The organism is Nonomuraea insulae (genome assembly GCF_042656245.1).
The window spans coordinates 1-56,469 of sequence record NZ_JBHSPA010000118.1; the positions used below are offsets into that span (position 1 = coordinate 1).

The 56,469-nt window shown below is 71.2% G+C and carries 52 protein-coding genes and 1 tRNA gene (1 of these 53 only partly in view); 28 read left to right on the forward strand and 25 right to left on the reverse strand.

All coding sequences use genetic code 11. From position 1 onward, the window contains the following. Nucleotides 1-387 precede the first annotated feature (387 nt). Entirely contained in the window at nt 388-591 is a 204-nt protein-coding gene (locus ACFPZ3_RS65780; RefSeq protein WP_379524532.1) for a TM2 domain-containing protein, read from the forward strand. A 62-nt stretch (nt 592-653) separates the two neighbouring features. Here ACFPZ3_RS65780 and thrS read toward each other — a convergent pair whose 3' ends face one another. The 3 genes from thrS to ACFPZ3_RS65795 form a co-directional block, all read right to left on the reverse strand. Continuing rightward, the gene (gene thrS, locus ACFPZ3_RS65785) at nt 654-2,618 is read right to left on the reverse strand and encodes a threonine--tRNA ligase (protein WP_379524533.1); all 1,965 of its coding nucleotides are present in this window, start codon (nt 2,616-2,618) and stop codon (nt 654-656) included. Nucleotides 2,619-2,684: 66 nt separating this feature from the next. Beyond that, nucleotides 2,685-3,281: a glycoside hydrolase family 25 protein gene (locus ACFPZ3_RS65790; RefSeq protein ID WP_379524534.1), complete on the reverse strand. Its 597-nt coding sequence runs from the start codon at nt 3,279-3,281 to the stop codon at nt 2,685-2,687. A gap of 39 nt (nt 3,282-3,320) precedes the next feature. Next, entirely contained in the window at nt 3,321-4,220 is a 900-nt protein-coding gene (locus tag ACFPZ3_RS65795; RefSeq protein ID WP_379524535.1) for a TIGR03564 family F420-dependent LLM class oxidoreductase, read from the reverse strand. A gap of 98 nt (nt 4,221-4,318) precedes the next feature. Between ACFPZ3_RS65795 and pgm the strand changes: the two genes are divergently transcribed. Further along, a complete protein-coding gene (pgm, locus tag ACFPZ3_RS65800; RefSeq protein WP_379524536.1) occupies nt 4,319-5,953 on the forward strand; it encodes a phosphoglucomutase (alpha-D-glucose-1,6-bisphosphate-dependent) in 1,635 nt (544 codons plus the stop codon). Between the two features lie 55 nt (nt 5,954-6,008). Here pgm and ACFPZ3_RS65805 read toward each other — a convergent pair whose 3' ends face one another. From ACFPZ3_RS65805 to ACFPZ3_RS65815, 3 genes are all read right to left on the reverse strand, one after another. Continuing rightward, nucleotides 6,009-6,611, reverse strand: a complete 603-nt coding sequence (locus ACFPZ3_RS65805; protein ID WP_379524537.1) for an SDR family NAD(P)-dependent oxidoreductase — start codon at nt 6,609-6,611, stop codon at nt 6,009-6,011. 77 nt (nt 6,612-6,688) lie between these two features. Then, the gene (locus tag ACFPZ3_RS65810; RefSeq protein ID WP_379524538.1) at nt 6,689-7,378 is read right to left on the reverse strand and encodes a DUF2786 domain-containing protein; all 690 of its coding nucleotides are present in this window, start codon (nt 7,376-7,378) and stop codon (nt 6,689-6,691) included. 10 nt (nt 7,379-7,388) lie between these two features. Next, nucleotides 7,389-8,630, reverse strand: a complete 1,242-nt coding sequence (locus ACFPZ3_RS65815) for a hypothetical protein (RefSeq protein ID WP_379524539.1) — start codon at nt 8,628-8,630, stop codon at nt 7,389-7,391. A 326-nt stretch (nt 8,631-8,956) separates the two neighbouring features. On the opposite strand from ACFPZ3_RS65815, the gene ACFPZ3_RS65820 reads away from it, so the two are divergent. The 4 genes from ACFPZ3_RS65820 to ACFPZ3_RS65835 all read left to right on the forward strand — a co-directional run bounded on the left by ACFPZ3_RS65820 (nt 8,957) and on the right by ACFPZ3_RS65835 (nt 11,436). Next, complete coding sequence (locus ACFPZ3_RS65820; RefSeq protein ID WP_379524540.1) at nt 8,957-9,079, forward strand: hypothetical protein; 123 nt, start codon at nt 8,957-8,959, stop codon at nt 9,077-9,079. Between the two features lie 150 nt (nt 9,080-9,229). Then, complete coding sequence (locus tag ACFPZ3_RS65825; RefSeq protein ID WP_379524541.1) at nt 9,230-10,414, forward strand: cytochrome P450; 1,185 nt, start codon at nt 9,230-9,232, stop codon at nt 10,412-10,414. A gap of 18 nt (nt 10,415-10,432) precedes the next feature. Continuing rightward, nucleotides 10,433-11,164 (forward strand): HAD family hydrolase, encoded by a 732-nt coding sequence (locus ACFPZ3_RS65830; RefSeq protein WP_379524542.1) that lies wholly within the window; start codon nt 10,433-10,435, stop codon nt 11,162-11,164. Continuing rightward, on the forward strand, nt 11,161-11,436 hold the full coding sequence (locus ACFPZ3_RS65835; RefSeq protein ID WP_379524543.1) for a DUF4031 domain-containing protein: 276 nt from the start codon (nt 11,161-11,163) through the stop codon (nt 11,434-11,436). The genes ACFPZ3_RS65830 and ACFPZ3_RS65835 overlap by 4 nt, the downstream gene beginning before the upstream one ends. On the opposite strand, the gene ACFPZ3_RS65840 is transcribed toward ACFPZ3_RS65835, so the two are convergent. Beyond that, a complete protein-coding gene (locus tag ACFPZ3_RS65840; RefSeq protein WP_379524544.1) occupies nt 11,433-12,107 on the reverse strand; it encodes an HD domain-containing protein in 675 nt (224 codons plus the stop codon). The genes ACFPZ3_RS65835 and ACFPZ3_RS65840 overlap by 4 nt on opposite strands. A gap of 89 nt (nt 12,108-12,196) precedes the next feature. Here ACFPZ3_RS65840 and ACFPZ3_RS65845 point away from each other — a divergent pair, with 89 nt between their 5' ends. Further along, entirely contained in the window at nt 12,197-13,363 is a 1,167-nt protein-coding gene (locus ACFPZ3_RS65845; RefSeq protein ID WP_379524545.1) for an alpha-hydroxy acid oxidase, read from the forward strand. On the opposite strand, the gene ACFPZ3_RS65850 is transcribed toward ACFPZ3_RS65845, so the two are convergent. Beyond that, entirely contained in the window at nt 13,350-15,464 is a 2,115-nt protein-coding gene (locus ACFPZ3_RS65850) for a discoidin domain-containing protein (RefSeq protein ID WP_379524546.1), read from the reverse strand. The two genes, ACFPZ3_RS65845 and ACFPZ3_RS65850, sit on opposite strands and share 14 nt — an antisense overlap. Nucleotides 15,465-15,598: 134 nt before the next feature. Beyond that, nucleotides 15,599-16,789, reverse strand: coding sequence for an ROK family protein (locus ACFPZ3_RS65855; protein WP_379524547.1), 1,191 nt, complete (start codon nt 16,787-16,789; stop codon nt 15,599-15,601). 409 nt (nt 16,790-17,198) lie between these two features. Between ACFPZ3_RS65855 and ACFPZ3_RS65860 the strand changes: the two genes are divergently transcribed. The 6 genes from ACFPZ3_RS65860 to ACFPZ3_RS65885 all read left to right on the forward strand — a co-directional run bounded on the left by ACFPZ3_RS65860 (nt 17,199) and on the right by ACFPZ3_RS65885 (nt 24,131). Then, on the forward strand, nt 17,199-18,413 hold the full coding sequence (locus tag ACFPZ3_RS65860; protein WP_379524548.1) for an ABC transporter substrate-binding protein: 1,215 nt from the start codon (nt 17,199-17,201) through the stop codon (nt 18,411-18,413). Between the two features lie 2 nt (nt 18,414-18,415). Continuing rightward, nucleotides 18,416-19,378, forward strand: coding sequence for a carbohydrate ABC transporter permease (locus ACFPZ3_RS65865; RefSeq protein WP_379524549.1), 963 nt, complete (start codon nt 18,416-18,418; stop codon nt 19,376-19,378). Beyond that, on the forward strand, nt 19,375-20,208 hold the full coding sequence (locus tag ACFPZ3_RS65870) for a carbohydrate ABC transporter permease (RefSeq protein WP_379524550.1): 834 nt from the start codon (nt 19,375-19,377) through the stop codon (nt 20,206-20,208). The genes ACFPZ3_RS65865 and ACFPZ3_RS65870 overlap by 4 nt, the downstream gene beginning before the upstream one ends. A 14-nt stretch (nt 20,209-20,222) precedes the next feature. Then, complete coding sequence (locus tag ACFPZ3_RS65875) at nt 20,223-22,169, forward strand: beta-galactosidase (RefSeq protein ID WP_379524551.1); 1,947 nt, start codon at nt 20,223-20,225, stop codon at nt 22,167-22,169. 111 nt (nt 22,170-22,280) lie between these two features. Then, a complete protein-coding gene (locus ACFPZ3_RS65880; protein WP_379524552.1) occupies nt 22,281-22,700 on the forward strand; it encodes a hypothetical protein in 420 nt (139 codons plus the stop codon). 186 nt (nt 22,701-22,886) lie between these two features. Then, nucleotides 22,887-24,131, forward strand: a complete 1,245-nt coding sequence (locus tag ACFPZ3_RS65885; protein WP_379524553.1) for a hypothetical protein — start codon at nt 22,887-22,889, stop codon at nt 24,129-24,131. Between the two features lies 1 nt (nt 24,132). Here the strand turns inward: ACFPZ3_RS65885 and ACFPZ3_RS65890 are convergent, their stop codons facing one another. Next, the gene (locus tag ACFPZ3_RS65890) at nt 24,133-24,705 is read right to left on the reverse strand and encodes an RNA polymerase sigma factor (protein ID WP_379524554.1); all 573 of its coding nucleotides are present in this window, start codon (nt 24,703-24,705) and stop codon (nt 24,133-24,135) included. A 179-nt stretch (nt 24,706-24,884) separates the two neighbouring features. Here ACFPZ3_RS65890 and ACFPZ3_RS65895 point away from each other — a divergent pair, with 179 nt between their 5' ends. From ACFPZ3_RS65895 to ACFPZ3_RS65905, 3 genes are read left to right on the forward strand one after another with little or no spacing between them, the layout of a single operon-like run. Beyond that, nucleotides 24,885-25,595 (forward strand): Crp/Fnr family transcriptional regulator, encoded by a 711-nt coding sequence (locus ACFPZ3_RS65895; RefSeq protein WP_379524555.1) that lies wholly within the window; start codon nt 24,885-24,887, stop codon nt 25,593-25,595. A 22-nt stretch (nt 25,596-25,617) separates the two neighbouring features. After that, complete coding sequence (locus ACFPZ3_RS65900; RefSeq protein WP_379524556.1) at nt 25,618-26,916, forward strand: oxygenase MpaB family protein; 1,299 nt, start codon at nt 25,618-25,620, stop codon at nt 26,914-26,916. Beyond that, nucleotides 26,900-30,136, forward strand: a complete 3,237-nt coding sequence (locus ACFPZ3_RS65905) for an ATP-binding protein (RefSeq protein WP_379524557.1) — start codon at nt 26,900-26,902, stop codon at nt 30,134-30,136. Before ACFPZ3_RS65900 ends, ACFPZ3_RS65905 begins: the two co-directional genes overlap by 17 nt. A gap of 4 nt (nt 30,137-30,140) precedes the next feature. Here the strand turns inward: ACFPZ3_RS65905 and ACFPZ3_RS65910 are convergent, their stop codons facing one another. From ACFPZ3_RS65910 to ACFPZ3_RS65920, 3 genes are all read right to left on the reverse strand, one after another. Continuing rightward, complete coding sequence (locus ACFPZ3_RS65910) at nt 30,141-30,989, reverse strand: hypothetical protein (protein WP_379524558.1); 849 nt, start codon at nt 30,987-30,989, stop codon at nt 30,141-30,143. Between the two features lie 75 nt (nt 30,990-31,064). Next, nucleotides 31,065-31,811, reverse strand: a complete 747-nt coding sequence (locus ACFPZ3_RS65915; protein WP_379524559.1) for an SDR family NAD(P)-dependent oxidoreductase — start codon at nt 31,809-31,811, stop codon at nt 31,065-31,067. Between the two features lie 10 nt (nt 31,812-31,821). Next, on the reverse strand, nt 31,822-33,102 hold the full coding sequence (locus ACFPZ3_RS65920; RefSeq protein ID WP_379524560.1) for an amidase: 1,281 nt from the start codon (nt 33,100-33,102) through the stop codon (nt 31,822-31,824). Nucleotides 33,103-33,165: 63 nt separating this feature from the next. Here ACFPZ3_RS65920 and ACFPZ3_RS65925 point away from each other — a divergent pair, with 63 nt between their 5' ends. Continuing rightward, entirely contained in the window at nt 33,166-34,083 is a 918-nt protein-coding gene (locus ACFPZ3_RS65925) for a phosphotransferase (protein WP_379524561.1), read from the forward strand. A 53-nt stretch (nt 34,084-34,136) separates the two neighbouring features. Here the strand turns inward: ACFPZ3_RS65925 and ACFPZ3_RS65930 are convergent, their stop codons facing one another. After that, on the reverse strand, nt 34,137-34,859 hold the full coding sequence (locus tag ACFPZ3_RS65930) for a dienelactone hydrolase family protein (protein WP_379524562.1): 723 nt from the start codon (nt 34,857-34,859) through the stop codon (nt 34,137-34,139). 57 nt (nt 34,860-34,916) lie between these two features. Continuing rightward, nucleotides 34,917-35,606, reverse strand: coding sequence for a sulfotransferase family protein (locus ACFPZ3_RS65935; protein WP_379524563.1), 690 nt, complete (start codon nt 35,604-35,606; stop codon nt 34,917-34,919). An 84-nt stretch (nt 35,607-35,690) separates the two neighbouring features. Here ACFPZ3_RS65935 and ACFPZ3_RS65940 point away from each other — a divergent pair, with 84 nt between their 5' ends. The 7 genes from ACFPZ3_RS65940 to ACFPZ3_RS65970 all read left to right on the forward strand — a co-directional run bounded on the left by ACFPZ3_RS65940 (nt 35,691) and on the right by ACFPZ3_RS65970 (nt 44,511). Further along, nucleotides 35,691-37,175 (forward strand): class I adenylate-forming enzyme family protein, encoded by a 1,485-nt coding sequence (locus tag ACFPZ3_RS65940; RefSeq protein WP_379524564.1) that lies wholly within the window; start codon nt 35,691-35,693, stop codon nt 37,173-37,175. Nucleotides 37,176-37,230: 55 nt separating this feature from the next. Further along, nucleotides 37,231-38,799: an NAD(P)-binding domain-containing protein gene (locus ACFPZ3_RS65945; protein ID WP_379524565.1), complete on the forward strand. Its 1,569-nt coding sequence runs from the start codon at nt 37,231-37,233 to the stop codon at nt 38,797-38,799. After that, a complete protein-coding gene (locus ACFPZ3_RS65950; RefSeq protein ID WP_379524628.1) occupies nt 38,799-39,863 on the forward strand; it encodes an alpha-hydroxy acid oxidase in 1,065 nt (354 codons plus the stop codon). The genes ACFPZ3_RS65945 and ACFPZ3_RS65950 overlap by 1 nt, the downstream gene beginning before the upstream one ends. Beyond that, the gene (locus ACFPZ3_RS65955) at nt 39,857-41,170 is read left to right on the forward strand and encodes a cytochrome P450 (RefSeq protein ID WP_379524566.1); all 1,314 of its coding nucleotides are present in this window, start codon (nt 39,857-39,859) and stop codon (nt 41,168-41,170) included. The genes ACFPZ3_RS65950 and ACFPZ3_RS65955 overlap by 7 nt, the downstream gene beginning before the upstream one ends. Nucleotides 41,171-41,184: 14 nt before the next feature. Next, the gene (locus ACFPZ3_RS65960) at nt 41,185-42,507 is read left to right on the forward strand and encodes a cation:proton antiporter (protein WP_379524567.1); all 1,323 of its coding nucleotides are present in this window, start codon (nt 41,185-41,187) and stop codon (nt 42,505-42,507) included. A gap of 82 nt (nt 42,508-42,589) precedes the next feature. After that, nucleotides 42,590-43,279: a response regulator transcription factor gene (locus tag ACFPZ3_RS65965; RefSeq protein ID WP_379524568.1), complete on the forward strand. Its 690-nt coding sequence runs from the start codon at nt 42,590-42,592 to the stop codon at nt 43,277-43,279. After that, a complete protein-coding gene (locus tag ACFPZ3_RS65970) occupies nt 43,276-44,511 on the forward strand; it encodes a sensor histidine kinase (RefSeq protein ID WP_379524569.1) in 1,236 nt (411 codons plus the stop codon). Before ACFPZ3_RS65965 ends, ACFPZ3_RS65970 begins: the two co-directional genes overlap by 4 nt. Here ACFPZ3_RS65970 and aceE read toward each other — a convergent pair. After that, nucleotides 44,483-46,939, reverse strand: a complete 2,457-nt coding sequence (aceE, locus tag ACFPZ3_RS65975) for a pyruvate dehydrogenase (acetyl-transferring), homodimeric type (protein ID WP_379524570.1) — start codon at nt 46,937-46,939, stop codon at nt 44,483-44,485. The two genes, ACFPZ3_RS65970 and aceE, sit on opposite strands and share 29 nt — an antisense overlap. Before the next feature lie 70 nt (nt 46,940-47,009). On the opposite strand from aceE, the gene ACFPZ3_RS65980 reads away from it, so the two are divergent. Next, nucleotides 47,010-47,594, forward strand: coding sequence for a GntR family transcriptional regulator (locus ACFPZ3_RS65980; RefSeq protein ID WP_379524629.1), 585 nt, complete (start codon nt 47,010-47,012; stop codon nt 47,592-47,594). Here the strand turns inward: ACFPZ3_RS65980 and ACFPZ3_RS65985 are convergent. Beyond that, the gene (locus ACFPZ3_RS65985; protein ID WP_379524571.1) at nt 47,582-47,974 is read right to left on the reverse strand and encodes a hypothetical protein; all 393 of its coding nucleotides are present in this window, start codon (nt 47,972-47,974) and stop codon (nt 47,582-47,584) included. The genes ACFPZ3_RS65980 and ACFPZ3_RS65985 overlap by 13 nt on opposite strands. 407 nt (nt 47,975-48,381) lie before the next feature. Continuing rightward, nucleotides 48,382-48,456, reverse strand: a tRNA-Val gene (locus ACFPZ3_RS65990). 435 nt (nt 48,457-48,891) lie between these two features. On the opposite strand from ACFPZ3_RS65990, the gene ACFPZ3_RS65995 reads away from it, so the two are divergent. Beyond that, complete coding sequence (locus ACFPZ3_RS65995; protein WP_020547189.1) at nt 48,892-49,308, forward strand: SsgA family sporulation/cell division regulator; 417 nt, start codon at nt 48,892-48,894, stop codon at nt 49,306-49,308. Nucleotides 49,309-49,325: 17 nt separating this feature from the next. Here ACFPZ3_RS65995 and ACFPZ3_RS66000 read toward each other — a convergent pair whose 3' ends face one another. After that, the gene (locus tag ACFPZ3_RS66000) at nt 49,326-49,883 is read right to left on the reverse strand and encodes a DUF305 domain-containing protein (protein ID WP_379524572.1); all 558 of its coding nucleotides are present in this window, start codon (nt 49,881-49,883) and stop codon (nt 49,326-49,328) included. Between the two features lie 134 nt (nt 49,884-50,017). Between ACFPZ3_RS66000 and ACFPZ3_RS66005 the strand changes: the two genes are divergently transcribed. Beyond that, nucleotides 50,018-51,400, forward strand: a complete 1,383-nt coding sequence (locus ACFPZ3_RS66005) for an LVIVD repeat-containing protein (protein ID WP_379524573.1) — start codon at nt 50,018-50,020, stop codon at nt 51,398-51,400. Between the two features lie 57 nt (nt 51,401-51,457). On the opposite strand, the gene ACFPZ3_RS66010 is transcribed toward ACFPZ3_RS66005, so the two are convergent. Genes ACFPZ3_RS66010 through ACFPZ3_RS66020 form a run of 3 tightly spaced genes read right to left on the reverse strand, consistent with a single transcriptional unit; the run spans nt 51,458 to nt 53,601 of the window. Beyond that, on the reverse strand, nt 51,458-52,288 hold the full coding sequence (locus ACFPZ3_RS66010) for an aminotransferase class IV (protein ID WP_379524574.1): 831 nt from the start codon (nt 52,286-52,288) through the stop codon (nt 51,458-51,460). After that, nucleotides 52,289-53,299: a chorismate-binding protein gene (locus tag ACFPZ3_RS66015; protein WP_379524575.1), complete on the reverse strand. Its 1,011-nt coding sequence runs from the start codon at nt 53,297-53,299 to the stop codon at nt 52,289-52,291. It abuts the gene before it with no gap. Further along, nucleotides 53,266-53,601, reverse strand: a complete 336-nt coding sequence (locus ACFPZ3_RS66020) for a LysR substrate-binding domain-containing protein (RefSeq protein WP_379524630.1) — start codon at nt 53,599-53,601, stop codon at nt 53,266-53,268. Before ACFPZ3_RS66020 ends, ACFPZ3_RS66015 begins: the two co-directional genes overlap by 34 nt. A gap of 23 nt (nt 53,602-53,624) precedes the next feature. Between ACFPZ3_RS66020 and ACFPZ3_RS66025 the strand changes: the two genes are divergently transcribed. Then, nucleotides 53,625-53,801, forward strand: coding sequence for a RidA family protein (locus ACFPZ3_RS66025; protein WP_379524576.1), 177 nt, complete (start codon nt 53,625-53,627; stop codon nt 53,799-53,801). Here the strand turns inward: ACFPZ3_RS66025 and hutH are convergent. The 3 genes in view from hutH to ACFPZ3_RS66040 are tightly spaced (at most 44 nt apart) and all read right to left on the reverse strand, a layout consistent with a single transcriptional unit that may run on beyond the window. Then, nucleotides 53,798-55,348 (reverse strand): histidine ammonia-lyase, encoded by a 1,551-nt coding sequence (hutH, locus tag ACFPZ3_RS66030; protein ID WP_379524577.1) that lies wholly within the window; start codon nt 55,346-55,348, stop codon nt 53,798-53,800. The two genes, ACFPZ3_RS66025 and hutH, sit on opposite strands and share 4 nt — an antisense overlap. Before the next feature lie 14 nt (nt 55,349-55,362). Further along, on the reverse strand, nt 55,363-56,070 hold the full coding sequence (locus ACFPZ3_RS66035) for an ArsR/SmtB family transcription factor (RefSeq protein ID WP_379524578.1): 708 nt from the start codon (nt 56,068-56,070) through the stop codon (nt 55,363-55,365). Nucleotides 56,071-56,114: 44 nt separating this feature from the next. Beyond that, nucleotides 56,115-56,469: the 3' portion of a hemerythrin domain-containing protein gene (locus tag ACFPZ3_RS66040; RefSeq protein WP_379524579.1), read on the reverse strand. The gene runs 197 nt beyond the window's last position; 355 of the gene's 552 nt are visible here — the last part of the coding sequence; the start codon falls outside the window, past its right edge; it ends in the stop codon at nt 56,115-56,117.

Below are 56,469 nucleotides of genomic sequence, written 5' to 3' on the forward strand. Positions count from 1 at the left end.
CGCGGGGCGGGGCAGCGCAGCGCGGGGCGGGGCAGCGCAGCGCGGGGCAGCGCAGCGCGGGGCGGGGCAGCGCGGGGCGGAGGGTCGCAAGCGGCGCGAGGGTCGCGGGGTGCTATCGGACGTGAGGGGAGGCCACGGACGGCAGGGGCGTCGCTGGACGTCGACGGACCTCGTGGGATGACGTGGGAGGCAGGGGACAGCAGGGGAAATGGGGGACGTTGGGGATATAGCGGGACCTTGGCTGCATCGTCCTTGAAACGTCTGCGACGGCCCTCGCGAGCTTGCTAGGGTTCGGTGCCCTGCGGTTGATCCTTCCCGCAGAACCGCCGGTCGGGCGTGCCATGCCCGGCGCCCGGCCGATCCCCCAACACCGAAAGGCCTATCTTCATGACCAAGTCATGGCTCGCGACCGTCCTACTCTGCTTCTTCCTGGGAGTGCTGGGCGTGCACCGCTTCTACGTCGGGAAGATCGGGACCGGCATCCTCATGATCATCACCCTGGGCGGATTCGGCGTATGGGTGCTGATCGACTTCATCATGATCCTCATCGGTAAGTTCACCGACAAGCAGGGTCAGCCGCTCGCCAAGTAGGGGGCGGCGGAGGAACGGCGGAGCAGCCCGCACGGGCGCTCCGCCGTACTCGCGGAACGACGTCAGACCTGGACGCGGCCTTCCACGGCGCTGACGATCTCGGCGATCGCGTCCTCGACCGGGACCCCGTTCTTCTGCTCCCCGCTGCGATACCGGAACGACACAGCCCCGTTGGCGATGTCGTCGTCACCGGCGAGCAGCATGAAGGGCACCTTGGCCTTCTGCGCGTTGCGGATCTTCTTCTGCATGCGGTCGTCGGCCGCGTCGACCTCGACCCGGATCCCGCTGGCCCGCAGCCTCTTGGCGACGTCCTGCAGGTAGGGCGCGTGCGCCTCGGCGATCGGGATGCCCACCGCCTGGACCGGCGCCAGCCAGGGCGGGAAGGCGCCGGCGTAGTGCTCGGTGAGGACGCCGAGGAAGCGCTCGACGGAGCCGAACAGCGCCCGGTGGATCATGACGGGAGTCTGCCGGGAGCCGTCGGCGGCCTGGTATTCGAGGCCGAAGCGCCTGGGCTGGTTGAGGTCGAGCTGGATGGTGGACAGCTGCCAGGTGCGGCCGATGGCGTCCTTGGCCTGCACCGAGATCTTCGGCCCGTAGAAGGCCGCGCCGCCCGGGTCGTCGACCAGCTCAAGGCCCGACTCGGTGGCCACCTGGCGCAGCGCCTCGGTGGCCTCCACCCACTCGGCGGGGTCGCCGATGAACTTCTCGGACTCGTCGCGGGTGGACAGCTCCAGGTAGAAGTCCTCCAGGCCGAAGTCGCGCAGCACGCTGAGCACGAACCTCAGCAGCGACTTGATCTCATCGGCCATCTGCTCGCGGGTGGTGTAGATGTGCGCGTCGTCCTGCGTCATGCCGCGCACCCGGGTCAGCCCGTGGACCACGCCGGACTTCTCGTAGCGGTAGACCGAGCCGAACTCGCACAGCCGCAGCGGCAGCTCGCGGTAGGAGCGCCCGCGCGCCCGGAAGATCAGGTTGTGCATCGGGCAGTTCATCGGCTTGACGCGGTATTCGATGCCCTCCAGCTCAAAGGCCGGGAACATGTCGTCGGCGTACCACGGAAGGTGGCCGGAGGTCTCGAACAGCGAGGACTTGGTGATGTGCGGGGTGTTGACGAACTCGTAGCCCGCCTCGGCCTGCCGGCGGCGCATGTAGTCTTCCATCTCCTTGCGGATGATCCCGCCCTTGGGATGGAAGATCGGAAGGCCGCTGCCCAGCTCGGGTGGGAAGCTGAACAGGTCGAGCTCCGCGCCGAGCTTGCGGTGGTCGCGCTTCTCGGCCTCCTCCAGCAGCTTGAGGTATTCCTCCTGCTTGTCGCGGGACTCCCATGCGGTGCCGTAGATGCGCTGGAGCTGCGGGTTCTTCTCGCTGCCCCGCCAGTAGGCGCCGCCGGAGCGCATGAGCTTGAACGCCGGGATGGACCGGGTGGAGGGCACGTGCGGCCCCCTGCACAGGTCCTTCCACCGCAGGTCGCCGCTCTTGGGGTCGAGGTTGTCGTAGATGGTGAGCTGCCCGGCCCCCACCTCGACCGACTCCTCCTCGTCGGCGCCGCCCTTGAGCCCGATCAGCTCCAGCTTGTACGGCTCCGCCGCCAGCTCGGCACGCGCCTCCTCATCGGAGACCGGCCGGCGGGAGAAGAGCTGCCCCTGCTTGACGATCTCCCGCATGCGCTTCTCGATGCGCTTGAGGTCATCGGGGTGAAAGGCCTGCTCGACGTCGAAGTCGTAGTAGAACCCGTTGTCCACGGGCGGCCCGATGCCCAGCTTGGCCTCGGGGAACATCTCCTGCACCGCCTGCGCCATGACGTGGGCGGTGGAGTGGCGCACGATGGCCCGGCCTTCGTCGCTGGAGACCTCGATCGGCTCGACGACGTCGTCCTGCTCCACCTGATGTGCCAGGTCGCGCGGCTGGCCGTTGACCCTGGCGGCGATGACGGTGCGGCCGTCGGCTTCGAGCGCCTCCCCGGCCGTCGTGCCGGCCGCGACCACACGCTCGGCTCCGGCGAGGGTGATGCGTAGCTCGGCTGACACGGTGACTCCCTGTGGATCGCGCTCGATGCCCGGCACCGAGGCAAGGTTCGATGGTGAACACCGATGCTATCGCGGGTCAAACCCCAGCCTTGTCAGCTCATGCCGGGATCCGTGGAAGACGTTGCGGTCGAGAGGGCTGTGGGCGTACTGGTGGATGGTCCAGTCGCGCCAGGGTCCCGGCACGGCCGGGCGGCCCCGGGGGCTTTCCGGGCTGGCGATCCACAAGGGGTATTCGGCCAGGCCGGCGCAGTTTCCGCCGTTCGCGAACGAGTGGAAGGTGTAGATGAAGGGCCGGACGCCGCCGTGCCGCTCGACGTGGTGGCACCAGCGGCGCGCGTGACGGGCGACCTGCTCGGGGCGCAGGCCGTCGTTGGTCTCCATGTCGAGCGCGACCAGGTCGCCACGGCGCAGCCCGCCGGCCGACCTGATCACGTCCAGGAAGTGACGCGCCTGCTCGATGGGGTCGCCCTTGGGGCGGGCGAAGTGGTATGCGCCGCAGACCAGCCAGCTTTCGCGCATGCCGTTCCAGTTACGCGCGAACCACTTGTCGGTGTAGTCGCCGCCCTCGGTCGCCTTGGCGAACCCGAAGGCCACTCCGGCCTCCGCGTGGTCGCTCCAGTCGACGGTGCCCTGCCAGTTCGACACATCGATGCCTTGTAGCACGCCCTTCACCTTGTCGGAGTTTATTGAGATGTCTCCGGTTCAGCCCTTCGCCGCGCCGATCAGCAGGTTCCGGGTGCGTTCCCGGTTGGCGAACGGCGCGCCCACGAAGTCGGTCACCCCTGCCTGCTTCAGCTCCTCGAGCTTGGCCAGCACCGTGTCCTCGTCGCCGACGATCGCCACGTTCCCCGGTTCGGCCGCGCCCTCCCTGTCGAGCATCGCACGATAGGAGGGCAGTTGCCCGTACACCGAGTAGATCTCGTTGGCGCGCGTGATCGCGCTGCCGACGTCGTCGGTGACCGCGATGGGCAGCGCGCAGACGATCCTGGGCGGCTCGCGGCCCGCCTCGGCGGCGGCGGCCTTGATGGTGGGGACGACGTGCGCGGCCACCGTCTTCGGGCCGGTCATCCAGAGCACGGTGCCGTCGGCCACGGTGCCGGCCAGTTTGAGCATGCGCGGGCCGAGCGCGGCCACCAGCACGGGCAGGCCCGCGCCCGGCGTGGTGAGCCGCACGTTGGCCTTGAGCGTCTCGCCCTCGTACTCGACCTGCTCCCCCCGTGAGGCCGGGAGGAGGATGTCCAGATACTCCTTCATGTGCCGGCCGGGGCGCTCGAAGTCGTAGCCGTACATGTTCTCGATGACGATCTGGTGCGACAGGCCGATGCCCAGCACGAACCTGCCGCCGAGCGCGGCGTTGGCGGTCATGGCCTGCTGGGCGAGCACGGCGGGGTGGCGCGGGTAGGTCGGCACGACGGAGGTGCCGAGCTCGATGGGCGGCGCCTGCGCCCCGGCCACGGCCAGGGCGGTGATGGCGTCGACGCCGAAGAGCTGGGAGTGCCAGGCGGAGGCGAAGCCGTCGTCGGCCGCCCGGGCGATCTGGTCGCGCAGGTCGCCGATGGGGTCGGGCCCTTGGGTTTCGGCCAGGAAATATCCGTAACGCATAAGAACAGAACTCCGTTCTGGTGACTGACGCGAATGTATCTCCTCGCGCCGCCACACGGTCACCCGCCTGGCCGCGGGTGATTTGTAAAGTGGCCTACATGACGCACGAACGCGCGGGACAGCCCGCCCGGCCCTCCGATCTGGTCGACGTCGCCAGGCTGGTGACGTCCTACTACGCCCTGCATCCTGATGTGGACGAGGTGGGGCAGCGGGTGGCGTTCGGCACGTCGGGGCATCGGGGGTCGTCGCTGAAGACGGCGTTCAACGAGGACCACATCCTGGCCACGAGCCAGGCCATCTGCGAATACCGGCAGTCGCAGGGCACGGACGGGCCGCTGTTCCTGGGCATCGACACGCACGCGCTGTCGGAGCCCGCGCGGGTGTCGGCCCTGGAGGTGCTCGCCGCCAACGGGGTCGAGGTGCTCATCGACACGCGCGACGGCTACACGCCGACGCCGTCGGTCTCGCACGCCATCCTGCGGCACAACCGCGACCGCACGACGGGCCTGGCCGACGGGGTCGTGGTCACGCCGTCGCACAATCCGCCGGGCGACGGCGGGTTCAAGTACAACCCGCCGCACGGCGGTCCCGCCGGCACCGACGCCACGACGTGGATCCAGGACCGCGCCAACCTGCTGCTCCAGGAGGGGCTGAAGGGCGTGCGACGGGTGCCGTACGCGACGGCGCTGGACCGGGTGGGGCGTTACGACTTCCTGGGGACGTACGCGGACGACCTGCCGTCCGTGGTGGACCTCGACGCGATCCGGTCGGCAGGCGTACGGATCGGGGCCGACCCCCTGGGCGGGGCGAGCGTGGCCTACTGGGGGGAGATCGCCGAGCGGCACCGGCTGCCGTTGACCGTGGTCAATCCCCTCGTGGATCCGACGTGGCGGTTCATGACGCTCGACTGGGACGGCAAGATCCGGATGGACTGCTCGTCCCCGTACGCGATGGCCTCGCTCATCGCGAACCGGGACGCGTACGACATCTCCACCGGAAATGACGCCGACGCGGACCGGCACGGCGTCGTCACGCCCGACGGCGGGCTGATGAACCCCAACCACTACCTCGCCGTCGCCATCGACTACCTCTACAGCAATCGCGACGGCTGGCCGTCCGGCGCCGGGGTGGGCAAGACCATGGTCAGCAGCGGGATCATCGACCGCGTGGCGGAGTCCCTGGGGCGGCCGCTGTATGAGGTGCCGGTGGGTTTCAAGTGGTTCGTGCCGGGGCTGCTGGACGGGTCGCTGGGGTTCGGGGGCGAGGAGAGCGCGGGCGCGTCGTTCCTGCGGCGCGACGGCTCGGTGTGGTCCACCGACAAGGATGGGCTCATCCTGGCCCTGCTGGCCTCGGAGATCCTGGCCGTCACCGGCGAGTCGCCGAGCGCCCGCTACCGCAGGCTGGTGGAGCGGTTCGGCGAGCCCGCCTACGCGCGGGTGGACGCGCCCGCCACGCGCGAGGAGAAGGCCGTGCTCGGGAAGTTGTCGGCCGAGCAGGTGACGGCGTCCTCGCTGGCGGGCGAGCCGATCACGTCGGTGCAGACGTCGGCGCCCGGCAACGGGGCCGCGCTGGGCGGGGTGAAGGTCTCGACGCGGAGCGCCTGGTTCGCGGCCCGGCCGTCGGGGACCGAGGACGTCTACAAGATCTACGCCGAGTCCTTCAAGGGGCCCGACCACCTGGCCAAGGTGCAGGAGGAGGCCCGCTCGCTGGTGTCGGACGCCCTGGGCGGCTGACAGCCGAGGTGACGGCCCTGGGCGGCTGACCAGCCGAGACGGCGGCCATGGGCGGCTAGTAGCCGAGGTGGCGGCCGCCGTCGCCGACCAGGGTCTCGCCCGTTACCAGGTCCGATTCGAGAAGCGCGGTGACCATCTGGGCGATGTGCTCGGGTTGCGCCGTGCGGCGCAGCGGCGCCTTCATCTCCTCCTTCGCGGCCATGTCGGAGAACACCTGCTCCCCCACCCGGTCGATGTGCCAGCGGGTGGCGACGATGCCGGGCCGCCAGAGGTCGTCGGTGAGCCCGTCGAGGTCGGGGAAGGGCACCCACCCGGTCGTGCCCGCGTTGCACACCAGGATGTCCACCCGGCCGTGGTCGGCGCGTACGCGCTCGGCCAGCCTGCGTACGGCGGCGTCGTCCGACACGTCGGCGGCCACGGCCACGGCCTTGCAGCCCAGCTCCTCCAGCCGGGCGACCGTGGCCTGCGCCTCGGCGGCCGAGCGCGAGTAGTTGACGACCACCGTCGCCGCGCCCTTCCTGGCCAGGCTCTCCGCGACGGCGGCGCCGATGCCGGTGCCCCCGCCGGTGACCACGGCGACCGTGCCGTTGATGTCCATGCCCTGCTCCTTGACTGGATCGAAGGCCGCGATGCCGATGCCCGGGCTTGTGGCGGGCATCCCACCCTCCAGTGTCAGCCCATGGGAGGCAGGACACGGACGGAGCCGTTCACGAAACGGGCCACGCCAAGAGGTTTTCAGGTGAGCTCGTGACCGGCGGGGGCGGGCATCCCGGTGCGGCCGAGATCGGCCCTGCGGCCCGCCGCGACGCCGTCCCGGTAGCCCGTGCCGCTGGTCGTGGGCACGCTCCTGCGGATGTCCGGGTAGTGGGCGGCGACCGCCCGCTCGACCTCGGCCCTGCGGTCGGCAAGGACGAGGGCGGAGCCCGTGCCGGCCGACTCGGCCTCCGCGCGAGACTCCGACGCGCACAGCAGCCGGTACACCTCGTCCGTGAACCCCAGCAGCCACGACCTGCGGTACGCCCGCACGGCCGTGACCTCCCCCGGCAGCTCCACACTGGCCAGCCCGGAGGCCATCTGCAGCAGCAGCGAGGTGGCCAGCAGGTCGGCCCGCTCCAGATCGGCCGCGAACCCGAACACGTGCACCCGCTGCCCGCCGTCCCCGCGCCCGATCAGCAGCGGCCGGCAGCGCACGGCCTGCGCCACCAGGCTGACCAGGCGGGCCTTCTCCCTGGCCCAGGGGCCGGGCAGGGTGACGACGCGGTCGCCGGGGATCTGGCGGGTGCCCGCGGGAGGCAGCGAGTCGATGCCGTACTTGGCCATCAGCGCCGACGCGGCGGCCATGAACGTGGCCCGCTCGTGCTCGTTGTCGGTGCGCTCGGCCTTGGCCAGCAGTTTCCTGACGCGTTCGAGCGTGCGCTCCCGCAACCGCGCTCCCCTATGACTTGCTCGTCAGCACCCGCCCGTCGTCGGCGATGATCGGGAAGGCGCCGGTGTCCACGATGCCGTGCTGCTGGTACAGCGCCTCGATGAGGGCGTGTGCCTGCGGCTCCAGCTTCCACAGGGCACGATACTCGCGCGCCGCGGCCAGTGAGATGCCGATCTCCTGGGCGATGTCCACCGTACGCGGCACGATGCCCTTCTCGATCTGCCGGTCCCAGAACTCGCGGGCGGCGCGCATGCGCGCGGCGCGCTCGGCGGTGCTGATGACCTGCGGGGTGGTGTCGAGCACCTCGATGTCCTCGTCCTCGTCATCGACGAGTTCGGCCAGCGCGGGCGGCAGGGCGGGGCGGGCGGGCACCGGGTGGTGGTCGGCCTGGACCTCCCAGGGCACGCGGGGGTCGGCGTCGATGAGCGCGGAGGTGTTGTACAGGGCGGCGATCTGGGCCAGCAGCGCCTCCTGCCTGGAGGCGTCCACGGCCAGGCCGGTGTGCTCGACCGCCTGGTCCATGGCCTTGTCGAGCCTGCCGAGCGCGGCGCGCATCTTGCGCTCGGACGCGCCGCCCTCGCGCAGCGCCTTGGCCCGCTTGGCGGCCAGCGCGACCCTGGTCAGGCGGCGGTGGGCGTCGACGTCGCTGGCCGTACGGTCGCTGACCTCGGCCAGCCCCATCCTGACCATCAGCCGTTCGGGGGTGAGCCGCCAGTTGATGCGGCCGGTGCCGCGGATGCGGTGGCGCTCGATGGCCATTCCGCGCTCCCACAACCAGGCGGCCACCAGCGGGGCGGCCAGGCGGAACATCGCCTCGGGGAGGCTGCGCGCGTCCATGCTGGACAACACGGCGGTCAGGCAGGTCAGGGCCCACACGGCGATGCCGTCGATACCGGCGGAGAAGTTCTCACGCATGTTGCGGCGGGCGCGTACGGCGGAGGTGATGATCGCGACCTCGATGAACGCGAACAGCAGTAACCTCAGCGGCCCGTCGAGGCCCAGCACGTCTCCCGAGAAGCGCCACATGCCCTGCGCGGACACGCCCGTGGCGATGGAGGCGGCCACGACGGTCAGCACGTCCTCCACGGGACGCGGGGCGACGTACCTGGAGAACACCCAGGAGACGGCGCGCCAGGCGATCCTGAGCACCAGGAACGCCAGCACCAGCCCGGCCAGGCTCAGCAACGCGATGACAGCGGTGGCGAGCGGCTTCTCGGTAACGAAGGCTGCTATTTCCTCAAATGTCGGCATCAGTCACTATCCGTGATGGCTCAAACTCCGGCTCTATGCGACGAGATCATCGCAGAATGTCGCCATCTTGTACGCCAAACGGCGTCTGCTGTCACATTTTGCCCACCTTTCACCCCCGTTCAGGGCTCTTGCCCGTGGGTGCATCAGGGGCAGCGATGGGTGCTCCGCGGTGACAGGGGGTTCGGGCCGGCACGAGGGCGGCACGAGGGCGGCACGCGGGCGGCACGAGGGCGGGCGCTGATCCGGGGGTGCCGTGGTGGTTACAGGCGCGATTCGGGCTGGCCGGGGGGCGGGGGCGGGCGCACAATGAAACCCGAGGAGGGATTGTGAGCAAGCCCGCCCCGCCCGCGCTGTCGGCCGAGGCTCCCCTGCCCGAGCCGCCCCGCTACGCCCGCGACCGGAGCCAACCACCGCCTGGAGAGGTGACCAGAGCCTTGGCCGGGAGGTGAGGAACGGCCGTCGGACCCAGGGTGAAGGGTCGGCGAGGTCGAGATGTAAATTCGTCCTTTCGGAGGGCAACATCCGCTACTCCGAATGGGACCATCTATGCAGGGATTTATCCCAACATGGTGTGATGTATCCCAGCAGGACGGATATCGATGTCAGAGACAGAAGAGTTCCCGCTCGTCCAGTTCATGCGTGACGGGTTCGATCCCGTGGGCGAGCTTGGGCGCATCCGGGCCGAGCACGCGGTCTTCCCGATGGAGATCCCGGGCGGCCAGACCGTGTACCTCGTCACCCGCTGGGAAGACGTACGCGCGGTACTCAGCGACCACGAGCGCTTCAGCAACGACTTCGCGGGCGTGATCGGGCTCGGCTCCAACCAGGAGGACCCGGGCGGGCTGGGGTTCCGTGACCCGCCCGAGCACACGCGGCTGCGCAAGTACCTGACGCCGGAGTTCACCATGCGCCGCCTGCGCAGGCTGGAGCCGCGCATCGAGGCCCTGGTCGAGGAGCATTTGGACCGGATCGAGGCCAGGGGCGCCGACGGCGGGATGCCGGTCGATCTGGTGGAGGAGTTCGCGCTGCCGATCCCGGCGGCGGTCGTGTGCGAACTGCTCGGCGTCCCGTACGAGGAGCGCGCCGACTTCGTCAAGATCAGCAAGGACCGGTTCGACCTCACCGCCGGGCCCGAGGCCTCGCTGCAGGCCATCAACGACGCGATGACGTACCTGACGGACCTGGTCGCGAGGGAGCGGCTGAACCCGGGCGACGGCCTGCTCGGGCAGTTGCTGCGCGAGCACGGCGACGAGCTCGACGACCGCACGCTCGCCAGCATGGCCGACGGGCTGCTGACCGGCGGGCACGACACCAGCACCAGCATGCTCGCGCTGGGCACCCTGTGGCTGCTGCGCAACCCCGACGTGGCCGACAAGGTGCGCGAGGTGGACGGCTACGTCGTGGACGTGGTCGAGGAGCTGCTGCGGTACATGACGGTCGTGCAGGTCGCCTTCCCGCGCTTCGCCCGCGACGACCTGGAGCTGCACGGGGTGCCGATCAAGAAGGGCGAGATGGTGCTGTGCTCGCTCACCGCCGCCAACCGCGACCCCGGCCTCGGCGAGGACATGGACCACGTACGCCCTGGCAGGGAGACGGCCGGCTCGCACATGGCCTTCGGTCACGGCATCCACCGCTGCATCGGCGCGCCGCTGGCACAGATGGAGATGCGCATCGCCTTCCCGGCCCTGCTGCGCCGCTTCCCGGGCCTGCGCGTCGCGGGCGAGGTGCCGTTCAGGGAACTCGCCATTGTCTACGGCGTCAAAGAGCTACCCGTCGCCTGGTAGAGCGGTTACGTTCACCATGTGAACGAGCCTGTCATCGACCTGACCGCGATCAGCGCCGTCGTCTTCGACACCGACGGCGTGGTCACCGACACCGCTCAGGGGCACGCGGCCGCCTGGAAACATGTTTTCGACGCGTTCCTGCGCGGCCGCTCGGCGCCGTTCGACATCCGCGGCGACTATCTGCGCCACGTGGACGGGCGCCCGCGCCTGGACGGCATCCGCACCTTCCTGGCCTCACGGGGCATCGAGACGCCGGAAGGCTCCCCCGACGACGAACCCGGCGCGCCGACCGTGCACGGACTCGGCCTGGCCAAGGACCGCTCCTTCGTGGAGCAGGTGGACAAGTACGGGGTGGCCGCCTTCCCCTCCACGGTGGCGCTGCTGCACGAGCTGCGGCAGCGCGGCGCCCGTACGGCGGCCGTCTCCGCCAGCCTGCACGGCCGCAAGCTGGTCGGTTCCGCGGGCGTCATGCACCTGTTCGACCTGATGGTGGACGGCAACGACGCCGCGCTGATGAACCTGCCCGGCACGCCGGACCCCGCCCTCTTCCTGGAGGCCGCGCGCCGCCTCGACCTGCCCGCGGCCAAGGTGGCGGTGGTGGTCTCCGCGCTGCCCGGGATCGAGGCGGGCAGGAAGGGCGGGTTCGGGATGGTGGTCGTGGTCGGGGAGGCGGCCGAGGGGGCCCACGTCGAAGTGCCCGATCTGGGGGAACTGGGGGTGCGTGGCAGGGTTCTACCCTTGAGGTCGTGACCGTACTGATCGATCCGCCCAACTGGCCGGGGCCGCGCGGCCTGATGTGGTCGCATCTCGTCAGCGACAGCTCGCTGGAGGAGTTGCACGACTTCGCGGCACGGCTGGGGGTGCCGCGGCGGGCGTTCGACCGCGACCACTACGACGTGCCCGAGACCGTGCACGCCCGGGCGGTGGAGCTGGGGGCCGAGGCCGTCGGCTCCCAGGAGTTGCTGCGGCGGCTCATCACGGCCGGGCTGCGCCGCCGCAAGCGCCATCGCGTCGCCGGTTAGCCCCTGCCGGTCAGGGCGGCCAGTTCGGCGGTCATGTTGGCTCGGGCGCGCTCTTCCCACAGCTCGCGTGCCTGCCGCGTGCGGTAGAGGGACGGGGTGGCCAGCAGGCGGCGCAGCACCTGGGCGCGGCCGGTTCTGAACAGCTCGTCGGGTATGTGGGCGTACTCCTGGCGGATGGCCCGGGCGTAGGCCGGGTAGCCGGGGGCGCCGAGGATGGCGAGGTCGGCGTCGCACAGGACGGCTCCGTTGCGGTCGCCCGGCTGGAGGGTGTCGTGGGCGGCCGTGAGGCGTACGAGCCTGGCCACCTCGGCGACGCGGCCGGCGTGCACGCCGCAGCGGGGCAGCAGGGACTGGGCGAGCTGGGCGCTGCGTTCCTCGTCCCAGCCCGGCCTGCCGTCGTAGATCGCATCGTGGAACCAGGCCGCCAGGCGCACCGCCACCCCGTCGCATATCTCGTCTGCCGGCCCGTCGTCCTGGTTGTCGGTGAGCCGGTCGATGGCGGTCAGGACCGCGGCCAGGTGGGTGCGGTCGTGGTAGCGGCGGTGGGGCTCGGACCAGCGGGCGATCAGCTCGGCGCGAACGGCCTGGGAGGCGGGCGAGCCGCCCGCGAGCCCCGCCCAGCGGACGGGCGTGGTCGGGTCGGGCGGAGGGCCGGTACGGTCGTCGATCACCGTCTCACGCTAGTGGTAGCGTCCTGGGCATCGGTACGACACCCGGAGAGCCCCGGCGCCTGCCCCGCTGGCGGGAGCTGCGCACGGTTGTGCCCGCGTGGCCCCGGTGGTCCAGGGCGAGCAGGATCGCGGCGGCGGCCGACCTCGGGGACCTGCGGCGGCTGGCCAGGAAGCGGGCCCCGCGCATGGTGTTCGACTACGTGGACGGCGCGGCCGAGGATGAGCGGTCGATGGCCAGGGCGGTGGAGGCGTTCGAGCGGGTGGAGTTCGCCCCGCGCGTGTTGCGGAACGTCGCGCAGGCGCCCACGTCGGTCGAGATCCTGGGGCGAAGGATCTCCATGCCGGTCGTGCTGGGCCCCACCGGGTTCACGCGGATGATGCACCGCGAAGGCGAGCCGGCCGTGGCGCGGGCCGCCGAGAAGGCGGGGATCCCCTACACGTTGTCCACCATGGGGACCACGACGGCCGGTGCCGTGGCCGCGGCCGCGCCCGGCGGGTGGAACTGGTTCCAGCTGTACGTGGTGCGCGACCGCGCCCGCAATCTGGACACGTTGTCGCTGGCCTCGGAGGCCGGGATGGACGTGCTGGTGGTGACCGTGGACGTGCCGGTGGCGGGGGCGCGGCTGCGCGACGTGCGGCACGGGCTGACGATCCCGCCCTCCCTGCGCTGGCGCGGCGTGCTGGAGACCTCGCGGCATCCGGCGTGGTGGTTCGACTACCTGACCAGCGAGCCGCTCAGGTTCGCCACCGTGGAGGGCGCGCCCCCCGACCTGGCGGGGCTCACGAACATGTTGTTCGATCCGTCGGTGACGATCGAGGATCTGGAGTGGATCAGGTCGGCGTGGCGGGGCCGGCTGCTGGTCAAGGGGGTGCAGCGGGTGGATGACGCCAAGGAGCTGGCCGCCGTGGGGGTGGACGGGCTCGTGGTGTCCAACCACGGCGGGCGCCAGCTCGACCGCTCCCCCACGCCGCTGGAGCTGCTGCCCGAGGTGGTGGAGGCCGTGGGAGATCGGGCGGAGGTGTACCTGGACGGCGGTGTGCGCAGCGGGGCCGACGTCGCCGCCGCGGTCGCGCTGGGCGCCAGGGCGTGCTTCGTCGGCCGCGCCTACCTGTACGGGCTGATGGCCGGAGGTGAGCCCGGCGTGACGCGGGTGCTTGACCTGCTGCGCGCCGAGCTCGTACGGACCATGCAACTCCTGGGCGTGAACGGCGTCGAGGGCCTGACCCCCGACGCCGTACGACTCAGGGGAAGGTGACCACCTTGACGGGAATAGTGTCCGTGCCCTGAGCGGGTCCTCCGGTGTTGTTGATGACGTGGGCGATCGTGCCGTTGCCGCCCAGCGAGACGGTGAGCAGGTCGTGGAAGCGTACGTTCGCGTTGACCGGCGCCTCGAAGCCGCGCTCGGCCACCACGCTCGGATTGACGTTGAAGTAGCAGTACGCCCCCAGCCCCCACGCCTCGTGCGAGGTGACCGAGTCGGCGACCTTGTACGCGGCGTAGCCCCGGGTGGAGCCGTTCATCCAGGCGGCCTGGTTGGGCGGGTCGTACGGCATCTCGTTCTGGAAGAAGATCGTCCGTCCGCGCTGCCCGTTCCAGATGACCTGGTACTTCTGGTAGTGCTCGACGAACAGCCCGTAGGCGGTGACGTCGTCGCCGTTGACGATGAGCCCGGTGTCGGCGGTGTTGACGGTCCAGCCGATGCCGGTGCCGTGGTCGCCGCGCCAGGCCCAGATGTGGTCGATGATCGTGTGGTCGCTGTTGACGACGAGGCTGGTCGTGGCCTTGCCCGCGTGGGCGCCGCCGATGCGGAAGAACACGTCCTGGATCGAGATGGGGTTGGCGGCGTGCGCGGCGCCGGAGCCGGACGGGCCGACCTCCATCAGGATGGGCGAGTTGACCGATCCGGCGTCGAACAGCAGACCGGCCACCTTGACGCCGTCCACGTCCGCGACGCGCAGGGGCACCGCGCCGTTGTCGGGGATGATCGTGGCGTAGCCGAGGCCGAGCACGACCGTGTCGGGCCTGGTGACGTTGATGCTCTGGCCGACGTGGTAGATGCCGGGCGTGAAGAGCAGGTTCAGGCCCGAGGCGAGGGCGGCGTTGATGGTGGCGGCGGTGTCGGAGGGCTTGGCGACGTAGAAGCGGCTGAGCGGGATCGAGGTGCCGGTGCCGGGCCAGTTCGCGCCGCGCGAGTTCTGCCGCAGGGCGGGCACGAAGACCTGGTACGCGCCGGACGCGTCCACGTAGAGGAAGGGCTTCTCCCTGGTCACGGGGCTGTTGGCGATCGTCGTGTACGGCGGCTCCGGGAACCCCTGGGCCGGGGCGCCGGCGACGCCGGAGAAGACCATGTTCCACACGCCGTTGAGCCAGCCGCCGATGTTGCTGTCGCGGGTGAACCACTGCTGCTGCGAGTACGGCTGCACGGTCCCGTCGATCCGGCTGTCGGCGATGTAGCCGCCGCTGGCCCAGCCGTACCCGCTGGGCGCCAGGTTGAGGTTGCCCCTGACGTGCACCCGCCGGAACGGAGCCGCCTGCGAGACCGCCCACTGGTTCGTGCCGCCGGTCGGCGTGATCGACAGGTTCTCGGCCGAGCGCCAGAAGTTCTGCGTGGCGTTGCCGCCGAACCAGCCGGCGTCCACCCTGACCTGGCCGTTGATGGTGACGTCGTCGGGGTTGCGGCCCAGGCCCATGATCGAGGTGTAGAAGCCGATGTTGGCGTTGACGTTGTAGTTGCCGGGCTTGAACAGCAGGGCGTGGCGCTGCGTGCCGAACTGGTTGGACTCCATCTGCGTGAAGACCGAGTCCAGCGTGGACTGGATGCTCCCCGAGGACATCGACGGGTCGAAGACGTGCACGTTGGGCCCGAGGTCACCGCCGCCGCCCGGCGGGGTGGTCGAGGTGGTGCGCACGGTGAGCTCCCACAACGAGTAGCCGTAGCCCGTCGATCTGGCCGTGCCGTACACGCGGAGGTAGCGGCCGTTGCCGGAGACGGTCAGGGTCTGCGTGCCGCCCGTGCCGGTGGTGGTCGAGTAGATGTCGCTCCAGGTCGAAGCGTTGTCGGAGACCTGGACGCGGAAGGCGGTGCCGTACGCGGCCTCCCACTGGAGCACCACCTGGCAGATCTCCTGGGTCGTGCCCAGGTCCACCTGGAGCCATTGGGGGTCGCTGAACGCGCTGGACCAGCGGGTGCCGGCGTTGCCGTCCACGGCGGCCGAGGCGGGGGTGCCCGCGCCCTCGGCCGAGGAGGCGGTGGCGGGGCGGTTGAGCGCGGCATTGGCCGTGCCGCACGCGGCGGCGACCTGAGCTACCGCTTGGGCGGGGCCTGTGACCAGGAAGGACAGGATCAGGGCCGCCACTGAGGCGATGATGAGGACGGGACTTCGGCGGGGCTGCACTGCGGACTCCTCACGAACTGGGGGGTGGTGAGAGAGCGCTCTATCGAGCAGAGCGTGCCTGTGTCCCGCACTTATGTCAATGCTTTATTTAACACCTACGCAATAGTCGAGACGGTTTCCGGAAACGCGGCGTCGCCGAAGAACGGCTCGATCACCAGCGTCGCCGCGCCCAGCGCCACCGCGTCGGCCCCAAGGCGGCCGAGCACGACCATCTCCGGCTGGAACGGCTGCGCCTGCGTGTTCGCGGCGGTGGCCGCGCGGATGTCGTCCAGCAGCCGCCCGCCCAGCAGCAGGCCCGCCCATCCCCCGATCACGATGCGCTCGGGGTTGAACAGGTGCACCAGGCTCGACAGGCCCACGCCGAGCAGCTCGACGCTCTCGCCGATCACCGGGGAGCCCTCCTCCAGCAGCCTGGCCAGCGCGGACTCCTCATCGGCCGAGTCGGTCTCGATCCCCGCCCGGTCGAGGATGGCCTCGGCCCCCAGGTAGGCCTCCAGGCATCCGCGCGCCCCGCACCGGCACAACCGGCCCCCCGCGACGATCTTCAGGTGGCCGACCTCGCCCGCCGCCTTGCCCGCGCCCCGGTAGATCCTGCCGTCGCTCACCACCGTGCCGCCCACGCCCGACCCGACGAGCAGGATGATCGCGTCGCGGGTGCCCTTGCCGGATCCGAACCAGAGCTCGGCCTGGCCCATCGTCTTGGCGCCGTTGTCCACGAACAGCGGCAGCGACGTGCCCGCCCGCAGCAGCGCGCCCAGCGGCACCGCCTCCCAGCCGAACGTCTTGGCCCGCACCAGCGCGTCGGGGCCGGGCTCGACGATGCCCGGCACGCCGACGCCCACGCCCAGCACCTGGCCCGGCCGGACCTCGCCCTCGGCGATGACCGCGTCCACGCCGGCCAGGATGTGGCGGGCGACCAGCTCGGGGTCGTGCTTGGCCGAGCGGACGGCGTAGTGGGCTCCGGCGCGTACGTGCATCTCCAGGTCGAACAGCTCGACCTTGACCTGGGTCTCGCCCACGTCCACGCCCACCGCGTAGCCGTAGGCGGGGTTGACCTTGAGCAGCACGCGGGGGCGGCCGCCGTCGGAGTCGACGTGGCCCGCCTCGACGATGACGCCGGCGTCCAGCAGGTCGCCGGTCATGGTGCTGACCGTGGCGGCGCTCAGGCCGGTCTCGGCCGACAGCTCGTTGCGGCTGGCGGGGCCGCCGAAATAGAGGGCGCGCAGCAGCATCGCCCGGTTTCCCCGGCGAAGATCCCGTACGGTCCTGCGCCCTGACGTGCCCATCCTCGTCCCCGTCCTTTCCCTGAACCCGCCGCCATGTTAGTTCACGGCCCGAAAAACCCATCCGGCCGTCCCGTCTTACCCGCACTTTTCCGGCCACCGCACTTCGGCACAGGTCTTCGGAGAAGGCAGAGGAAGGCGGAGGTCCCGCCCAGGAAGCCCGGGGAAGGCGAAGGTCCCGCGCCTCCCTGAAGCCCCGTCTCCGCCGTCCCGACGTGCCCGCACGCCGCCGAACCAGCGCACTCCGGCGCAGGTTCTCCGGAGGAGGAGGGGAGGGGACGGAGGCCCCGCCCAGAAGCCCTCCGGGGGCGGCGCGGTGGTCGGTGGTGTTACCGAAGCGTTTCCGGGGGAATCCTGACTTTCTTCGAAGCTTAGATTATGGTCTGGCCATCCCCCCGATGAGGAGATGGCAATGAGCCGAGGACTTGTGCGAGGAGCCGTCGTGGCGGTGCTCGCGAGTGGACTGGCCGCATGCGGCGGCGGCGGTGGCGGCGGTCAGAGCGACTCCAAGGAACTGACGTTCTGGATGTACCAGGACCGCACCCCGCAGGCGGGTCAGGTCATCGAGAAGGTCAGGAAGGACTTCGAGAAGGCCAACCCCGGCGTCACGGTCAAGGTCGTCAAGATCCCGAAGGACGACTACAACACCAAGCTCGGCAGCGCCGTGGCCAGCAAGAGCGCCCCCGACGCGGGCATACTCGACCAGCCGCTGGTCTCCAAGTACGCCCTGGACGGCACGATCAAGGAGGTCCCCGCCGGCCTGGTCAAAGAGGCCGACTTCTACAAGGGCGCGCTCGACACCAACCGCGCGGGCGGCAAGCTCTACGGCCTCCCCCAGGACCAGACCACGGTCGCTCTCTTCTACAACAAGAAGCTGGTCCCGAGCCCGCCCAAGACCTGGGACGAGCTGAAGCAGGCGGCCACCCAGGCGCACGCCGCCGACGCGAACGTGGCCGGCATGAACGTGCCCAAGGGCGACGGCTACGGCGCGTGGATGTTCCCCGGGATCGTGCACGGCGCGGGCGGGCAGATGGTGGACGACACCGGCAAGAAGGTGCTGTTCGACCAGCAGCCGGCCGTGGAGGCGCTGCAACTCTGGGTGGACCTGCTGAAGTCGTCCCCCCGCAAGATCACCGACTCGGACAAGCCGTTCGAGAACGGCATGGCGGCCATGACGATCTCCGGCCCGTGGGACGTGCCGACGATTCACGAGCAGTTCCCCGACCTGGACTTCGGCGTGGCGCCGCTGCCGTACAAGAGTGAGCCGGCCGGCAACATCGGCGGCGAGGACTCCGTCGTCTTCTCCACGAGCAAGAACCAGGACCTGGCCTGGAAGTGGCTGGCCTTCCTGGCGGACGCGGCCAACAACGGCGCGGTCGCGGACGCGTTCGGCGGCTTCCCCGTGCACCTCAAGGCGCAGGTGGTCGCGGGCGGGCCCGAGCAGGCGGCCTTCCTCGAGCAGCTCAAGGTGGCGCACGCGCGGCCGGCGGTGCCGCAGTGGATCCAGGTCAACGACGAGATCATCGCCCCGGCGATCGAGTCGGCGCTGACCGGCAAGACCACGGCCCAGCAGGCGCTGACGGACGCGGCGGGCAAGACACGCTCCCTGCTCGGCTGGAACGGCTGAACGTGACGGCACCCGTACTCGCGGACAAGCGGGTGGCGGCGGGGTCCGGGAGACGCGCCCGCCGCCGCCCGCCACGCCGCCGCGACCACCTGATCGGCTGGCTGCTGGTCACCCCGGCGCTGGTCTACTTCCTGGTCTTCCTGCTGTATCCGGCCCTGTCGGCGCTCTACTACAGCTTCACCGACTGGAACCTGCGCTCCGCCGCGAACTGGGTGGGCCTGGCCAACTACGCGGACCTGATGTTCGACGACGTCAAGTACCCGCACTTCTGGAAGTCGGTGCGGGTCACCCTGCAGTACGCGCTGGTCGCCGTGCCGCTGACCCTGGTGGCGGCGCTGGTGCAGGCGCTGCTGCTGAACGCGATCAGGCGCGGCGCGAACCTGTTCAGGCTGCTGCTGTTCCTGCCGGTCGTCACGGCGGAGGCGGCGGTCGGCGCGATCTGGCGCTGGTTGTACGACCCGCAGTACGGCCTGATCAACACGCTGCTCGGCCTGGTCGGCATCCCCGGGCAGAACTGGCTGAACACCCCAGAGCTGGTCATCCCGGCGCTGGCGTTCATCGCGGCCTGGCAGTGCGGCATCTCGATGATCATCTACCTGGCGGGGCTGAAGGGCATCCCGGGCGCCATCCAGGAGGCGGCGATCATCGACGGGGCCGGGCCGTGGCAGCGGTTCTGGCGCGTCACGTTCCCGATGCTCAGGCCGACCACGTTCTACCTGCTGGTGACGGGCGTGATCGCGGCGCTGCAGGTGTTCGGCCTGGTGTATGTGATCTTCTCGGGCAACGGGCGCAGCGTCACCGGAGGACCCGAGCAGTCGGGGCTGACGTACGTGCTGCACCTGTACCTGTTCGCCTTCCGCTACGACGCGATGGGCGCGGCCTGCGCGATGTCGTTCATCCTGCTGGTCTTCATCGTGATCGTGACCGCACTGCAGTTCAGGTTCGTCAGGCAGGAGGCGTCATGAGAAAGACGTCCATGTACGTGGCGCTGGTGTTGCTGGCGGCGGTGTCGGTGGTGCCGTTCCTGTGGATGCTGGCCACCTCGTTCAAGCACGGCCAGGACATCTACAGCAAGGTGCCCAACCTGCTGCCGCTGGACAGGAAGACCGGCGAGTGGGCGGCCACGCTGGACAACTACGGCTACGTGCTGGACGTGGGCGGGCTGGGCAGCGCGTTCGTGAACAGCGTGTGGGTGTGCGCGATCCTGGTGCCGGCCAAGCTGCTGGTGGACGCGCTGGCCGCGTACGCGTTCGCGCGGATCCCGTTCCCCGGCCGCGACAAGCTGTTCGTGATCCTGCTGGGCGGCATGATGGTGCCCGCGATCACGCTGCTGGTGCCGCGCATCCACGTCACCCAGTCGCTGGGCATGTTCGACTCGGGGTGGGGGCTGATCGTCCCGAACGTCGCCTCGGTCCTCGACATCTTCCTGTTGCGGCAGTTCTTCCTGTCGATCCCGGCCGAGCTGGAGGAGGCGGCGCTGATCGACGGGGCGGGCCGGATGCAGATCTTCTGGCGGATCGTGCTGCCGCTGTCGAAGCCCGTGCTGGCGGTCGTGACCATCACCAGCTTCCTGTTCCACTGGAACGACCTGGTGTGGCCGCTGCTGGTCACCAACGACCCCGAGCTGTACACGCTGCCGCTCGCCCTGCAGCAACTCGTCGCCAGCCCGGACGGCGGGCGCGCGTACTACATCATGGCGGGCGCCACGCTCGCCGTCCTGCCCGTGATCGCGGTGTTGCTGGTCTTCCAGCGCCGCATCCTGCAGGGCATCGCCTTCACCGGTCTGAAAGCATGAGAGAGGAAACAACTGTGGTCATCGAGGTCCGCGACGGGGTCGCCGTCGTCGACGGCGTGCCGCGGGTGCTCGTCACCGCCGACTATCCGTACTATCGCGACGATCCGGCCGTGTGGGCCGACCGGTTGCGTGCCGTACGCGACGAGCTCGGGATCGAGGTGATCACCTGCTACGTGCCCTGGCGGCACCACCAGCCGGAGCCGGGCACGGCTCCCGACTTCACCGGCGTCACCCATCCCGCCAGGGACGTCATCGGGTTCCTCGCGCTCTGCCAGGAGCTGGGCCTGCGGGTGGTCGCCAAGCCCGGGCCGTTCATCCACGCGGAGGTGAGCTACGGCGGGCTGCCCGACTGGGTGTGCCCGGACGCCGACCCGTCGATCGAGCCGCTGCTCGACGCCTCGGGCACGCCCTCGCGCTGGGGTGACGGCGCCGCCACCCGTACGCTGCCCGCGCCCTTCGGGCCCGCGTTCCTGTCCAGGGCGACGCAGTGGTTGTCGGCGGTGGGCAAGGAGGTGCTGACCGGCGCGGAGGCGGTGATCGCCCTGCAGATCGCGAACGAGGGCATCTACACCAGCGGCGCGCTGCCGCTGACGGCCTACGACTTCAGCCCCTCCGGGGTGGCGTTCTACCGGGACCGGTTGCGGGCCTGGTACGGAACACCGGAGCGGTACAACGCGGTCCACGGCACGTCGTACGAGGACTGGGCGCGGATCGAGCCCCCGGGAGCGGGCGCCGACTGGGGCCGTTTCCACGCCGAGTACCTGGCCGAGGTCTACCGCGTCTGGGCCCAGGCCGTCGGCACCGACCTGCCGGTCGTGGTCAACCTGAACCCGCCGACCGTGCCCGAGCTGGACGACTGGCTGGCCAGGGTCAGGCCGGAGCTGTGGGGCGACATCTCCTACGGCTTCACCAACTGGATGGGCGTCGTGTCGGCCGACCGGGACGCCCACGCCCGGTACGTGATCGCCGCCAAGCGCGCCCCCGGGCCGAACCTGGAGGAGAACTGGGGCTTCTCGGAGTTGTACGACCCGGCCTACATCGACGGGGCGACCAGCTTCCACCAGTCGCTGCTGGCCATGGCGGCGGGGGCGACCGGGTTCAACGTCTACACCGGGGTGGCCACCTCGGGCTGGGCGCCGGAACTCGACGCGGCCCACACGGGGCCGTACCCGGACTCGGCGCCCATCGACGCGGGCGGCGCACCCAGTGGGAAGGCGCCCGTGGTGCGGGCACTGGCGGGCTTCTTCGCCGCGCACGGGAGCGAGTTCCTGGAGTGCGCCCCGGTGCGGCGGCACGCGTTCGGGCTCTATCTTCCCTACGCCGGGATGGCCGCGCTGTCCCCCCCAGACGGGCCGCCGGACGGGCCGCAGTGCGGGCGGGTGCTGCTCGCCTTCCACGAGCGGATGCGGGAGCGGGGGCTGGACTACGGGCTGGTCGATCTGGAGAACGTGACGGCCGCGGAGCTGAGCGCGTACCGGACGGTCACGGTGCCCGGCGGGCCGTTCATGCACCGGCACGCGCAGGAGATGCTGGCCGCGTACACGGCGGCGGGCGGCCAGGTGCTGGTGGAGGGCCCCGCGCCCACGCTCGACGAACACCGGGAGCCCTGCGCCCTGCTCACCCCGTCCACCGCTCCCCCGCTGGAGGAGGGCCTCGTCCTGTACGGGGAGGCGGACGTGTTCCTGCGCAGCCACCCCACCAGGGACGTGCACTACCTGACCGTGCTCGTGCAGACCGGCAACGAGGGGCCGATCGGCCTGCGCACCCCGTACGGGGACGCCGAGGTCGTCGCCGCGGAGGGCGCAGGCGCGGTGCTGCGCCTGGCCGGCGGCGACGTGGACGACGTGGTGATCAGAGGGCTCAACGCCTACCTGGACTGCGCCGTGGAGGCCAGCGTGCGGCTGAACGGCGTGCGCGCGGGCGCGCAGGGGCCGGGCGATCTCGTCAGGATCAGCGTTTAGCGAAGTTGACAAAAGCCCGCCATTTCTCAGCAGAAAAGACGCGTATTTCGCCGCCGGTGTCGTCGCTCTGCTCCTTCACACGGGGATGTGTCCCGCGGAGAGGAGATCGAAATGGCGACCGGAGAATTTCAAGTGATGAAAGTACCGGCCGAGCAGTTGGCCGGTATTCTCCACGGCCAGGTTGTCGATCCTGGAGCTCAACCCACGAACCTCGTCCATCGGGGTGAAGGTTGGACCGTGGACGTGAGCTGGGAGGTCACCGGCGAGCTCATCGACTGGCTGGCGGGGCGATGGCAGTTGGAGATCATCGCCGATCTGCTGGGAGGTGGTGAGTCGAGACATCCCGCGCCCCCGGTGGAGATGACCTTCACCCCTGGTTCTGGCCGTTATACCGCGTCCATTCCCATGCGCGGCCAGCTCGCCCCCGGCACCTATGACCTGGTGGTCAATCTCACCACGACGACTGCCGCGGGCACCGCGGGGGCGCTCGGCGGATTCGTCGTGATCAGCAAGATAATGGTCAAGGAATAGAAACGCCGCCCCGGGCCCACGCCCGGGGCGGCGCGCTGCAAGCCCGTCGCAAGCGACGCCTCCTACGCTCCTGGCCTGGCGGCCGACGGGGCAAGCAGGCCGCCGGACTGTATCTGACGCCGCCGGAGGCGCTCTTAACTCCGTGAGCACTCCTCGTGGCGACGGGACCAGCAAACGGGAGACTTCATGTCCGACACTCCGATGACCGCGGACGACGTGCTGCGCATCGCGGCCTACAAGGACCGCAGCGCGGCACTCGAAGCGATGGTCATCGCCTACAGCTACCACCGTGTGGCCGCCGACCTCGCCGAGCACCTGGGCCGCGAGGCCAACAACTGGTACTGCTACGCCACCTGGACCTCGAAAGCGGTGGGGGAGAGCCTGGACCTCGGTCCCGGTTCGCCGTTCATCGAGGATTTCGGCCGTCGTCTGAGAGTGCCGCAGCGGTTCAAGCGGCTGTTCAGGGCCGCGCTGCTCACCCTGCTCGGGCCCAGCTACCAGCTCGGCCTCGCGCTCGCCAACCGCGCGATCTTCCTGGAGACGGCCAGCCTGGCGGTCAACCTGTGGAACGACACGCCCGACCGCTACCTCAAGGTCAGCCCGGAGTCCGAGCTGACGCCGGCGCCGCCGGAGTTCCTGACCAACCTGCTGTCCCCGGCCGACCCGCGTTACCTGAAGGACGCCGCGCAACTCCTGGTCGAGGCGAAGCAGAGTGACGATCCGGAGGCGCGGGCGGAGCTGATGCTGGGGGCCAACATCGCTCTGTCGGCGTACGAGCAGGCGCGCGCGCAGGCGGCGCTGGAGCTGGTGCTCTACCGGCCGGTCCGCTGGCTGACCCGGGTGTCGTGGCGCTCACTGCGCTCGATGGTGACGCGCAAGCACTTCCCCAGGTTCCGCCTCTACTCCGCCGCGCACGCGGACCAGCCGTGGCTGACCCGCAAGCTGGAGAGCATGTGGTCCTCGCTCTACACCCGCCGCATGTTCGCCGTGGCCACGCCGCTCAGCGACGTCAAGGTCGGCAGGCCGCTGACGGCGCCCGAGGGCGTGGACATGGAGCAGGCGTGGGCGCCGATCCAGAACGAGAAGGTACGCAAGCTGGCCGAGGAGTTCATCACCGAGGACCAGGAGGCCTCGACGGCCGGAGTGGCCGACTGGGTGTCCTACCCCGACCGGATGCGCTTCATCGTCAGCTATTTCCGCGTCTACCAGCGGGTGGACGCCCTCTACCGGGTGCCCTTCGCCCAGGAGTTCGCCGACGGGCTGGCCGAGGAGATGGAGCGCGGGCTCGTCCCCGAGGCCGTCAGCCAGATGCTGGGCACGCGGAGGTTCTACGCGTACCCGGCGGAGACCGACCCGGACGCGCACGAGATGGCGCACTTCGACTTCGAGCCGTTCCTGGAGGCGATCCCGCTTGATCCGGCGAGTAAGTGAATCAGTCCAGGAAGTCGCGGGTGATCTCGCGGGCCTGGAGAAGCCCGCGTAGCTTCGCGAAACAGCGGGCTCGGGTGGGCCCGATGCTCCCGACCGGTCTGCCCAGCCTGCGCGCCACGTCCACGTAGTGGGGCTCGGAGGTTTCCGTGAGCGCTCTGAACAGGACTCGCTGCGCCGCCGGCAATTCCTCGACCAGTTCTTCGAGGGTGCCGGCCAGCCAGATCCTGGCCAGTTCCCTGTCCACGTCGTCCGTGCTGCCCAGCGAGTCGAGGTCCGGTGTGCAGATCTCCTTCGTGCGCCTCGTGAGCTTGAGGCACTCGCGGAAGGCGATCGTCGCCAGCCAGCCCGCCATCCGCTGGCCGTCCTCGACGCTGCCGAGGTTCTGCCAGGCCAGCAGCCACGTCGTCTGGAGCACGTCCTGCGCGTCCTCGTGGTTGAGCCTGAAGCGGCGGATGCGGGCCCGCAACATCGGGCTGAACTCCTCCACCAGCCGCTCCCACGCCACGGCGTCGCCGTCCTGCGCGGCGGACACCAGGGCGGCGGTGTCGAGGCGTTCGATGGTCTCCAACTGCATGTCGTTCTCCCCGCCGGTCCGGACACTCGGGGGGCCATTTCCGGCCGGCTACCTCACCGTGCGCCGAGTGATCCGAAAAGACTGTTCCGGACGTGACAGTCAGAGTGTGTTCCTCGTCACATTAGGGAGATCGGTTACCACTTACTGCCTGCTCGCGGAATGCGGCCTAGAGTTCTTGCATGAACGCGCGCGGCGGGCTGCCTCACGATGTCGAGCCGGTCGCGGCCGTGCTGGCGGAGATCCCGTTGTTCCGCGTGCTCGGGGAGAACGGCATCCAGAGCGCGGCGCGGGCGGGGATGGCGCGACGATACCGGTCCGGGCAGATCATCTTCCATCAGGGGGACCCGGGAGAGTCGCTCCACGTGCTGCTGGACGGCCTGGTGAAGGTGGTGTTCACCACCGAGCACGGCGACGAGATCGTCCTCAACATGCTGGGCCGCGGCGACACCTTCGGCGAGATGGCGCTGCTGGACGGCTCGCCGCGCTCGGCCTCGATCGTGACCGCGCGGCCCGCCTGGGTGTTCGCGCTGCCCAGGGCGCGGCTGCTGGAGCTGATGCGGGAGCACCCGGGGCTGGCCGACGAGTTCCTGCGCCTGCTCGGCCGCATGGTGCGCAGGCTCACCGACCAGGCGGCGGACCTGGCCTTCCTCGATCTGGGGGGACGGCTGGCCAAGCTGCTGCTGCAACTGGCCGACAAGCACGGCCAGGACGACGGCGTGGTGGACCTGCCCGGCCTGACCCAGTCCGACCTCGCCGCGCTGATCGGCGCGTCGCGGCCGGCGGTCAACCGGGCGCTGCAGTCACTCGTGGGGCGCAACCTCATCGCCGTCAAAGGCCGAACGATCACGCTGCTGGATGTCGCCGCCCTGCGGAAACGGGGCGGCCTCTGACCGAATCTGGAGTACGGGGCAAATGAACGATCAGGACGAGCGCTGGCCGGAGGAGAGATTCCGGCAGCTACGACAGCAGGCCGACCCGGACGTCGACAAGGTCGTGGCCGAATACCTGCAGGCGCAGCCCGAGGGGAAGGGCGCGCTGGAGCTGCTCAAGGCCGTGATAGCGGAGCTCGGGCAGGCCAAGCTGCAGGCCAGGGCCCCCTCGGGCGAGCCGCCGGCCTCCGAGATCTTCGACGCGCTCGACTTCACCATGGAGCTGCCCGAGTGGGGTGACGACCGGGAGATGCTGGCCAGGGGGCAGGCCGTCTTCGCCGACTTCGGGCTCTACCAGTCGGCGGCGCTGTTCTTCGCGTGCCTGCCGATGGCCTACGCCGAGATGTCCAGCGCCAAGGTGCTGGCCGGCGTTTCCAACCTGGCCACGCACGCCCTCACCCGCCGGGTGGCGGAGACCGGGCAGATGCTGGTGGACGTGATGGGGCTGACGGCCGCCAACAGCCTGCGGCCGGGCCGTCCCGGGCACACGACGGCGATCGGGCTGCGGATCCTGCACTCGTTCGTGCGGGCTCTGGTCGACGAGAAGTACGCCGACCGGTGGGACACCGAGCGGATCGGCCCGCCGGTGAACCAGGAGCTGCTGCTGGCCACGCTCTTCGACTTCTCCGTGGTGACGTGGGAGGCGATGGAGACCATGGGCGTGGTGCTGAGCGAGGAGGAGCGCGCCGCCAACCTCTACACCTGGAGCGTCTTCGGCCACCTCATGGGCATCGAGGTCTGCCGTGACGGCCCCCTCACGCTCGACGACGTCGAGCCGGTCAGCGCGCGCCTGGGCCGCATGCTCGAGGCCAGCGACGAGGGCCGCCGCCTGATGGCCATGCTGCTGAAGGAGATGGAGGCCTTCATGCCGCTGGGCTCGCGCAAGATGCCGCGCAGCCTGGTGCACTGGATCTTCCGCGACGCCGCGCACGGCGCCGACCGGGTGCCCGAGCTGCTCGGCGTGCCGAAGCCGGCCTGGTGGTTCACGGCCCTGTTCCGGATGGGCCGCGAAGCTAACAGGGGCACGTGGCTGGCCCGCCCGGTGGACGGTGTGGTTCGCTGGCTGGTACGCAAGGCCGGGCGGCACATCGTGGTCGCCCTGATCGACCGCCACTCCAACGGGACGGCGGCGTTCAGGATCCCCCCGGAGCTGGCCGGCGCGTGGCGGATCAAGCAGTCGAACACCGCGGTGAAGACCCGCGAGATCCGCCGCACCGTACGCAAGACGCTACGAGCGCCCGCGCAGGGGCGGAAAGGGCCGCGCAGTGTCAGCCCCACATGACCCGGGCACCCTCACCACGGCGACCATCCTGTTCACCGATGTGGTGAGCTCCACAGCCCTGCGGATCAGGCTCGGCGAGGAGCGCGCCAACGTCGTCTTCCGCCGTCTCTACGAGCTGCTGCGCTCGGTGGTGACGGCCAGCGGCTCGTCGTTCACCAAGAGCCTGGGCGACGGGCTGATGGCCGTGTTCGACTCGGCCACGGCCGGGCTCGATGCCATCATCGCGGTGCAGCAGGCGGTCGCCGACGAGAACGAGCGCGCCCTGGAGAAGATCTCCATCAGGGCCGCGCTCGCCGCCGGCGACGTGTGCTGGGGGCACGACGACGTGAGCGGCCTGCCGACGGTGGAGGCGGCCCGCCTGGTCGCGGTGGCCGAGGGCGGGCAGGTGCTCTGCACCGACCTGGTGCGGCGGCTGGCTCAGGGGCGCAGCAGGCACGAGTTCAAGGATCTCGGCCGGCTGCCCGGCAAGGGGCTGCGTGAGCCGATGCACACCTACGAGCTGCACTGGCAGAGCGCCGACCACCACCTCGCCGGCGGCCTGGCGCCCTGGCTGGACGACGGGCACGGGCTGCCGTTCGTGGGCAGGGAGGAGCAGCTGCGGGCGCTGGACGGGGAGCTGGCGGCGGCCGAGTTCGGCAGCGGGATGGTGATCCTGGAGGGCGATCCCGGGGTGGGCAAGACCCGGCTGGCCTCCGAGGTGGCCAGGCGGGCGCTGAAGCGGCAGTTCACGGTGCTGGCGGGGCGGTGCACGGATCCGGCGCGCAAGGCGTACGAGCCGATCGCCGGGGCCGTGGAGCGGCTGGCCCGCACCTCGCCCGCGCTGCTGCTGCGGGCCGGCGTCGACCAGCAGTGCGGCCAGCTCGTCCGCCTGGCGCCCTCGCTCGCCGCTCCCCCGCTGTCGCTGGAGGTGCCGCCGGCCACCGAGCCCGTGTCCGAGCGCTACCACCTGATGGCCGCGGCCCGCACGCTGATCGAGCGCCTGGCCACCGTGCGGCCCGTGCTGCTGGTCGTCGACGACCTGCAGTGGGCCACGCTGGAGTCGTTGCAGATGCTCAGCGCCCTCATGTGGGACGCCGACGCGCTGCCGCTGCTCGTCCTGGCCATGTCGCGCCCCGTGCCGGTCGAGTCCGCCCTGCTTCAATCGCTGCCGGAGCTGCACAAGCTCACCGCCGACGCCCGGGTCGTCCCGGTGCCGTCGTTCGGGCTGGAGGAGGTCTCCCACGCGCTGTCGGAGGCGCGCGCGAGCGGCGACGCCGAGTTGCTGCACCGGATCACGGGCGGCAACGCGTTCCTGATCAGCGAGGTGGTCAGGGAGCTGGCCGCGGGCAAGGACCTGGACGCGCTGGCCGTGCCCGACTCCGTCACCCGGATGGTCATGGCCCGCCTGTCCCAGCTCCACCCAGACGCCAGAGACCTGGTCAGCCTGCTGGCCGTGGGCGAGCGGATGGAGTCGGCCGCGCTGCGGCACGGGCTCGGCCTGGACGAGCCCAGGTTCGTGGCCGCGGTGGAGGAGGCGATGGGCGCGGGCCTGGTGACCATGCTGGACAACGGGTCCTGCCAGTTCTCCCACGAGCTGACCAGGAACGCCCTCTACGCCACGCTGTCCGCGCCGCGCGCCGCGCTGCTGCACGGGCGGGTGGCCGACGCGCTCTGCCGGACGGACCCGAAGGCGATGGAGTCGCGGCCGTACGTGGTGGCCACCCATCTCCTGGCCGCCGCCGAGCACGGCCGCGACCCCGACCGGGTGAGCGCGGCCGTGGACGCGGCCGTGGCGGCGGCCCAGCACGCGCTGGCCGGGCTGGCCCACCGCGAGGCGATCACCTGGTACCAGCGGGTGCTCGGCCTGCTGAAGGACTTCCCCGCCGCCACCGTGGAACGCCGAGCGGAGCTGCTGGTGGAGTGCGGCCGGGCGATGTGGCTGGCCGGGCATCCCGAGGCCAGGCGCACCCTGCTGGACGCGGCCGACCTGGCCAGGGAGTGCGAGCGGCACGACCTGGTCGTCACCGCGGCGCTCGGCGGCGACCGGGGCTCCAGCATCTCCGCGACGCCCGACAAGGAGCGCATCGCGCTGCTCACGGAGGCGCGCAAGGTGGTCGACTCCACCGACGTCAGCACCAGGGCGCTGCTGGCCGCCCAGCTCGGCTCCGAGCTCATCTGGGCGGCCGACGGGGAGCGGCGCTTCGCGCTGAGCGACGAGGCGGTGGCGCTGGCCCGCAAGTCCGGCGACCCGCGCACGCTGGCCAGCGTGCTGGGGATGCGCAGCCTGACCATCATCCCGGCCGACCCGCTGCACCAGCGGCACCGCGACGGGGACGAGATGCTGGAGGCGGCCCGCCGTACGGGCGACGACCTGGCGCTGTTCCACGCCTACGTCCAGCGGACGCCTCCCGTGCTCGACAGCGGCGACACCGACAGGGCCGCGATGTTGCTCGAACGCGCCGACGAGCTGGCGCGCCGGCTGGGTCAGCCGCACCTCAACTGGCTGATCGGCTACTCCAAGGCCGGCCTGACCCTCATGCAGGGCGACCTGGCCCAGGCCGAGGCGGAGGCGGAGTCGGCCCTGCGGCTGGGCTCGGGGATCGGCCGCCGCCTGGAGGCCATCGCGATCTACTCCGAGCAGATCGCCGAGATCCGGCGGCTGCAGGGGCGGCTGTGGGAGCTGCGCGACCGGCTGCGCAGGGCCGGGCTGGCGCCGCGCGTGGACCCGGTGCACGCGGTGCTGCGCTACCTGTCCGAGCTGGGCGACGAGGAGGCCGCTCCCCTGCTCGACCGCATCCTGGCCCACGGGGGCGCCGCGCCGCCGCGCAACATGGCGCACCGGCCCGCGCTGGACAACCTGGCCGTGGCCGCCGCGCGCCTGGGGCGGGCGGAGCTGGCCGGGCGGCTGTACGACTCGTTGTCCTCCGGCGGGGAGACGTTCGGGCACGGCACGGTGGCCCACCACTGCGGGCACCACTACCTGGCCCACCTGTGCGCGGCGATGGGCGACACCGCGCGGGCCGCCGAGCACTTCGAGGCGGCGGCCGAGGTGCACGAGCGGCGCGGGGTGCCGCTGATGCTCGCCGAGTCGCTACTCGACTGGGCGGAGCTGCTGGACACGGGCGCGGCGGACGGGCCCAAACCGGCGGACCTGCGCGAATGGTGCAGGACGCTGCTGGCCGGGCGAGGGGCGCTGCTGCTGGACAGGCGACTGCCCGCCCAGCCCGGCGCGGGAGGTTGAGCCGTCACGAGGTCAGGGTCTGGCCCGCCTCGACGGCCTCGCGCACGCTCCTGGCCAGGGTCTCCTCCAGGGCGGCGCCGTGGGCCTCCAGCTCGCGCATGCCCTCGGTGTCGTCGGTGTGCGCCAGCAGGGCCCGGTACTTGTCGTTGTTGCCCAGCGCCTCGCGGGCCCGCAGGGCGGCGTCGGCCTCCTGGACGCGGCGCGCGTACCTCTCCAGTCCCTCCACCCTGGCCGTCACGGAGGCCACGGAGCGGCGCAGGGCCTCCTGCTGCGGCTCCAGCACGGCCATCAGCTCGGGGGTCACCACGCCCCGCATGGCGCGGTCCTGCTCCTCCTGCAGGTGCGTCTGGATTCGCAGCAGCAGCGCGATCTCCCAGATCTGCCTGGGCAGCAGCACCTCGTTGGCCAGGCCGTCCAGCAGGCGGCCCCGCATGGCCTGGGAGGTGTAGACGGACATGACGGCCGTCCTGGCGCGTTCCAGCAGGGCGCGGGCGGGTGGCGAGAGCTCCGGCACCAGCACGTAGCGGTCGCGGTGGGGGCTCGCCTGGCCGCGCAGCCTCGGGATGAAGGAGTCGATGACGGCCAGGCGCTGGGCCTCGGTCAGGTCGGGGTCGGCGACGAAGTCGACCGTGCGCCTGACGTGGTCGCGCTCCTGAGCGAGCAGGCGCCTGTCATCGTCGCCGCCCTTGCGGCGCAGCACGTCGAACGCGACGACCAGCGCGCACAGGCCGATCGGGACGAACAGCACGGCTAACAGGAGGTTCGGGAGCCCGGCCGCCGCGTAGACGACGACACCGACGAGCAGGGCCGTCGCGCAGACCGTTAACAACGCGTATTCGCGGCCCTTCGCCACACCGTCCCCCTCTGAGGTGATTCCCGAGGTGTCCTGACGTTCACCATAGCCCGCGAACCCCGGGAAGATCACCGGTCAGCGGAGATAGGAGGCGCCGTTCAGGTCGAGCACCGCGCCGCTGGCCCATTCGGCGGCCGGGGAGGCCAGGTAGACGACGGCCGCGGCGATCTCCTCCGGATGCGCCACCCGGCCGAACGGGCTCTGGGCGCGGATCGCGTCGCCGCGCGGGGCCTTGAGGTGCTCGTTCGTCATGTCGGTCTCGACGAAGCCCGGCGCCACGGCGGCCACCGCGATGCCGCGCTGGGCCAGGGCGATGGCCAGCGACTGGCCCAGGGCGTTCAGGCCCGCCTTGGCGGCGCCGTAGGCGGGGCTGTCGGGCTCGCCGCGGTAGGCGCCGCGCGAGGAGACGTTGACGATCCGGCCGCCCTCCGGCATGTGCTGGAGCGCGCACCAGATCACGTTGGCCGCGCCGACCAGGTTGACGTCGAGCGTGCGCCGCCAGGCGGCCTGCCACTCCTCGTAGGACAGCTCGGTGATCGGGTGATGGAGGTAGACGCCCGCGTTGTTCACCAGCACGTCGATCCCGCCGCCCAGTGCCTGGGCCGCCTTGTCCGTCATGCTCCTGACGTCCTCGGGGCTCGCCAGGTCGGCGTGGACGATCGCGTGTCCCTGTCCGGGCAGCTCGGCGAGCAGGCTCCCGGCCTCCGCCGCGGAGTCGCGGTGATGGATCGCGACCCGGTCCCCCTGGGCGGCGAACGCCGTGGCGACCGCCCGTCCGATGCCTCTTGACGCTCCTGTGACCAAAACTCTGCGTCCGCTCATTCCCCGCACCCTAGAGGATCAGGTTCCCGACATTTCGGGCGGCCTCTATCCGGAGTGCGGCGGCCAGGGCGACGTGCTCCTCCCATGGGCGGGCGACGACCTGGACCGCCCCCGGCCAGCCGCCCGCGTCGCCCGCGTCGCCCGCGTCGCCCGCGTCGCCCGCGTCGCCCGCGTCGCCCGAGGGGAGGACCACGACGGGGGCGCCGGTCAGGCTCCAGGGGAGCGTCCAGAGGTAGTCGGCCTCGGCGGACTCGCGCCAGGGCGGCGGCGGGGTCTGGGCCGCCGGGGTGATGAGCAGGTCCAGGTGGGCCGTGGCGGCGAGCATGCGCCTGCGGAACCGGTCCCAGTCCCACAACACCTGTACGTGTTCCGCTCCCGACAAAGCGACGCGCCTCCAGTGGCGGCGGGTCAGCTCCAGCGCCTCCTCACGGACGTCGGGCACCGGCTCCTCCACCACGACGGCCCCCGCCTCCGCCAGCGCCCGCACCGCCGCCGCCACGGGCCCGCCGGACCCCTGCGCCATCGTGCCGACGCGGAGCCCCGTCACGTTCACCGCGCCGGGGTCGCCCAGGGGCACGGGGGCGACGCCCGCGTCCAGGCCGTCGGGGCCCGCGATCAGGGAGAGCGCGATGGCCAGGTCGCGGACGCCGGCGGCCAGGGGGCCGATGGCGGTCCTGCCGTCCTCCAGGGCGCCGCAGCGCGGGAAGTGCCCGGTCAGCGGCACCCGGCCGAACGTGGGTTTCAGCCCGGCGATCCCGCACCACGCGGCGGGCAGCCGGATGCTGCCGCCCGAGTCGCTGCCCAGCCCGAGCGGCACGGCTCCGGCGCCCACCAGCGCCGCCGTGCCGGATGAGGAGCCGCCGGGGGCGCGGGCGGGGTCGAGGGGGTTCCTCGTGGGGCCGTACAGGGCGTTGTCCGCCATGGCGGAGCTGATCGCCACCACGATCGCGCCGGCCGCGCGCAGGCGGGCGACGGCGGTGGCGTCGGCGGCAGGACACCGTGCCGGGCTGCCGGGGGAGGTGCCCGTCGCCCCCGTGACCGGCCAGCCCGCCACGTCGATCCAGTCCTTGACCGTGATCGGCACGCCCTCCAGGGCTCTGCCCTGCCCCGCGCGCAGCCGGCGGTCGGCCCGCGCCGCGTCGACCAGGCTGCGCCCCTGGTCGATCGCGGCCACCGCGCCGATGCGATCGTGCAGGCCCTCCAGCCGGTCCAGCACGTCCAGGACGGTCTCGGTGACGGTGCTCTCGCCGCTCTTGTGGCGGTGTACGAGCTCGGCGGCGCTCCAGCTCATCGACGCTCTCCTCCGGTCCCGGCCACCCTACGATGGACGGCACCTTCGAGACGGGAGAGCACCATGACCGAACCCTCCGTGGCGGTGGCCCGCGCCTACGGGCTGGGCGAGCCGTTGCGGCCCAGCGTCTACGCGGCCCGCGGCGAGCTGGGCAGGATCTGGCGGCTCGACACCACCGGTGGTACGTGGGCGGTCAAGGAACTGCTCGTGCCCGTCGAGGAGGGCGACGTGCGGGCGGATTTCGCGTACCAGCTGGCCGCGGCGGAGACGGGCATCCGGCTGCCGCCGCCGCGGCTCACCCTGGACGGGGCGGTGCTGTTCGAGGGGTTCCGCGTCTACACGTGGGTGGATCTGGCGGACGGTGAGCAGGTCACGGCGGCGGAGCTGGGCGCCGTCACCGCCGGGCTGCACCGGATCGGGCATCCGGCCGACGGTCCTGTCATCCCGTGGTTCACCGATCCGGTCGGCCGCGACCGGTGGGAGGCGCTGGCAGAGGCGGCCAGAAGCGCGGGCGCGGCGTGGGCGGGCGCTCTCGAAGGCGTCCTGCCCGAGCTGGTCGCGCTCGACGCGCTGGTCGTGCCGCCCGATCCCGGGTCCCTGACGACCTGTCACCGTGACGTCAACGTGGAGAACGTGCGGCGGGCCCGTGACGGTGGCGTCGTGGTGCTGGACTGGGAGAACTGCGGCACGGCGCGGCCGGGGTGGGAGCTGGCGAAGATCCTGGCCGGCCTGTCGCCGCAGGATGCCGAACGGGCCTACCGGGCCTACCAGGACGAAGACGGTCCGGAGGTGATCAAGGAGGCGGCCGACTTCTCCATGGCCATCGCGGAGCAGGGGCACCTGCTGGAGTTCTACGCCCGGCGGGCCCTGTCGCCGCAGGAGTCCGAGGAGAACCGGTCCAGGGCCCATGCCCGGATGCGCACGAAGCTCGGCCTGCCGCTGACGCGCGCGCGGATCGACGCGTTCCTCGCCGCCCGCTGAGGCGGGCTACCGGGAAGGCGGGCTACCGGGAAGGCGGGCTACCGGGGAGCGGGCTACCGGGACAGGTGCCGGGTGAAGAAGTCCGCGATGCGCCGGCGGGCGTCGTGGGCGGACGGCTCGTGGAAGCCCGAGCGCAGCAGCCTGTTCGTCACGGCCAGCAGCACCGGCACGTCCCCGGGGTCGTGATCGTTGAGGAAGCCGTGCCCGGCGCCGGGATACTCCTTGACGTCGTGCTCCACCTTCGCCGCCGTCAGCGCCCGCTCGAGCCGCGCCGCGGTGCCCCGGTTGCCCAGGTCCCTTTCACCGTAGCTGCCCACGATGGGGCAGGCGCCGGTCAGATAGCTCTCACTGACGGCGTCCTTGGAGACCACGCCGTAGTTGACGCTGGAGGCGTCGAAGCCGTGACCGGGCGCCAGCAGCAGGGCGAAGCCGCCGCCCATGCAGAAGCCCATCACGCCGATCCGTCCCGTGCAGTCGTCGCGCGCGGCCAGGTAGGCGCGGGCGGCCTCGATGTCGTCGAAGGCCGGCCCCTTGCGCCTGGAGGCGTCGCGCAGGACCGAACGCATGCAGGTGAAGCGGCGGCCCCAGTGGTACAGGTCGGGCGCCACGGCCACGAACCCCTCACCGGCCAGCCAGTCGGCCTGCCCGCGCAGGTCACGGGTCATGCCGAAGGCGTCGTGGATCACGACCACCCCTGGCCGGGGACCGGGGGTCTCGGGCGCCGAGACGTAGGCGGGCATGGTGCCGCGTGAGGTCTCTATCCGTACGTCGCTCATCACGTCTTCTCCTCGTGGCTCATCAAGCAAGATCCAGTCCCGCACGCTACAGAAACGTCAGCGGCCGCGCAGGATCAGGCGCGACAGGCGGCGCGGCCGTTTGCGCCGGAACGCCGCCCGCTCGTTGACCTGCGGATACGCCTCCTCAGGCACCGGCACCCCGAGGAACGCGCACAGCGGCTCCCACCCGTCCCCCGCCGAGTACACCAGCAGCCGCCCGGCCGGGATCGCGGCCTTGACCTCGGCGACGTGCCGTTCGAAGACCGCGATGACGTGGTCGCGGTCGTCGATGCGGCCGTCGAAGACGGGATCGATGAAGGTGGCCCTGGCCATGCGCGGGTACAGGGCGAAGTCGGGGACCCGGCGCGCCACCAGCCAGCGGATCACCCGCCGGCGCCAGGGCAGGGGGCGCCGCTGCTCCAGCGCGCTGCGGAAGATGGTCTCGCTGACGCTGTCGTACCAGCGGCCGGGGTCGCGGACGGTGAGGATGACCTTGGCGTCCGGGTAGTGGGCGGCCAGTTCGCGCCAGTACGCGGAGGCGGGCCAGTCGAGCGCCGAGCCGAACCCGGCGAACAACGTGTCCCAGTCCCGCGAGCGGCCCTCGCCGACGTCGAGCCACTGCCGCACCCGGTACGGCTCCGCGATGACGGACGACATGTGGTAGCAGGGCCCGAAGCCCAGCAGTTCGAGCGCCGCCTTGAGGGACCTCGTACCCGTGCGGCCGAATCCCGCGCCGATCACCTTCATGCCGCGCTCGTCTCTGATCCGTCTCTGATGTGAATCCCGTTATATGACGGCATATGGCAGTAGGCCACTACAGAGGAGCCGACCATGCTCTTCCCGACCCCCCTCCTCGACGCCCTGCGGGCCGCGCCCGCGAGCCCGGCCTTCGAGCACGGCGACCGGATCGTCACGCGCGGCGAGGTGCTGGAGCTGATCGGGCGGCTGGCGGGCGCGATGCGCGCGGCGGGCCTGGGCCCAGGGCGGGCGCTCGCCGTCCGCACGGAGGTCACGCCTGAGGCGTTCGCCGCCCACATGGCCGCGCACGCGCTGGGCTGCCGGGTGGTCGGCATCCGGCCCGGGTATCCGCAGGGGCAGCTCGACCACGTGCTGGGCATGGGCGTGGACGCCGTGCTCGTGGACCCGGCGACGGCGGCGCCGCAGCTCATGAAGACGGGGACGGCACTCTCGCTGGGTCCCGTGAGCGGCGCGGCGGACCTGCTGACCCACCCCGGCGGCGGGCCGCCGACGGTGAGCGCGCGGCCGGACGACGTGGCGGCGCTGACCTTCACCAGTGGCAGCACGGGGCGGCCCAAGGGGTGCGCGATCACCTACCGGGCGCTGAGCGAGCACTGGGCGTGGCAGCCGCGCGTGTGGTCGCCCGTGGCGGCGGACCTCGCGCGGCGGTTCGAGCGTTACCTGCTGTTCGGCACGCTCGCGAGCATGGTGGTGATGGAGTTCCTGGCGCCGTGCCTGCTGGGCGGGGGCACCGCGGTGATCCCGCAGGACGACGGGCGGCCGCTGTTCCCGTACGCGATCGAGCGGCACCGGATCACCGGGTCGATCATCACCGTGCCCCGGCTGTTCCGGCTCCTGGAGCAGGCGGACACGGCCGACCTGTCCAGCCTGCGGGCGCTGATGGTGTCGGGCTCGCCGATCGGCCCGCGGCGGCTGGCGGCGGCCGCCGAGCGGCTCGGCCCGGTCGTCTTCCAGGGGTACGGGCAGACCGAGGCGGGCAACGTCGCCATGCTCACCCCCGAGCACATCGCCGCGGGCGTCGTGGCCCCGGTCGGCAGGCCGCATCCCGGGGTCGAGCTGAGCGTGCGCGACGAGGAGGGCGGGGAGCTGCCCCTGGGGCGGAGCGGTGAGATCTTCGTGCGCAGCCCGTACATCATGGCGGGTTACTGGGGTGACGAGGCGGAGACCCGCGACACCTTGAGAGAGGGCTGGTTGCGCACCCGCGACCTCGGGCACGTGGACGCGGACGGGTTCCTGCACCTGGCGGGGCGCACCCGCGACGTGGTGATGGTCAACGCGATGGTGGTGTACGCGGGCCCGATCGAGCGCGTGCTGACCGGCCACCCCGACGTGGACGAGGCGTACGTGGCGGGCGCGCCGGACGAGCGCACCGGGGAGGCCGTGCACGCGTTCGTGGTGCCCGCACCGGGCCGCACGCCGGACCGCGCGGCCCTGGCCGCACTCGTACGGGCGGAGCTGGGCGACGACAACGTGCCCAAGACGATCACGACGGTGCCCGGCGTCCCCGTCTCCGCCGCCGGCAAGCCGGACAAACGCGCCCTGCTGGACCGCCTCTGAGCAATCTCTGAGAATCGCCCGCCCACACTGATGTTGCTCTTTCAATCACTTCGTCGTGACGGAGGCGTCAGTGCCGGACAACTCCCTGGACTACCTGGTGATCGGCGCCGGTCCCGCGGGCCTTCAGCTCGGCTACTTCCTGCACCGTACGGGCCGGAAGTACCTGATCCTGGAGGCCGGTCCCGGGACGGGCCAGTTCTTCCGCACCTTCCCTCGTCATCGCACGCTCATCTCGATCAACAAGAAGCACACCGGGTGGGACGACCCCGAGCTCAACCTGCGCATGGACTGGAACTCGCTGCTGTCGGACGGCACGGGCCCGCTGTTCACCCGCTACAGCGACCGGTATTTCCCGCACGCCGACGACATGGTCCGCTACCTGGACGACTTCGCCCGCACGTGCGGCCTGCGGATCTCCTACGACTCGCGGGTGGTGCGCGTGGCCCGGCCCGGCCCGTTCCGGGTGACGGTGGAGGACGGCCGCACGTACGAGGCCCGCGGCGTCATCGTGGCGACCGGCGTCACCAAGCCCAACATCCCGAACATCCCGGGCATCGAGACGGCCGACACCTACGGCGCCGCCTCCACCGACCCCGCCGACTACCTGAACCAGCGGGTGCTCATCATCGGCAAGGGCAACTCGGGCTTCGAGACCGCCGGCAACCTCATCGAGACGGCCGCCGTCATCCACGTCGCGGGCCCGCACTCGCTGCGCATGGCCTGGCGCACCCACTACGTCGGCCACCTGCGGGCGGTCAACAACAACCTGCTCGACACCTACCAGCTCAAGTCCCAGAACGCCCTGCTCGACGGCGACGTCAGGCGCGTCGAGCGGCAGGCGGACGGCACCTACCTGGTCACCGTGGCCTTCGCCAGGGTCAACGAGGTGACCAAGGACATCCCGTACGACCGCGTGATCGTCTGCACCGGGTTCCGCTTCGACCCCTCGATCTTCGCCGACGACTGCCGCCCCGACCTGGTGATCAACGACAGGTTCCCGGCGCTGACGCCCGCGTACGAGTCGGTCAACGTCCCCGGCCTGTACTTCGCCGGCACCCTCACCCAATCGCGCGACTTCAGGCGCGGCACCAGCGGCTTCATCCACGGCTTCAGGTACGGCGCCCGCGCCCTGCACCGCATCCTGGAGTCGCGCCACCACGGCGTCCCCTGGCCGGCCCGGGTGCTCCCGGCGGACCCGGCGGCGCTCGCGGCGGCGGTCATCGAGCGGGTCAACCGCACCTCGGCCCTGTGGCAGCAGTTCGGCCTGCTGGCCGACGTGATCGTCCTCGACGGCGGCACCGCCCGATACCTGGAGGAGCTGCCGTACGACCTGCAGGGACCCCCGATCGGCGACCGGGGCCACTGGGCGATCACCCTGGAGTACGGCCCCGGCCACGACCGGATCGACCCCTTCGACATCGAGGTGGGCCGCATCGGCCAGAGCGACGCCGCCAGGGCCCACGAGGGCCACTACCTGCACCCGGTCGTCCGCCACCACCTCCCAGGCGAGCCCGTAACGGCCCACCACATCACGGAGAACCTGGAGAACGAGTGGAACTCCCCCGAGGTCCACGTCGAGCCCCTCCGGGCCTTCTTCGCCCGCACCTCGGCCGTCACGGTGTGATGTACGCCCAGATGCGCGGCAGGAGCCTGCGCGACTACGAGGTGGCGGCCCGCGAGCGCCTCGACCCCGCGCACTACGACTATTTCGCCGGCGGGGCGGGCGACGAGGTCACCGTGCGCGCCAACGAGGCCGCGTTCGGACGGCTGGGCCTGGTGCCCCGGGTGCTGCGCGGCGCCGGGAAGCCGCAGACCGGTGTGACCCTCCTGGGAAGCCGCGCGGCGGCGCCCGTGCTGGTGGCGCCGACGGCGTTCCACCGCCTCGCCCACCCGGAGGGCGAGAGGGCCACCGCGCGGGCCGCGGCCGCCACCGAGACGATCATGATCGTGAGTATGGGCGCCACGGTCGCGATCGAGGACGTGGCGGCCGCGGCGCCTGGGGCGGAGCTGTGGTTCCAGCTCTACGTCCAGCCGGACCTGGCCTTCACCGAGCGGATCGTGCGCCGCGCCGAGGCGGCCGGCTGCGCGGCCCTGGTGGTCACGGCCGACTCGCCGGTCATGGGCCTGCGGGAGCGGGACCTGCGCAACGGCTTCCACGACCTGCCCGAGCACCTGTGCTGCGAGAACCTGCGTGACGGAGCCCGCGGCGACCGGGTCCGGCCGATCGTCATGTGGCCGGAGCTGTCCTGGGAGCACCTCGAAGCGCTGAGAGGCATGACGCAGTTGCCGATCGTGCTCAAGGGCGTCACGCACCCGGCCGACGCGCGGCTCGCGATCGGCCACGGCATCTCCGCGATCATGGTGTCGAACCACGGCGGCCGGCAGCTCGACGGCGTGCCGGCCACGATCGACCTGCTGCCGGACGTCGTGGCGGAGGTCGCGGGGGCCGTGCCCGTGCTGCTGGACGGCGGGGTGCGGCGCGGCACCGACGTGCTCAAGGCGCTGGCGCTCGGCGCCGCCGCCGTCGCGGTCGGCCGTCCGGTGGTCTGGGGCCTGGCCGCCGACGGCGAGCGGGGCGTGGCCGGCGTGCTCGGCCTGCTGCGCGCCGAGGTCGAGCACGCCCTCACGCTGTGCGGCTGCGCCTCCGTCGCCGACCTCGATCCGAGCATGGTGCGACGGCCATGCTGATCATCCTCGTGGTGCTGGCGGTCGTGGCGAGCCTGCCGTGGTGGCTGCCTGGCAGGGTCGTGGCGCTGCGGGTGCGCGTGTTCGCCCGCATCAACGGCGACGAGGGCATCCCCGTGCCCGGTGACCTCGTCGGCGTGGACCGCTTCAGAGAGCTCTACTCGCATCCGGCCGCCGGCGGGCGCAGCAAGGGGGCGGCGCTGTCGGACCTGTTCTGGTACTGGCTGGCGCCCGGCCCCGAGATGCACCAGGAGCACCTGGAGGCGGGCGAACGCTACGACGCCGTGGCCCGTTGCACACGCGACCTGCTCGCCCTGCCGCGCGAGGAGGCCGAGGAGCTGACCCGCCGGTGCGCGGCCCGCGCGCTCGACGGGGCTTCCGGCCTGGTCCGGCTGCGGGATCTGATGATGCCGCTGTGGGCGGAGTTCGCGTACGAGATCGTCTTCGCCGAACGTTGCCCGCGCGAGGCCCGCGACCTGATCGCCGCCAACGCCGAGGACGTCTCCGCCTCACTCAAGTGCACCCGCCTGCGGCACATGCGCCGCAGGCGGCGCCTGACCCGGTACCTCCTGCCCCGCCTGTCCCGGGTACGCCGGCCGCTCCCGCCCGGCCTGACCCCGCAGGAGCAGGCGTACTACGTGCACGGCGCCTTCTTCACCACCGCCGTCGTGCAGATGTCGGAGGCCATGACCCACCTGCTGCTGACCCTCGCCGAGCACCCGGACGCGCAGGAGAGGGCCCGCACGGGCGACGACCGCTACCTGGACCACGTGATCGCCGAGACGATGCGGCTCCACCCGCTCTTCGGCATCGCCCACCGCATCACCACCGGCGACATCCCCCTGGACGAGCACACCACGATCCCGGCCGGTTCGGTGCTCTGCTTCAACTACCCGGAGTTCCACCGGGCCGGCTTCACCGATCCGGGCACGTTCGACCCCGGCCGCTTCGAGCGGCCCGCCAAGGAGCTCAACCACATCCCGTTCGGCGTCGCGGCCAACCGGCCCTGCCCGGCCTGGCGGCTGGCGCCGATCGCCATGCGCGTGGCGGCGCGGGAGGTCCTGAACCGGTACGTCCTGGACACCTCCGTCACCCACACCAGGGCCCTGCCGAGCCGCGGGCCCTGCCTGCTCACCCCTCGCGACGCTCCCCGGCGGCCCGCCCGCCGACGCCGCCTCGCGCTGGCGTACCTGCGCGTGCGCGACCGCTGGGAGGACGTCTGGCGCGGCCTCGCGCAACTCGTCCTCGGCACCTACATGGTCTGGGACGCACGCCGGCAGCGGTTGTGCGAGCGCCATTTTCACCTCTGAAGCGGAGATCCCATATGCCCACCCTGGTCCATCTCGCGGCTCCTGACCCGAACCTCGCCCTGGTGCTGAAGGTCCTGCCCGCCCTCGTCGTCATCCTGATCGCCGCGGCGATCTGCGGGCGGCTGGCCCTCATGGTGATGCAACCGCGCGTGCTCGGCGAGATGGTCGCCGGTGTGCTGCTCGGCCCGACGTTGTTCGGCTGGCTGTTCCCCGAGGCGCAGGCGGCGTTGTTCCCGCCGGAGGTCCGCCCGGTCCTGTACGTGCTGAGCACCATCGGCCTGACGCTCTACATGTTCCTGGTCGGGGCGGGCCTCGACCACAGCGCGCGGACGCCGGGCGAGGTCCGCAAGGCCTCCGTCCTGGCCGCCTCGGGCATCGTGCCGTCCCTGCTGCTCGGCTTCGGCGCGGGCCTGCTCGTGTACGACCTGCTCTCCCGCCCCGACGTGTCCGTGTTCCAGTTCGCGCTGTTCGTCGGCGGCGCGCTGTCGCTGACCGCCTTCCCCATGCTGGCCAGGATCCTGTACGAGCGTGGCCTGGAGAACTCACCCCTCGGCCGCCTGACCCTCCTGGCCGCCTCCATCGACGACGTGCTGGCCTGGTGCATCCTGGCCGTCCTGTCGGCCATGCACCTCGGCGCCGGCGCCGCCGACGCGCTGCCCACCATCGGGCTGACCGCGGTGTTCGCCGTCGTCATGCTGAAGGTCGTCGCCCCGCTGCTGCGGCCGATGGGCAGGACCGTCGCGCGCACCGGCAGCCTCGGCCCCGGCGCCATGTACGCGGTCATCCTCATCCCGCTCGCGGCCGGCTGGATGACGGACTGGATCGGCGTGTACGCGGTCTTCGGCGGCTTCTTCGCGGGCCTCGCCATGCCCCGCGACGCCGCCTTCCGCCAGGTGTTGCACGGCCGCATGATGGAGGTCGTCTCGACGCTGCTGCTGCCCGTCTTCTTCACCTTCTCCGGGCTGAACACCCAGCTCGGCGGCATCGCGGGCGGGGCCATGCTGCTGGCGTTCGGGGTGATCCTGCTGGCCGGGTTCACCGGGAAGTACTTCGGGTGCTCGGTGGCGATGCGGGGGCTCGGGTTCGGTCGGCGGGAGTCGTACGCGGTGGGCGCGCTCATGAACGCCCGCGGCCTGATGATCCTCATCTTCATCAACATCGGCCTGGCCCAGGGCATGATCACGCAGGAGCTGTTCTCCATGCTCGTGCTCGTGGCCGTGCTGACCACCGCCGCGGCCCTGCCCCTGTACAAGCTCGCCCTGCCCGAGCGCCTCGAACCCGGCACCAGGACCGAGCCCCCGGCCGGGCGGCCGGTCGAAGTCAGGTCCAATTCATGATGAATGCCCAGGTAGAGGGGTTTAGCGGACCAATGGGCAAGTGGACCTGGTAAATGCAGGAAGGTGATGTAACGGTGGTCTGGTGGCTGGGACATCGGGCACGGCCGACCCGCCCTCCCGTCGGCTGCTGCTCGTCGAGGACGACCGCGAACTGGGAAACATGCTGGTCGACCTGTTCACCGAACAGGGCTACACGGTCGATCTCGCGCTGGAGGGGCAGCGGGGGCTGCATCTGGGACTGAGCCGCGCGTACGACGTGCTCATCGTCGACCGCGGCCTGCCCGCACTCGACGGGATCGACCTGCTGCGGCGGCTGCGGCGGCAGGCGGTCACCGCGCCGGTGCTGGTGCTCACCGCGTTCGGCTCGCTCGCCGACCGGGTGGCCGGGCTGGACGCGGGCGCGGAGGACTACCTGGTCAAGCCGTTCGAGATCGAGGAACTGCTGGCCAGGGTACGCGCGCTGCACCGCCGCAACCTCGACCTGGCCACGCTGCTGCCGCTGGGCGCGGGCTGGCTGGACGCCGAGTCCCACATCGTCCGGCTGCCGACCGGCGAGCAGGTGACGCTGTCGGGCCAGGAGTGCCGGCTGCTCAGCGCGCTGGCCGTGCGGCCACGCCAGGTGCACACCCGCAGGTCGCTGCGGCAGCGGGTGTTCCACGGGGCCGACAAGGAATCGATCGTGGACACCTACGTCTACTACCTGCGCAACAAGCTCGGCGCCGGAGTCGTGTACACCGTGCGGGGCGTCGGCTACCGCCTGGGTGAGCTGTGAGCGGCGACCCCGACCTGCGGCTGCTCATCCGCGCCCGCCGCCGGATCACCGTGCAGGTCGCGGGCGCCATCTCCGTGGTGCTCGCGCTCGTCGGCGTGCTGGTCTACTGCGCCATGACGCACAGTCAGAGCGCCTCGGCCACGCGCGACCTGGCCGCCGCCGCGCAACGCTCCCCCATCGCGCACCCGCCGCCCTGCGTCTGGCTGTACGAGCGGCGCCCCGACGGCACCGTCGCGAGCTCGCCCGGCGCTCCCACGGCGCTCCCCGTACCGGCCGGGACCGGGGTGTCTCAGGTCCGGGTGGCCGGCCACGACTACCTGATCCTCACCCGCGCGCGCGGCGGCACCACCGTCCAGGCCGCCATGGACCTGCGCTACCAGGCCGAGGAGCGGCAGCGGCTGCTGCGCACGCTCATCTGGGCGGAGGTCGCCGGGCTGCTGGCCGCGCTGCTGGTCGGGCAGGTCGTCTCCCGCCACGCGATCGCGCCGCTGGGCGAGGCCCTGGCCCGTCAGCGCCGCTTCGCCGCCGACGTCAGCCACGAGCTGCGCACCCCGCTGACCCGCCTGCACACCCGCGCCCAGCTCCTGGAGCGGCGGCTGCGCGGCGACACCGACCCGATCCTGCTCATCGACGAGGTGGACCAGCTCGTGACCGGCACCAGGCAACTCGGCGACGTGGTCGAGGACCTGCTCAGGTCGGCCCAGTTCAAGCAGCTCCGGCGGCCGTTCGGGCCGGTGGACCTGGCCGTGCTGGCCGCCGAGCTGGCCGTGGCCGAGGACGCCAGGGCCGCCGCCAGGGGCGTGGCCATCGAGGTGCGCTGCGACGGGCCCGGGGATCACGTCGTGCGCGGGGTGGAGTCCGCGCTGCGCCGGGTGATCTCGGCCCTCCTGGACAACGCGCTGGGGCACACGAGCGCGGGTGGCCACATCTGGGTGACGCTCGCCGGCGCGCCCGGCACCGTGCTGCTGACCGTCAGGGACGACGGGGCCGGCCTCGATCCCCGGGACGCCGAGCGGCTCTTCGCCCGCTTCGAGGGGACGGGGTTCGGGCTGGGGCTGGCGCTCGTCCGGGAGGTGGTGGACGGGCACCACGGCACGATCACGGCCGACGGGCGGCCGGGCGGCGGCGCGACGTTCACCGTACGCCTGCCCGCCGACCGCCCCGGCGCGAGCGTCACGCCACCGCCGGAACCCGTGACCGGCTCTACACGCCGCTCCCTTCCACCGCCTTGAGCACGGCGTCGGCGATCGAGCGGGGATCGACGCCGAAGTGCCTGCGCACGGACTCGCGGGTGCCCGACAGCCCGAACCCGTCGGTGCCGAGCGAGGTCCACGGCCGCTCGATCCAGGGGGCGATCTGGTCGGGCACGGCCCGCATCCAGTCGCTGACCGCGATCACCGGCCCGTCCGTCCCCGCCAGGGCCTGCTGCAGGTAGGGGAGGCCGGTGGCGGTCATGGCGTCGCGGCGCAGCTCGCTCCACGAGGTGACCGACCAGACGTCCACGCCCAGGCCGTACTCCTCGGCGAGCAGCTTCTGCGCCTCCATGGCCCAGTGGACGGCGGTGCCGCTGGCCAGCAGATGCGCCTGGCCGCCGCCCTCGGAGTAGCGGTAGATGCCCTTGACGATGCCCTCCTCCACGCCTTCCGGCATGGCGGGCTGGGGCATCGGCTCGTTGTACACGGTGAGGTAGTAGAACACGTTCTCCGCGGCGGGCCCGTACATCCGCCTCAGCCCGTCGCCTACGATCACGCTCACCTCGTACGCGAAGGCCGGGTCGTAGGCCAGGCACGCCGGGTTGGCCGAGGCGAGGAGCTGGGAGTGCCCGTCCGCGTGCTGCAGCCCCTCACCCGTCATCGTCGTGCGGCCCGCGGTCGCCCCGATGAGGAACCCGCGGCCGAGCTGGTCGGCCAGCGCCCACATCTGGTCCCCGGTGCGCTGCCAGCCGAACATCGAGTAGAAGATGTAGAACGGGATCATCGGCTCGCCGTGCGTGGCATAGCTCGACGCCGCCGCCGTGAACGAGGCCATCGACCCCGCCTCGGTGATGCCCTCCAGCAGGATCTGCCCGTCCTCGGCCTCCGTGTAGGACAGCAGCAGATCCCGGTCCACGGCGTCATACCGCTGGCCGAGCGGCGAGTAGATCTTCGCGCTCGGGAACAGCGACTCCATCCCGAACGTCCTGGCCTCGTCCGGCACGATCGGCACCCAGCGCCGCCCGGTCTCGGGCTCCTTCATCAGGTCCTTGACCAGCCGCACGAAGGCCATCGTGGTGGCGATGGGCTGCGCCGAGCCCTTCTCGACCCGCTCGAAGGGCCGCCGCGCGGGCGTCGGCAGCGGCTGGTGGGAGTCGGTCCTGCTGGGGATGGGCCCGCCCAGCGCGCGCCGCCGCTCGATCGCGTAGCGGGCCTCGGGCGAGTCGGGTCCCGGGTGCAGGTAGGGCGGCAGGTCGCCGCTCAGCGCCTCGTCGCCGACCGGCAGGCCGAGCCTGTCACGCATGGCGCGGAACTCGTCGAGAGTGAGCTTCTTCATCTGGTGGTTGGAGTTGCGCGCCTCGACGCCGGCCCCCAGCGTCCACCCCTTGACGGTCTGCACGAGGATCACCGTGGGGCCGCCCCGGTGCTCCAGGGCCTTGCGGTAGGCGGCGTACACCTTGCGCGGCTCGTGCCCCGCCCGCGACCCGCCCACGACGCGCCGCAGATCCTCGTCGGAGAGCGGCACGTCCAGCCCGTGGAACAACTTCTGCCTGATGTAGTCGCCGGTCGAGGCGGCGAACGTCTGGAACTGCCCGTCCGGCACCTCCGCCAGCCGTGCCACCAGCTCGTCGGAGTGGAGGAGGCCGTCCCACTCGCGCCCCCAGAGCGCCTTGACCACGTTCCATCCGGCGCCGCGGAAGACGCTCTCCAGCTCGCGTACGACGCTGGTGTTGCCGCGTACGGGGCCGTCGAGCCGCTGCAGGTTGCAGTTGATCACGAAGGTGAGGTTGTCCAGCCCCTCCCGCGCGGCCAGCGTCAGCGCGGCCGTGGACTCCGGCTCGTCCATCTCCCCGTCGCCCAGGAACGCCCACACGTGCGAGGCCGAGGTGTCCTTGATCCCCCGGTTGTGCAGGTACCGGTTGAACCTGGCCTGGTAGACCGCGTTGAGCGGGCCGATGCCCATCGACACGGTGGGGAACTGCCAGAACCCCGGCATGGCCCTGGGGTGCGGATAGGAGGGCAACCCGCCGTCGGGCTCGCGCCGGAACAGGTCGAGCTGCTCCCCGCTCAGCCGGCCCTCCAGGAAGGCGCGGGCGTAGATGCCGGGCGAGGCGTGACCCTGGAAGTAGACCTGGTCGTGCTCACCGTTGAAGAAGTGGTTGAAGCCGACCTCGTAGAGCCACGCGGCCGAGGCGTAGGTCGCCATGTGGCCGCCGAGCCCAAGCTTGCTCCCGCGCGTGATCATGGCGGCGGCGTTCCACCGGTCGTACGCGGCGATCCGCTCCTCCATACCGAGGTCGCCCGGGTAGGCGGGCTCGTCCTCGGTCGCCACCGTGTTGAGGTGACGGCTGCTCGTGGCCAGCCGCCTCAGCAGAAACTCGGCCCGCTCGGGCCCGGCCTGCCGCCGGACTTCCTCCAGCGACTCGAGCCATTCCGCCGTCTCTTGGGGGTCCCAGTCTTTCTCCATACCTACTATTACACCCTATGATCGATCATCCGATGTATTCGCGGGCTAGGATCGTGCTGTGAGACCCGTCATGAGATCCCCGCTACGCGACCAGATCAAGCAAACACTCGTCGACGGCCTGATCAGCGGCCGCTGGGCGCCCGGGGACCGCATCGTCGAACGCCGCCTCGCCGCCGAACTCGGCGTCAGCCAGGCGCCCGTCCGCGAGGCGCTGCGCGATCTGGAGGCGCTGCGGCTGATCGAGTCCTCCCCCAACAAGGGCGCGCAGGTGCGCGGGTTCACGAGGGCCGATCTGCGGCAGGTCTACCAGGTGCGGGCGGGCCTGGAGGAGACCGCCGTCCGCCTCGGCCGCCCCGCCGCCACGGCCCTGCGCCCCCATCTCCACCGCCTCCAGCAGGCGAACTCCCCGCTGGAGCAGGTCCACCACGGGGTCGCCTTCCACCGGGAGATCATGGCGGCGGCGGGCAACGACGTCCTGCTGTCGGTGTGGGAGTCGCTGGGCGTCGAGATCTGGACCCACCTGTCGATCCGCCTGTTCCGGATGCGCCCCCACGAGAACGCGCGCGAGCACGAGCCGCTCGTGGAGGCGTTCGAACGCGACGATCCGGACGTGGGCACGATGCTCCGCGACCACGTCCTCGCCTACGCCCCCTGACCCCGCCCGGCCTGGAAACGCTCGACGGAGGCCGCCTCGGTGCTCCTGCAGACGAGGCAGAAGCGGTAGAGGTCCACCCGGGTGAGCGTGCCGGCCGGGTTGTACCTACGTTTGCAGTAGGCCCGCCAGTTGCCTGACGCTTCGAGCACGGCGCCCGCCTCCTGGCACTTGGCGCACGCGTTGGGGTTGTTGTGCGAGGACTCGAAGTACCAGTTGCCCGACAGCGCGCTGTCCCCGCAGGTGACCGCGAGCGCCACCCCCGACCGCGCCTGCTCGGCGCTCGCCGCGCCGCCCGTCAGCAGAGTGATGGCCGTGCTCAGCATGGCGGCCGTGCCCAGCCAGACGCCCGGCTTTCTTGAACGCGTTCCCGTACGTGTCATGTCCGCCTCCCGATGTTTTCACCACCGATTCTCAGCACGGGGAACCGGGCCGAACAGGGCGGCAGCCGGACACTGCGCGGACTTTTGCCCGCTCGGCGCCGACGGGAGCTGATAACATTCAGTAACAATATAAATGCTAAGAGTAGTTTTCGGGCATTCTTGCCCGGGGCTCATCCGCCGATGCGAGGACACACATGATCTTTCGATGATCACGTCATGGTTGGCTCAGGCAGGCGTTTCCCTTTACGAAGTACAGCTACCGCTTGGCCAAGACGATTCACTCGCCACGCGGCGCCGGATGCAGAGGGGCCCACGACGCGGCGGGGCACAGGGCGGCGATGACCCGCGCAGTCCCCTGGAGAGCCGAAAACCCCCAGAAGGAGATCTCCTCTGGGGGTTGTTCTGGCTGGTGGGCGATACTGGGATCGAACCAGTGACCTCTTCGGTGTGAACGAAGCGCTCTCCCGCTGAGCTAATCGCCCGCCCTGTCGGCCCTCGCGGTTCCGACGAGGAAAACCATACCGCACTCCGGCGGCTCCAGCGAAACCAATAGCGCGGGGAGCGGGCGCCAGAGGGATTCGGGTGAAACGCGGCGGTTGCCCATCGGCGCGGCGGGCCGGTGGCATACCATCGTCGTGTCCCGGAAGGATCGGCCACGATCTTTCGGCGAGAAACGTTCATGGACGGCGCGTCCGGGGCAGGCTCCAGAGCACGCAAAACCCTTGCAAATACGACCCGATTGATGCCGTTTAGCCTGGTAGATGCCTAAATGTCCAGCTGTGATGTGCGTTACAGAAGGCCCTAGAAGCGGAATCTTTCCTACAGGTTTCTTCGTTCCGCGTCATAGCTCAGGACGAAGTCCGTCAGAGCAGTGAAAGCCCCGAGAGGGGACCTACGACGAAAAGGTTTGGCTGACGATGAACAGCACCACCGTCTCCGCCGAGCTTGGCCTTCGGCTTGTGGTCCCCGACCGTACTACCGTCCCCCTGCTCGCCGGACTGAGTTACACAGCCGACGACCCGTACGCCATACGCATGGCCTTCCACGTAGGGAACGACGAGCCGGTCGAGTGGATCTTCGCCCGCGAATTGCTGACCGTTGGCATCGTGAGGCGTGTCGGCGACGGCGACGTGCAGGTATGGCCCGCACGCGCCGACGGCGAGCGCACCCTGCACATCAGCCTCACCTCGCCGTTCGGGCAGGCGCTCTTCGAAGTGCCGCTGGCCCCGCTCACCGAGTTCCTCCACCGCACCTACGAGAAGGTGCCGGCGGGTCGGGAGACCGACTTCATGGACCTCGACGCGGAGCTCACCAACATGCTCTGGCCGTCCTGACGGCAGCAGGCCGCGACCTACGCGGCGAGTGAGTCCAGCACACCGCGCATGCGGGCGATCTCGATGCTCTGCCCCTGATAGACGTCCTTCGCCATCATCCGCATGCGCTGGTCGTGACCCCCGGCCAGCTCCTCCCCCGCCATCTTCACCGCCCCCTCGTGGTGCCGGGTCATGAGCCGCAGGAACAGGCGGTCGAAGGCGCCCGCCCGAGCGGCGCGCAGCGCGTTCAGCTCCTCCTGGGTGGCCATCCCGTACGCGGCCTGCTGGTCGTGCGTGTGGCCGGCCGGAGGCCGGCGGCCCAGTTCGGTGAGCCAGCCGGTCATGGCCTTGATCTCCGGGGTCTGGGCGGCGGTGATCCCGCGGGCTAACGAGCGGACGGTCTCGGTCGTCGTACGGGCCTCCACCAGGGAGGTCATCTCCAGGGCCTGCCGGTGGTGCGGGATCATCCCCTCCGCGAACCGCACGTCCGAGGCCACCGTGGCGCCCGGCGTCCGCCCGACCCGCTCTCCCGGCCTCGCCGTACGGGCCGGGGCGCCGGGGCTGCCGGGCACGATGACCGGCGCCTGCGTACCCACGGGGGAAGGCCCGGAGGGCTCCTGAGAGCAGGCGGTAAGAGCAAATGTCGTCATAACTGTGATGAAGACCGTACGCGGCCACGAACCCGCTGACATAGCTTCCATAGTGAGCTACGAGTCAAAGGGGACGCGCGTTGATCTCTGCCACGTTCCGCGGAGCGTTGTTGTGTACGGTGCTGCTCCTGGCCTCCGCGTGCGCCGCCGAACCACCGGCCGCGGGAGAGCTGACGCCTGCCGCCAGCTCGCCGCAGGAGAGCAGCGGCGCTCCGGCGCCCTCCCCCACGGGTGAGGTGATGACGAGTGACAACGTCAAGCACGTCGCCCACATACCGCGCACGGCCCCGCTCGACGGGGAGGAAGACTTCAACACCGACCTGGCCTTCCAGGGCGACTACGCCTACGTGGGCAACTTCGGCGGCTTCGCGATCTACGACATCAGCGACCCGGCGAAGCCGGAGATCGTCAGCCAGGTGTCCTGCCCGGCGCAGCAGAACGACGTGACCGTCTACGGCGACCTGCTGGTCCTGTCGATCGACGAGCCACGCAGCGGCGAGGAGTGCGACTCGGACGGCGAATCCCGCGAGTGGGAGGGCCTGCGCATCTTCGACATCAGCGACAAGAAGAGCCCGAAGTACGTCAGCGCCGTCAGGACCGACTGCGGCTCGCACACGCACACGATGGTCCCCCACGGGGAGACCCTGTACGTGTACGTCTCCTCCCCCGGCCCCGAGCCCGAGTCGGACACCTGCCCGCCACCGCACGAGCTCATCCAGATCGTAGAGATCCCGACGAAGTCACCTAAGGACGCAAAAATCGTGGCGAAGCCGGATATTTTTCCGGAGCGCCAGCACTCCGACCTGGCCTCAGGCTGCCACGACATCACCGCCTACCCCGAGAAGAAGCTGGCCGCGGCCGCCTGCTTCGGCGACGGCGTGCTCCTCGACATCAGCGACCCGATCAAGCCCAAGGTCCTCCAGCAGCTCACCGACACCGAGAACTTCCAGATCTGGCACTCGGCGACGTTCAACAACGAGGGCACGAAGGTCGTGTTCAGCGATGAGCTCGGCGGCGGCGGCCAGGCCACCTGCGACCACAACACACCGGCCACCAAGGGCGCGAACGCCGTCTACGACCTGGTGAACGGCAAACTGGAGCGGCGCGGCTACTTCAAGATCCCCAGGGAGCAGCAGGAGAACGAGAACTGCGTGGCCCACAACGGCTCCCTGATCCCGGTGCCGGGCAAGGACGTCATGGTGCAGTCGTGGTACCAGGGCGGCGTGTCGATCTGGGACTTCACCGACTCGGCGCACCCGAAGGAGATCGGCTTCTTCGAGCGCCCGCCGTACCCGGGCGGCGAGCTCGCCGGCTCCTGGTCGGCCTACTACTACAACGGCTACATCTACTCCAGCGACATAAGAGAGGGCCTGGACGTCCTGGAGATCGACGACCCGCTCACCGACCCGGCCAAGCAGGTCAAGATGGACGACTTCAACGTCCAGACACAGAAGAAGTACTAGCCGGCCCCGCCGCGGACCCCGCCGACAGGGCCGGGGGCAGGGCGGGGCCGGTCGAGGTCACGGGTTCAGGTCGGCGGCGGAACGCTCGGCGAAGACCCGCATGGCCTTGGCGGTGATCGGACCAGGGGCGATCGGCAGCTTGGTGTCGTCGACCAGCTTGATCGGCTGGATGTCGCGGGTCGTGGAGGTGAGGAAGGCCTCCTCGGCCTCGTACAGCGCCTGGAGGGGCACGTCGGCCTCCTCGCCGCCGCACCATTCGAGCACCAGCGCCCTGGTGACGCCGGCCAGGCAGCCGGACTCGAGGGTGGGGGTGAGCAGACGGCCGTCGCGGACGATGAAGATGTTGGAGCCGGTGCCCTCGCACAGGTTGCCGGCGAGGTTGCCGAAGATGGCCTCGCCGCCGCCGCGCTTCTTGGCGTGCAGCAGGGCCTTGGCGTTGTCGCCGTAGGAGGTGCTCTTGACCCCCGCCAGCGCGCCGCGCTCGTTGCGCGGCCACGGGACGACGGCGACGTTGGCCGTGCCGGGGAAGGGCTTCTGCTCGTCCACGATGACGACGGAGGTGGTGCCCTCGTCGCCGCGGTCGGAGCCGAGCGGGCCGGGACCGCTGGTGTAGGTGACGCGGATGCGGCCCAGCTCCCAGGCTGGCGCGATGTCGAGGAGCCCCGCGATGCCGTCGGCGATGGCCGCGACGTCGGGATCGGGCAGGTCCATGCGCTGGGCGGAGAGCGTGAGCCGGTCGAGGTGACGGGTGAGCGCGAACGACCTGCCGTTCACGATCTTGATGGTCTCGAAGACGCCGTCGCCGACCATCAACCCGTGGTCGAACACCGAGACGGTGGCCTGCGTGGGGTCGATCTGCTCCCCGTTGACCCAGACAGGGATGTTCATTCAGATTCCTCCTGTGGATGCCAGCGCGATCAGCCTGGCTGCTTTGAGCTCGGTCTCGAGCCATTCGCCCTCGGGGTCGCTGCCCCAGGTGATGCCCGCTCCCGTGCCGAATCGGATCTCATCGCCTGAGATCCAGAATGTTCTGATGCCTACGGCCAGCGCCGCCCTGCCTCGGTCGGCGTCGACCCAGCCCACGGCCCCACAGTACGGGCCCCGGGGTACGGGTTCGAGCTCATTGATGATCCGCAGAGCCGACGACTTGGGCGCTCCCGTGACAGATCCGGGCGGAAAAGTCGCCGAGAACAGCTCCGGCCAGCCCGCTCCCGGCGCGAGCCTGGCGCGGACGGTGGAGACGAGGTGGACGAGCCCGGGGTGCTCCTCGATCGCGCACAACGACGGCACCTCGACCGAGCCGACGGCCGCGACCTTGCCGAGGTCGTTGCGTACGAGGTCGACGATCATGACGTTCTCGGCGTAGTCCTTGTCGAGGAGGTCGTCCGCGGTCGCGCCCGTGCCCTTGATGGGCCCGGACTCCACCACGTCGCCGTCGCGCGACAGGTACAGCTCCGGCGAGGCCGAGACCACGCTCAGCCCCGGGACCTTGATCACGGCCGCGTACGGCGCCGGGTTGCCCGCGGCGAGCCTGGCCGCCAGGGCGAGCGGATCGGCGCCGGCCGGGACGGGCGCGGTCAAAATCCGGCAAAGATTGGCCTGGTAGACCTCACCCCGCTCGATGTGGCCGCGGATGGCGCGCACGCCGCGCTCGTAGGCGGCCCGGTCGAGCGAGCTGTGCCACTGTCCGGGCCTGGGCCCGCGCCAGGGCGCTGCCGGTACGGGCAGGGGTGCCTCGCGCACCCGGTCGAACCGGGCGCACGTCACCTTGCCCTCGTAGTCGACGACGACGGCCCACCAGCCCTCGCCGTCGAGCGCGGCGAGGTCGGAGGTCACGTCGCGCAATCCGGTGGCGAGAACGCGGCCTAAGTGGGCGAAACCGTCGTACACACCTCCCATTCTCCCAGCATCTCGACCAGCTCCAGTGCAGCGGGCAGTGGCGTCAGGGGCAGGGCCGCGTAGACCTTGCGTACGGGCGCCGTTCCCCGCAGGGGCCTGAGCACCAGATCAGCCGGTACGGCCCGCGCCGCCAGCTCCGGCACGAGCGTCACTCCGAGCCCGGCGGCGACGAATCCGAACTTGCCCGACCATTCCGCCACCCGCAGCCCGGTACGCGGCGTGAACCCGGCCGCCGCGCACGCCGTGACCAGCAACGTCGGCTGGCCGCGAGGGGCGGCCTCGATCCAGCTCTCCCCGGCCAGGTCAGGGGGCGACGTTCGCGGACGTGGCGTTCATCAGGACGTACCTGACGGACATGGAGGACCGCTTCGCCTACCGGGAGGCGCGCGCGAAGTACATCACCGGCACACCCCCGGCCAGCACCACCGTCGAGGTGTCGAAGTTGTTCATGCCGGGGCTGGTGCTGGAGGTGGACCTGATCGTGGCGCTGCCCCGCCGTTAGGCGAGCGGCCCGATGACCGACTCCGCCGCCGCCACCACAGCACCCTCGGCGACCAGGCGCACGGCGGAGTCGATCTCCGGGGCCAGGTACCGGTCGGGGCCCGGCGCGGGCACGGTCTCGCGCAGCGCCTTCACCACGGCCGCCGTCGCGGGCGCGGGCACCAGCGGGGCCCGCAGGTCGAGCGCGCGGGCGGCGGTGAGCACCTCGACGGCCAGCACCCGGGTGAGCCCGTCCACGGACCTGCGCAGCTTGCGCGCCGCCGACCAGCCCATGGAGACGTGGTCCTCCTGCATGGCCGAGCTGGGGATGGAGTCGACGCTGGCGGGCACGGCCAGCCGCTTCAGCTCCGAGACGATCGCCGCCTGCGTGTACTGGGCGATCATGTGCCCGGAGTCCACGCCGGGGTCGTGGGCCAGGAACGCGGGCAGCCCGTGGTTGCGGGCCACGTCCAGGAACCGGTCGGTGCGCCGCTCCGACATCGAGGCCAGGTCGGCGGCCACGACGGCGAGGAAGTCCAGGACGTACGCGACGGGCGCGCCGTGGAAGTTGCCGTTGGACTCCACCCGGCCGTCGGACAGCACGGCCGGGTTGTCGATGGCGCTGGCCAGCTCCCACCCGGCGACGGTGGCGGCGTGCGCGATCGTGTCGCGGGCGGCCCCGGCGACCTGGGGCGCGCAGCGCAGCGAGTACGCGTCCTGGACGCGGGCGCAGTCGGCCGGGTCGCGATGGCTGGCCATGATGGCCGAGTCGCGCAGGACCTTCGTCATGTTGGCGGCCGAAAGCGCCTGGCCCGGGTGCGGCCGCAGCGCCTGCAACTCGGGGGCGAACACGCGGTCGGTGCCCAGCAGCGCCTCCACGCTCATCGCGGCGCTCACGTCGGCGGTCCTGACGAGCCTCGTCAGGTCGTGGATGGCCAGGATGAGCATGCCGAGCATGCCGTCCGTGCCGTTGATCAGCGCCAGGCCCTCCTTGGCGGCCAGCTCGACGGGGTCGATCCTGGCCTGCTTGAGCGCCTCGGCCGCCGACTGCACGTTCCCCTGGGCGTCCCGTACGGAGCCCTCGCCCATCAGCGTGAGCGCCACGTGCGCCAGCGGCGCCAGGTCGCCGGAGCAGCCGAGGCTGCCGTACTCGTACACGATCGGGGTGATCCCCGCGCTGATCAGCGCGGCCAGGGTCTTGGCCGTGGTCGGCCTGATGCCGGTGTGCCCCGTGGCCAGGGTGCTCAGGCGCAGCAGCATGAGCGCGCGCACCACCTCGGTCTCCACCTCGGGGCCGCTGCCGGCCGCGTGCGAGCGCACCAGCGAGCGCTGGAGCCGGCCGCGCTGCGCCGGGTCGATGTGGCGGGTGGCCAGGGCTCCGAACCCCGTCGAGATGCCGTACGCGGGCGTCGGGCTCTCGGCCAGTTCGTCCACCCGCTGGCGGGCCGCCGCGATGGCGGCGATGGCGTCGTCGGTGAGTTGTACGGGGGCCCCCTCGCGGGCCACCCTGATGACGTCGTCGAAGCTCAGCGGCTCGGGACCGACGTTCACGACTCCGTTGTCGCGCATGTTGCGTCTCTCTCTTAGGTAACCGGCGTAACCGATGTTAGCTCCTTACTTGCGAAGAGCTTCGCCAGCCCCTCCCTGCCGTCGTCGGTGAGGACCACGGCCCTGGGCACATTCCCCCTCCGGAACCATCCGCGCTCGAACAGCACCTCCGCGAGCGCCGCCCCGAGAGCCCCGCCGAGGTGCGCCCTGCGCTCGGTCCAGTCCAGGCACTCCGGCGCGAACCGCCTCCTGGACCCGCGCGCGCCCGCCACGTCCACGCCGAGCCCCGACAGCAGCCGCTCCCCCGCCTCGGTCAGGCCGTGCCCGTCGTAGTAGCCGCCCTCCCTGAGCCGGTCCAGCAGCCCGACCCCGGCCCGCCCGGCCAGGTGGTCGTAGCAGGTGCGGGCCTCCTCCAGGAGCCTGGCCTGCCTTGACTGGCGCAGGGAGCGCACCGGCGGGCGGGCGCTGATCCTGGCCAGCACCTCCAGCACCTCGGCTATCTCGTGCCCGGCCAGGCGGTAGTAGCGGTGGCGGCCCTGGGGGACGACGTCCACCAGCCGGCCGTCCAGCAGCCTGGCCAGGTGGGCGCTGGCGGTGGCGGCGCTCACCCCGGCCATCCTGGCCAGTTCCCCCGCCGCCAGCGCCCGTCCGTCGAGCAGGGCCGTCAGGATCGCCGCCCGCGTGGGGTCGGCGATCAGCGAGGCGACGGGCGCGATGTCGGCGTCACGAGCGATGTACTCCATGCTCACGACGGTAATACGCCGACATTTCGTCCGGTGTCGAAGGGTTACCGCTTGCCGAGAGCCTGGCGGATCATGTCCCGGGCCCGGTCCATGATCGCGATGGGCGTGCCCATGAGCACGTTCCTGGTCATCGACTCCGTGCCGGGATGCGGGCGCGTCGGGGCCAGCGACTCGGCCGCCCGCACCGCGGCCGCCATGGTGCGCCGCTCCACGACGGAGGTGTGGGCGCGGAGCTGGGCGAACTCGTACCGCTCCTCGCCGCGCGCGTGCACGGTCACGGCGGCACGCAGCTCCGACAGGCCGTCCCAGAACCTCGGATCGTCCACGCCCGCCTTGTGCAGGTCGAGGAGCAGGCGCTTGGCCTTGTTCTCCTCGTTCAGCCGGTCGGCCACCACGCCC

Bases quoted from the DNA above. Each gene is read 5' to 3' on its own strand.
- ACFPZ3_RS65780 (WP_379524532.1), top strand. From the start codon at position 388: ATGACCAAGTCATGGCTCGCGACCGTCCTACTCTGCTTCTTCCTGGGA.
- ACFPZ3_RS65795 (WP_379524535.1), bottom strand. From the start codon at position 4,220: ATGCGTTACGGATATTTCCTGGCCGAAACCCAAGGGCCCGACCCCATC.
- pgm (WP_379524536.1), top strand. From the start codon at position 4,319: ATGACGCACGAACGCGCGGGACAGCCCGCCCGGCCCTCCGATCTGGTC.
- ACFPZ3_RS65805 (WP_379524537.1), bottom strand. From the start codon at position 6,611: ATGCCCGCCACAAGCCCGGGCATCGGCATCGCGGCCTTCGATCCAGTC.
- ACFPZ3_RS65815 (WP_379524539.1), bottom strand. From the start codon at position 8,630: ATGCCGACATTTGAGGAAATAGCAGCCTTCGTTACCGAGAAGCCGCTC.
- ACFPZ3_RS65825 (WP_379524541.1), top strand. From the start codon at position 9,230: ATGTCAGAGACAGAAGAGTTCCCGCTCGTCCAGTTCATGCGTGACGGG.
- ACFPZ3_RS65855 (WP_379524547.1), bottom strand. From the start codon at position 16,789: ATGGGCACGTCAGGGCGCAGGACCGTACGGGATCTTCGCCGGGGAAAC.
- ACFPZ3_RS65860 (WP_379524548.1), top strand. From the start codon at position 17,199: ATGAGCCGAGGACTTGTGCGAGGAGCCGTCGTGGCGGTGCTCGCGAGT.
- ACFPZ3_RS65870 (WP_379524550.1), top strand. From the start codon at position 19,375: ATGAGAAAGACGTCCATGTACGTGGCGCTGGTGTTGCTGGCGGCGGTG.
- ACFPZ3_RS65880 (WP_379524552.1), top strand. From the start codon at position 22,281: ATGGCGACCGGAGAATTTCAAGTGATGAAAGTACCGGCCGAGCAGTTG.
- ACFPZ3_RS65885 (WP_379524553.1), top strand. From the start codon at position 22,887: ATGTCCGACACTCCGATGACCGCGGACGACGTGCTGCGCATCGCGGCC.
- ACFPZ3_RS65890 (WP_379524554.1), bottom strand. From the start codon at position 24,705: ATGCAGTTGGAGACCATCGAACGCCTCGACACCGCCGCCCTGGTGTCC.
- ACFPZ3_RS65895 (WP_379524555.1), top strand. From the start codon at position 24,885: ATGAACGCGCGCGGCGGGCTGCCTCACGATGTCGAGCCGGTCGCGGCC.
- ACFPZ3_RS65900 (WP_379524556.1), top strand. From the start codon at position 25,618: ATGAACGATCAGGACGAGCGCTGGCCGGAGGAGAGATTCCGGCAGCTA.
- ACFPZ3_RS65915 (WP_379524559.1), bottom strand. From the start codon at position 31,811: ATGAGCGGACGCAGAGTTTTGGTCACAGGAGCGTCAAGAGGCATCGGA.
- ACFPZ3_RS65920 (WP_379524560.1), bottom strand. From the start codon at position 33,102: ATGAGCTGGAGCGCCGCCGAGCTCGTACACCGCCACAAGAGCGGCGAG.
- ACFPZ3_RS65925 (WP_379524561.1), top strand. From the start codon at position 33,166: ATGACCGAACCCTCCGTGGCGGTGGCCCGCGCCTACGGGCTGGGCGAG.
- ACFPZ3_RS65930 (WP_379524562.1), bottom strand. From the start codon at position 34,859: ATGAGCGACGTACGGATAGAGACCTCACGCGGCACCATGCCCGCCTAC.
- ACFPZ3_RS65935 (WP_379524563.1), bottom strand. From the start codon at position 35,606: ATGAAGGTGATCGGCGCGGGATTCGGCCGCACGGGTACGAGGTCCCTC.
- ACFPZ3_RS65940 (WP_379524564.1), top strand. From the start codon at position 35,691: ATGCTCTTCCCGACCCCCCTCCTCGACGCCCTGCGGGCCGCGCCCGCG.
- ACFPZ3_RS65950 (WP_379524628.1), top strand. From the start codon at position 38,799: ATGTACGCCCAGATGCGCGGCAGGAGCCTGCGCGACTACGAGGTGGCG.
- ACFPZ3_RS65955 (WP_379524566.1), top strand. From the start codon at position 39,857: ATGCTGATCATCCTCGTGGTGCTGGCGGTCGTGGCGAGCCTGCCGTGG.
- ACFPZ3_RS65960 (WP_379524567.1), top strand. From the start codon at position 41,185: ATGCCCACCCTGGTCCATCTCGCGGCTCCTGACCCGAACCTCGCCCTG.
- aceE (WP_379524570.1), bottom strand. From the start codon at position 46,939: ATGGAGAAAGACTGGGACCCCCAAGAGACGGCGGAATGGCTCGAGTCG.
- ACFPZ3_RS65980 (WP_379524629.1), top strand. From the start codon at position 47,010: ATGAGATCCCCGCTACGCGACCAGATCAAGCAAACACTCGTCGACGGC.
- ACFPZ3_RS65985 (WP_379524571.1), bottom strand. From the start codon at position 47,974: ATGACACGTACGGGAACGCGTTCAAGAAAGCCGGGCGTCTGGCTGGGC.
- ACFPZ3_RS65995 (WP_020547189.1), top strand. From the start codon at position 48,892: ATGAACAGCACCACCGTCTCCGCCGAGCTTGGCCTTCGGCTTGTGGTC.
- ACFPZ3_RS66010 (WP_379524574.1), bottom strand. From the start codon at position 52,288: ATGAACATCCCTGTCTGGGTCAACGGGGAGCAGATCGACCCCACGCAG.
- ACFPZ3_RS66015 (WP_379524575.1), bottom strand. From the start codon at position 53,299: ATGGGAGGTGTGTACGACGGTTTCGCCCACTTAGGCCGCGTTCTCGCC.
- hutH (WP_379524577.1), bottom strand. From the start codon at position 55,348: ATGCGCGACAACGGAGTCGTGAACGTCGGTCCCGAGCCGCTGAGCTTC.
- ACFPZ3_RS66035 (WP_379524578.1), bottom strand. From the start codon at position 56,070: ATGGAGTACATCGCTCGTGACGCCGACATCGCGCCCGTCGCCTCGCTG.